The following is a 57,076-nucleotide window of genomic DNA, read 5'->3' on the forward strand; positions in this document are numbered from 1 at the left end:
CAAGCTCGACACGCGAATCAGTCAGCGCATGGGGCGGCGGCGCGACGAGATCGCCGACCTCGGACGCGACTTCGATCGCATGGCCGGGCAGTTGCAGACCCTGGTCAACGCCCAGCGGCGCCTGCTGCATGACGTTTCCCACGAATTGCGCTCGCCGCTGGCGCGGTTGGAAGCCGCTATCGGCCTGGCGCGGCAACGACCCGAGCGGTTCGCCGACACGCTCGCTCGCATCGAGCGCGAAGCGGTGCGGCTCGACCAGTTGGTCGGCGAGCTCTTGACCCTGTCACGGATGGAAGCGGGGATGGCGCGGGCCGCGGACGAAGAGATCGACCTGGGCGAGCTGGTGCGGGAGGTTGCCGAGGATGCGCGCTTCGAGGCGCAGGCGACTGGCCGGCGGGTCGAATTCTTCGGCGCCGGCGAGGCACGGGTCATTGCCAACGTCGAGCTCTTGCACCGCGCCCTGGAGAACCTGGTCCGCAATGCGGTGAAGTTCACCGACCTCGGGAGCACGGTCGCGGTAGAGATCGCACGCCACGCCGATCCCGCCGGCAATCCCGACCGGCTGGTGGTGACCGTTTCAGACCGGGGGCCCGGCGTTCCAGAAGGCGAGTTGCAGGCCATCTTCGAACCCTTCTTCCGCAGCGAGGCGGGGGCCAAGACCGCCGGCTTCGGGCTTGGGCTGGCCATCGCTCGCCGGGCCATCGAGGCGCATGGTGGTAGTATTCGCGCCCGCAACCGCCCAGGGGGCGGGTTGCAGGTCGAGGTCGACCTGCCGGCAATCGCTTGAAGCTGACGATCCGCACCGAGCCTGACCAGGTGAACGGAATGGCGAGACACCGGGTTACCGGGTCTCGCATCCTGGAATCTCTCCGCAGCCGGGGCGGCCAAGCGACGCATCCCTTTCCTGAGCTGGAGCCAGCCGCAGGCCGTGGGGATGGATTGCTGACCCGCAAGGTACTCAGCGGTTGCCTGCCTCGATCGCCTTGTCGGCACCGTAGCCGCCTAACGCTAAGGCTCGCCCGCCGCCCAGATAGGGTCACATGCCATTCGGCGTGAGCTCAACATGGCTATCGACCGGCGTGATTGAGGTATTTCGGAAACGGTCAACGTAATTGCGTTCCACGGGCCAGACCTAGCGAGTCATACGTCTTAGACGTACCATCGGGCCATGTACACCATCATCGAAACGCCGCTGTTCACCGAGGACGCCCGCGCGATCTCGTCCGAAGACGAACGAGCGGCGTTTTGCGCTTGGCTGGCCGCTCATCCGCTGGCCGGCGAGGCCATTCCCGGCTCGGGCGGATGCCGCAAGGTCCGCTGGACGCGCGCAGGCATGGGTAAGCGCGGCGGAGCGCGGGTGATCTACTACAACCGGCTCGAAGATGGACGAATTTACCTGCTGGTGATCTATGCCAAGGCCGAGTGCGGCAACATCCCGACGCATCTGCTCAAAGCCATCCGCGAGGAACTGATCCATGACCACTGAAGACACCATCACCGGCGAAGAACTGGGTGAAAAACTGCTCGCGTCCATCCGCCAGATGAAGGCCGGACAGGGGACGGCCGTGCACTCGCCATCGATGACCGCACGCCGGAAGACCGGCCTGTCCCAGGCGCAATTCGCCAAGCTGCTCGGCGTCTCCGTGCGTACCGTGCAGGAATGGGAACAGGGTCGCCGTCGCCCCAGTGGTGCGGCTCGCACCCTGTTCAAGGTCGCCGAGCGCCATCCCGAGGTGTTGCGCGAGCTGGTCTGAGGGCGGCTCATGTCAGCCGCCTAAACGACTCAAATCGACGTCCACCTGAGCAGCATTCGGCACAAGCTCGGACCCGATGACGACGGCCACTCGTCGATTCAGACGGTGCGCGGCCTCAGGGTCAAGGGGTCGGGTCAAGGGGTCGGGTCAAGGGGTCGGGTCAAGGGGTCGGGTCAAGGGGTCGGGTCAAGGGGTCGGGTCAAGGGGTCGGGTCAGAGGGTCAAGGGGTCAGGTCTTGCATTCAAGCACCTTGCTTGCTTGAGGTTGCCGGCGCGCTGCAGTTTGGTGTGGCCTTGAGGCGTCGTACGGCGCGGCTCACCGTCGAGTAATGCACGCCGAAGAACGCGGCGATCTCCTGCATCGTGTAGACGCCGGTGGCGAAGGCTCGAGCCATGGCCTCGTCACGGTGGGGATACCGGCGCGCGAAGCCGGCGAGCGGCTCCGCCAACGGCCGGCGCTGCGCGCGTGGGACCTCGCGCAGCCGTTCCAAGGGCTTGGTCGTCGCGCGATGGCGCTCGGCGAACCCCTCACTGCCGAGAAAGACCTGATGACGCAGACCTTCCCAGATGCTCGCACCGCCGACCCCTTGGCGAACGAAATCCGCATACCCGGCCTGCGCGACGCCGCGTTCCTCGCCGAACTGCCCGAGCAGCCAATCCGTCTCCAACCACGCCGGCGCCGACGCCCGCCCGATCATCGCCCGGTAGCTGCTCCATGCCCACCCTTCCGCCGCCGGTACCATTCCCGCGCGCACGGGATTGAGTACGACGTAGCGCACGAGATCCAACAGGTACGCATCGCGTTCCACCAAGATGGCTTTGAAGCGTCCCTGGAACAGGTGTCCGACCAGCCCGTGGCGTCGGTTGCTCCTTTGGGTGTAGACACCGTTCAGCTGGCGCATACCCTTGGACAGGTTGGCCTCCGGTGTCTCGACGACGACGTGGTAATGGTTCGTCATCTGACAGTAGGCGTGGCACCGCCAGTTGAACCGCTCACAGACATCGCCTAAGAGCTCCAGCCAAGCGCTGCGGTCCGCATCGTCACGATAGATGGCCTCACGCCGATCGCCGCGCGAGGTAACGTGGTAGAGCCCGCCGGCTAGCTCGATACGAAGGGGTCTGGCCATGGGCTCAGTGTAGTCGGGCGGTGCTGGATTGCAAGACCTGACCCCGCATTCTGACCCCGCATTCCAACGGTTCAGATCGTCGCTCGCTTCACTCGGACGATCTAACCTTATTCGTTAGGGCTCTATCTTCTCGTACACGTTTAAGATATGCGCCTCAACATCCGCATATGTTCTCTTTATGAAATAAAATAGATCTACGCCGCTTAGGCTCGGAAGATCGTCTGGCTCGTCATATGGGTTGGCGGGCAACTGTATGCTTGCGACTGACCGCACTTGGACAGGGCGAATAGCATCTAAGCTTTTCGTTTCGAATTCTCCGCTTGTTACGGTTAGCGGAAGCCTGCGGTGTTGCAGCACGTTTCTTAGCTTGTTCAGATAGTTGAATCGGTCGGTCGCCTTAAAAGCATCGACGGCCGGCGCAATGGAATTTGGATTCAGCGATAATTTCTCGGCAAACGTCCTGAGCTCTATTTCGCTTTCTCTGTAATTAGACAGGTAAATAGATGTAATTTCTTGTGCGAGCATATCGAGGGCTGATCGCAAGTTATTAATAAACCCGAGTGTCCTGTCATGGAAGTCATGATCGAATGGCGTGCGAATCTTATCTTCCGGGCGGTGGTTCGGAGAATTAGAAAATGAAACAGGAGAGTACCAAGTCTCTTTTAACAGGAACTCCATTGATTGCTTCGCAGATTTCATGCGAACCCCGACCGCATGATGCCGCGCAGCAATTCTCTTTTGATCCTCGGGTGCGCACTTACGCTTCACACGTAGCAAATATTGCTGCTCAATATCTGATACCGTCCAGGGGGAAAGAGAAGGCCGATAACTAACGATGCTCATTAAAGTTGGGCGCCAGGTTTCTTTCCTTCTGTATAGCAGCGCCTTGCAGTTGGGGCATTCGGCTCCGTCGGGGCTAGAAAGGGTTTCCCATTCTTTATCGTCAAAGCCGGCTACCTGCCCACAGGACGGACAACGAAACAACGCAAAGTAGGTTTCGCATTTATTGCATCTATGTCCAGCACCGCCACACGACAAGTCCCTTTGGACTTTTGATGTTGCCCTTACCGTTTCATTGCAGTGAGGACACGGGAACTCAGCCCAGAAGTTGCCCGCTTGCTCGGAAAAGGGCTGGAGAATTACTTCGTGTCTTTTATCCATCGGTGGAAACCGCAATTTGGGGGGTGATAACATTTTATTGCGGCGTTACCGGCACATTTCAAAGATGGCAATACGGAACCGGCCCATTACATCCATGCATTCTCCCATTAACGCTTCTAGTTCACCGAATAGCATTTCGAAGTGCATCTGTCCAATGCTGTGCAGAACGTGATTCATTCGTTCAACTGCTAGCTGTAGCCTGCGTGCAATGTCTGCTGAAAGCGCGATATCCGTTGTCGCAAAGCGAAAAGCGGGGTCAAGACTTGCCCCCGTTTGCTCTGAACGTTTGCTCTGAATGCGCTAGCGGGAGTCATTCGGTGCTTCCGTGCGTGGTGAGTTCCGCGGTCCGTTTTGCAAACTCCAGCATTGATCTGAGCGCGGCGTTGACCGCCTCAGAGTTCTGAAAAGCAGCGGCAACATCGGGGTCGAGAACCACGACGTTGGTGCTGCGCATGTACGCCTCGTAATGCTTGCCGCGAACGGCTTTGGAGAAATCAAAGTCGTACTCGGGGCGCAGATCGTCTTCGATGTCGTCAGAGTTCATAACGCTTCCGCTCATGTGCAGTTGCCTGTCGTGCGCTGATGATCCGAAACTCGTTGCCTTGCTCAGTATGTGCCACCACCAAGAGCCGACCCGAAGACGAGCGTCCTACGGTGATGAATCGCTGCTCCCCGACAGAATGATCCTGATCGGCGAACGTGCCAGCCAAGGGATCACCGAACACGGTGGCGGCCTCGTCGAAGTCTACCCCATGCTTGCGAAGATTGGCCTCGGCTTTCTTTGCGTTCCAGGCGAACTTCACAGTATTTCCGTGCTCTCCTGCGGGTGCCGTGGGTTTCTACGCGCCCAACGCTGCGGTAAGCCGACCCGTGCGCCGCCATGCTTAAGATTAGCCCAAGACGCTGCCGCGCGGGGTCGGCTTGACCGGTTCGCTAGGTGACTATGCGTGATTGCAAGACCTGACCCCCTCCTCTTGACCCTGGCTGCGCCGCACCCCCGTCTTCGTCGTGGCCATCGTGGTCTCCTGTCGTGATCAAGAACAGGGACCATTGTCCGCATCTCCCGCGCGCAGAACAGAACGCCAGCCAGTTGCCGGTTACACTTGCTAACGCGCGACGCACCGCGCCATTGGCACTGGCGAGGGCGCCGCGTGCTGTTGACCGACGGAACCACGACGACCCTGCCCGACAACGAGGTGAACCAGGCGGCGTATCCCCAGCCGGACAGCCAGAAGCCGGGCCTGGGCTTCCCGCTGATGCGCGTTCAGGCGCTGATCTGCCTGGGTAGCGGGGCGTTGTGCGACGCCGCCACCGGCCCTTGTGTCGGCAAGGGCGGGGACGAGCAGACGCTGTTGCGTGAGATGCTCGACAACCTCGAAGGCGGCGATATCCTGCTCGGTGATGCCTTCTACCCGACCTATTTCCTGCTTGCCGAGCTCATCGGCAACGGCATCGATGGACTGTTCGAGCAATACGGGGCGCGCAAGCGCAGCACCGACTTCGCCCTCGCTGAGGTCCTGGACAAACACGATCACATCGTCGTCCTGAGCAAGCCGAAGAAGCGTCCTGACTGGATGAGCCCCGAGGAATATGCCCGTCTGCCCGAGACGCTCAATGTGCGCGAGATCCAGTGTGGCGGAAAGCTCCTCGTGACCACCTTCCTCGATGCGAAGGACACGCCCAAAGGCGTCCTCAAGGCGCTGTATCGACGCCGTTGGCATGTCGAGCTGGACATTCGAAACATCAAGACCACGCTGGGCATGGAGACGCTGCGATGCAAGAGTCCCAAGATGGCTTGCAAGGAGCTGTGGGTGTACCTCCTGGCGTACAACCTGATTCGTCTGCTCATGGCGCAGTCCGCCTGGCTGAGCGACCAGATTCCGCGCCAACTCAGCTTCAAGCACACCGTGCAGGTTTGGACCGCTTGGACACAGATCGCGCGCGGCAGCGAGGACGGCGAGAGCATGTACCAGCTCATGATCTTGATCGCCCGGACCCTTGTTGGTCTCAGGTCCGGGCGCATCGAACCCCGGTTGATTAAACGAAGGCGCAACCGCTTCGGATTGCTCATGGAGCCAAGAGCGGATGCCCGAGAACGCGTTCGGGCCTTTGGCCACCCGAAAAAGCAACGGTAAAGTTTGCTCCACAACAATGGCTTACGACCATCCCGGCAGGCGCAGACCGCTTAAGACCGTGCCATTCCGCACTGACCCCGTTTTCGCCGTCTTCGCGTTCTCCATGATGACGCCTAAACTTACCACTGAGTTGCGCGCGCAGTTTTGGGTCGGCGCTTACGCAATGGTTAGCCCTGGCGCGTGTAGATGCTCGGGCTTTATGTCATTGGGTATTCCGGCTCTGAATAAGCCAGGATTTGTGCTCGGATCCCACTGTCCGTTTGCGTTGGCAAAGACGACCCACGGGAAAAAGAAAGCGTTCGATATTGAACGTTCTTGTACTACTAGAACACGCAAATCGAAAGATATGTCGCTGTTGCTGTGACGGGAGGATATGGCCTGCCGAATTACTGCAATGTCGATTTGAAGAGGGTCGGGATTGGAAGTGTATACGCGCACGCCCACGTGAAATGGCTGGCGCTGCCCCAACGTTGGTAATCGATGCAGATCCTGGAGCTCGTCGAGATCTCGACGAAGGCGTTTCTCCCGAAACTCGTCGAGTTGCCAATCGCCTTCGAGATATTTCAAAACGCTCACTACAACTCGAGCAAGTATTCGTAGCTTTTCGCCGGTAATTTCTACAGGGTCTCCGACCACGCCTCCTTTGGAGCTGGAAACACGAATGGAACCATCCGTTGTGGCGAAATGCCTATCGTGGATGATCGTCCCGCGGAGTGGTTCCAAGGTGCTGTACAGACCAACAATGCGCTTTTTGAGCCACGGCCGAGTTTCGATTAGCGGAGGAAATTCGGGTGTGTTTTCGAGATGTTGCAGCTTTTGCTGAAATTTGAACGTAGAAGCAACCCCATTCTCCCGAAGAACCCATTCGACCAGCATATCAATAAGCTTGAAGGTTGACACTAGGACAAGCGGAGCTCCCGCCTTGAGAAAGCCCGGGCGCCAGTCGCCTATAGGGGCGCTTATCGCTAAATAGCCTATGAACTGAGGTGAAGGATTCCCTAAAGTGTAGATGACGCCATCGGGCCAAGAACGAAATAGCTCATGCTCGACTATTGCGTAAACAGCTTCCAAGAGCCAGCATTCGTAATCGGTTCTTTCAGAAAGCTTCGTTAACGATAAATCATCAAAGGTTGGTGGCATAGCGGCGTGGTGCTCTTTTTCAGGCTAACGTATGGCTAGCCCGACCAATACCGCGCTCGCAGGGCGTTAAAGGCGCGCGCCGAGCTCGGTGCGCGGTATTGGGTCGGAGCCGAGCCACTTGTTGGGCATATCTCAACTGGCTGTGCACATGAAGCGGGAGCGATCATGCCACCTTTTCTAAGGTCTCAGGCATGCTCCTCTTGCTTACCGAAAGCACCTCTATACCTACAAGATGTCCTTCAGTATCATAATCGGCGTTGATGCCCGGCTCTATTCCTTCCGTTCTTTCTACAGGTGCAGAAGAAATCTCAAAATAAGCGGCATCCGCCGTTGGATCAAATTCCAGCTTCATGGTGTTTTAGCCTTTGCCTCAAAAAACGCGGTAACAACCGCAACAGGATGGACGGTTTCATTGTAGATCGCACGGAGAATGCGAAATCCCTTTTCTGGAACAGGCCAGAGCGCGTGAGCAAGGTCTGAATCGTGAATATCCTGTTCAATTGTTGCGGGGTTTTCCAATGCTTCGCGTATCCGCCTTTCCTGTATGCCTCGGCGTGCGCATCTCTTACGTGCGTGATCTGTCAGAATGAAATCCATGCTGATCTAGGTATATTGTCCGCTTGAAGCTAGCGTTCCCGATCTTCGTTCCGCTTTTTAGGCCCGACAGTTGACTAGGCTGTCGCCTAGGCCTTGCCGCTACGCTGTAGCCAGCCTAGCACATTATTCGAGCTCTACAATGTCGACCAGGAAGTCAGCAAGCTCGTCGGGTTTCGCGTCATCTACCGGACCTTTGGCCAGGAGCGGCGGCCCGCGTCGGGAGCAGGGGCAGCCGTCGGGATGGGATCGATATCTGTCCGCGCTGGACCGGACGCGGGTGCCCTCGGCGCAGCGGCGGTGGTATGTGATGCGGGCCGAGGCGTTCGCGGCGGCAGTGCGCCCGAAGCGGCTGGTGGAGGTATCGGCAGCAGAGATCACGGCGTTTTCCCTCGTTACGCCCGCGAGCAGCGACGGAGTGATTGGCAGTTTCGCCAAATGATCGACGCACTGCAACTGTCGTTGGTCGATGTCGCCGCTTGTCCGGCGGTGCACGAGGTCGAGCGGGATCATTGGCGAGAGACCCGCCCCCTCGTTGAATCAGTAGTGGTACCGAAGCTGAGCGATGAGCAAGGCGTCATCCGTGACCTTGTAAACCATTCGATGCTCTTCGTTGATTCGCCGGGACCAGTAACCAGCGAGGCCATGTTTGAGGGGCTCTGGTTTACCGACACCTTCACAGGGGGCTCGCTTGACTTCCTGGATCAGCCTGTTGATTCGGTTCAAGGACTTTTTGTCGGTCTTCTGCCAATACAGATAGTCTTCCCAAGCGTTCGCGGAGAACACGAGTTTCATTCACGAAGTTCCTTTTCCTGACCACCACCTTGCTCCAGTTCGACAATGGATTCCAGCAAGCGACGGGCGTTCTTTGGTGCACGCAGGAGGTACGCCGTCTCCTGCAGGGCTTCGTAGTCCTCGAGTGAGATCATGACCACGGACGGCGCTTTGCTCCGAGTGATGATCACAGGAGAATGGTCTTCACAGACCCGCTCCATGGTTTTTGCAAGATTGCCTCGAGCGGCTGTGTAACTGATGGCATCCATCGCTGACTCCTGTACAGAATGTTGTTCATGTGCAGGATATCGTACCTGAAAGGGTCTAACAACCGTCTGCGTGGCGGGCGGTTTTCCGCTCACCCGAGGACGAGGATCGCCCGGAACCCCGACCTGCTGGGTGTGCGGTAGTCGCCCCGGCAACGGTCTCAGGCGTCAGCGTCCGGTCGCGCTACGGATTCGCCGATAGCCCCAGATCGCGAGAACGAGCGATAGGGTCAGGATGAGGCCGTACTCGGCGATCGCTCGCGTCGGCGGGGCCGGTTGGGTGTGCGCGAGATGATCGACGAGCCGCGGTATCGCCTCGCGGGGGATGGGCGCGCGGTTGAGGTGGCGCATCCGGGCGATGGTGAGCCGCCAGCCGAGCCGTGTTTGATGCACGGTGGCCAACCGGTCGAGGGCATGGCAGGTGCCGCAATGGGTCGTGAGCAGGGGGTCGCCAATCCGGTCGCGCGGTTCGGGGGCGCCCAGTGCGGGGGGGCTCTCCATCTCGGTGGCCGTGTTCGGCGGCTCCGGGCGGTTCCGGTCCGTCGCCGCCTGCCGTTCCGCATCGATCGCGGCCTGGATGTGCGCCCGCTCGGCCGCGGAGCGGATCGCCGTACCCGTGTGGTAGTCCTCGCTCGGGGGTTCCGCCCGAGGTCCATTGGCGAGGGTCAAGTAGCCGGCCGCGACCAGGAGGCTCGCCGCGACGGCCAGCACGGGTGTTGGCCGCACGTCACGGCTGGCGGGATGCGAGCCGACGGTTCGGCGGTGCCGGGGGCGTCATCGTGGCCAGGCCCATGGTGCGATCCCGCTCATCGATCGGGATGGCCACATGATCCGTCGGGAGCCCATCGGCTGCGAGTCGCTGCCGAATGATCGCCAGGTCGGCCTCATTGAGCGTGCGGCCGGCGTACTGGCTGCGCAGACGGGCGATTTCGGGATCGGGACCCGGGTCCGGGTGGACCGCGGTGTCGTCGAGGCCGACCTCGGCGACGATGGCCTGCCGAAGGATCTCGGTCAAGGCCAGATAGGGGTGCTCCGATAACCGGAATCGGCGGCTGGCCTCCTCGATCTCGGCATGCAGCGGTCCGATCCAGCGCGCGACGAAGCGGGCCAGGAACTCGTCGACGGCGATCGGCGGCCGCGCGGTGCCCGCCTCCAACGCCTGGGCCTCCGCCGCGAAGAGCCGTGCGACGAATTCCAGTTGTACGCTGATATGGTCGGGCAGGTCGTGAAAGTCCCGGTCGCGTTCGAGACCGCAGCGCCGATAACAGGTCTCGAGTGCCGTCACGCTGCCGCCGTTCAGCGTGCCATCGAGGTAGGCGCCGGTATTGAGGTTGGGATGCGGCTCGCCGGGGACCAGAAAGAGACGCGAATAGGCGACCCGCAACTGTTCGTGGTCGATGACCTTGGCCATCGTCTGGCGATAGGCGTGCAAGGCCCCATCGATCGGATAGCCGCAGGTCGGGGCCAATTCCGCGAGATCCGCCGGCAGGGCCTCGCGCAGCAGTGGCAGGGCGTCGGCGGAATCCGGAATCGCGAAGGCGCGGGCCAGACAGAGGTAGAAGTCGAGTTTGCTCGATAGGATGTCGTGTTGGCTCATCGGATGGCTTCGAAGATGGTGGAAAGTGTCACGGAGGGCGACCGCTGCCTGGGCACCCCGTAACATCCTGCGTCCCCGCGCGACGACGCCACGCGGGGACCGATACGAAAGCCCAGGCGGCCTGTTTGGACGTCTCTGTCCTCGATAGGCGGCCGGTCCTGGATCGGCCCAGGTCAGGGGTGGGCTGACCCTTCGCGACCGAGCTTCAAGGTCACCTCGCCGAAGGCATTGACGAAGTTCGACAGAAAGACCGCGATCAGCAGCAACAGCCACTCGGTCGGCGATGGCATGTAGCTCAGCAGATCCGGTGCCCAGGCGCCCTTGAACAGCGGTACCAGCTGGCCGCCGATGATGTACTCGTAGCGTGCGATCAGCAGCGCATTCATCACGAGCAACGCGGCAATGATCTGGGCCCAGGGGCGGATCCGGGTGCCCGGGTACGTCAAGAGCACGAGCGGCAGCAGGAGACCCAGGAAGACCTCGGCGAGGAACAGCGGGGAGGTCGCGACATGGCGCCAGACCTGGAGACCCTCGACGTTGCCATAGAGGCCGCTGCTCATCCGGGCCACAACGAACAGCAGATGGATGAAGATCGCCAAGGCCAGCAGGCCGGTCAGGCGATCGTCGAACAGGCGCTTGACGCTGGCCGGGACCGCGGCCGGGTTGAAGGCGTAGGCGAGATAGCTGAAGAAGATGATGAAGGCGAGCCCGCCGAGCAACGATTCGAAGATGAAGGCGACCGGGATGTCGCCCGAGGCCCAGAAGGGCCGGAAGCTCTGGGAGCCGTAGACGACGCCGGCGATCGCGGTGACGCTCAGCGCCAGCACCAGGGTGACCACGGCATTGGCCCGCAAGTCCGCCATGCTCCAATCGGGCTTCAGCATCCGAGCCAACAGGATCAGTAGCGAGAGCACATAGAAGCTCACGGCCATGACCTTCCAGTAGAGCGGCGAGCTGAACGCGAAGCTGAACGGGATCGCCCACAGGGCCCGCAATGGGTGGCCGAGTTCGAGCATCAGTACGGCCACGCCGCCGAGCAGGCCGGCCAGGGCGAGCCAGACCGCCCGCCGGATGATCGGCCGAAAGTCGTCACCGCCGAACAGGATCGCCATCGTGGCGACCATCGCGAGCCCGGTCGAGGTCAGCAGGAAGTAGTCGTAGATGACGATCGGGAAGCCCCAGAAGATCCCCAAATTATCCGTGTTGAAGGCGGCATGCCCGTGGGTCGACAGGCTGTCGAAGACCAGCCAGCCGGTCACCAGCAGGCCCGTCAAGGCCAGCAGCATGATCCCGACTTGTTTCGTGGTAACGCTCATGATGTTCCCCCTCGATTAGGCCTGGCCCGATGCGCGCGAGCTGCGCAGCGAGGGCACCGAGGCCGTCGCGCCGCCGGACAGGTAGTAGACCTGCGGCTTGTTGCCGGTGTGATCCTTCAGACGCACGCCGCGGTTGTCGGCGATCAGCCGATTGACACGGCTGTTCGGCTGATCGAGATCGCCGAAGAAACGGGCCTTCGGTGGGCAGACGCGCACGCAGGCCGGGACATATTCCTTCAGCGCCGGGATGTCCTCGTCGAGGTCGGGCACGCCCTTGGGGGCCTTGCTGACCTTGTGATAGCAGAAGGTGCACTTGGAGACGACGCCATGCGGCTGGATGCCGATCCCGCGCGCGGGATCGTCGTGCGGTCCCTTGTACGGCGGATCCCATACTCGATCGGTGTCGCTCGGGAAGACGCCGCGGATGTCCGGTTGCACGATGGCCCGTTCGTCGACGTAGAAGCGCACGCCGTAGGGGCAGGCCACCTGGCAGTATTTGCAGCCGATGCACTTGTTGTAATCCATCAGCACGAAGCCGCCGTCCGGGTCCTTATAGGTCGCCTTGGTCGGACAGACCGAGACGCAGGAGGCGTTCTCGCAGTGCATGCAGGGCCGCGGGAACCACATCAGTTTGACGTTCGGATAGGTCCCTTCGTGGTAGAAGAGGACATCCTGCCAGTTCTCGCCGGGCAGACGGTTGTTCTCCATCGTGCAGGCGGTCGTGCAGGCCTGGCAGCCCGTGCACTTGTCGAGGTCGATGACCATTCCCCATTTCGCCATGGTTCAAGATCTCCAGATGACGCGCGTCAGACCGCTTCGATGCTGACCTTGGTGGTGTAGTAGCTGCATTGGCCCGTGATCCGGTCGGACTGGTTGACCGTGATCTCGCCGCAGTGCTCCGGTAGGCGACCCTTCGCCCAGCGCCCCATGGCCCAGTGACCGTGCTCCATCGGGAAGACGATGGTGTCGGGCCGGCAGCCCTCGAAATACTTGCAGTAGCCCTCGATGCTGCCGAGCTCCGACCTCAGCCGGACCCGTGCACCATTGGCGATGCCGCGCTCGCGGGCGGTCCGCGGATTGATCTCGATGTAGGCGGTGCTCCGCCCACCGAGCACCGGCTGAAGGGTTGCGATCGCGACCGGGATGTTGGCGCCGCGGCCCTCCGCGTGCATCGCCACCTTCGGCGTCACCATGTACAGATCGCCACCGCCTGGGTGTTTCGGCTCCTCCCAGTGCGGAATCATCAGCGTGTCCCGGGTCCGCCCGGTCTTCTCGGCGATCCAGTCGGCGTTTTCCTCGAGCCAACCCGAACGCAGCTCGAACTTGCCGGAGCTGGTCTTGAAGATCTCGGCCTTCACCTCGTCGTCGGTCATGAGGATCCCGTAGTCCTCGCCGTCCCATTTGCGGAACTCGCCGTCCTCGTAGCGATAGACGTAGGGCTTCTTGTACCAGACCCCCTTTTCCTTCCAGCTTTCGAAATCCTTGACGCCGTTGTCTCCAGGATCGGCCTCGAAGCCCTTGGCCAGATGCCGGATCACGTTCTCGGTATCGCCCAGTGCCTTGTAGTAGTCGCTCATCGGTCCCTTGATGCGCTTGCCGATCTCGATCAGGGTGTCGCCGAAATACTTGGTGTCGTAGAGCGGCGGGATGGCCGGCACCCGCAACTGCGTCAGAGGCCAGCCCTGGAACGGATAGGTCGGCGCATCCTGTAGGCGCTCCAGATAGGTGTGATCCGGCAGGATCAGGTCGGCGAACATCGCCGTCTCGCCGGGAAAGGGCGAGGTGTCGATGACGAAGAGCTCCTTCAGCGCCTCCTCCCAGACCTGGCCGTTGGGCGCGGTCCAGATCGGATTGGTCTGATAGAACATGATGGTGTCGAGCTTGTAGGGATGGCCCGCGAGCGAGTTCGGCCCGAGTTCCTGGAGCATGTTGTTGGCGAGCAGATAGCCGTCCTTGTGCCCCTTCAGGTCGATGCGGGGCTGCGTCTTCCAAGGGCCGTTCTGCGCATAGTCGTCCATGAAATCCTTGGCATCGACCGGCATCGGCCCATACGACGGGCCCATCTGCGACATGAGCCCACCCTTGGCATAGAGGGAGCCGACCAGCGCGTTCAGCGCATGGATCGCCATGCCATTCAACACGCCGTTCGAGTGGGCATGGGCGCCGCGTTCGAAGAGTGCGATGCTCGGCCGTGTCGAGCCGAATTCGCGCGCCGTGGCGAGGATATCGCGGACGTACAGGCTCGTGACCTCGGCCGCCCAGGCCGGGGTACGGTCCTTCAGTTCCAGGTTCCACCAGTCGATGAGGCCCTTGACCCATTTCTCCTCGAACAATTCCGGGTCGACGCGCTCACCGCTCTTGAAGCGGTTGACCCCGTCGTGGAAGTCACCGACGAAGGGGCGCTCCCACAGGCCTTCGGTCAGGATCACGTGTGCGATGGCCAGCGCCAGCGCCCCGTCCGTGCCGGGTTTGATCAAGAGCGCGCGATCGGAACCGGCCAGCGTCGTATTCAGATGGATATCGACGGCGGTGATCCGCGTCTTGGGCACCTTGACGCCGCGGATGTAGCCCCAGACCTGCATGTTGTTGTTGTAAGGGCGGAAGGCCTCGAGAAAGCCGACGCCGAACATCAAGAGCATGTTGGCATTCGCATAGTCGTAGGCGTTGTAGCCGCCGACTCCGTCGAGGGCCTTCTTCGAGATGATGCTGCCGTCCGAGCACATCGAGGAATGGCCGATCGCGACGTTCGGCGATCCGTAGAGGGCGCCGAAGGTCCCTTGGAGGCCGGCACAGGAGGCGCCCCAGCCACGCCCGTAGGCCAGCGTGAAGCGGTGCGATTCGCCTTGGTCGCGCAGGTGATTGAGGCGTTCGGCGACCGTGTCCAGGGCCTCGTCCCATGAGATCGGGACGAAGCCCGGGTCCTCGTTGCGGCCTTTGTTCGGATTGGTGCGCTTCATCGGACCCTTGAACCGGTCCGGGTCGTACAGGATGTAGGTCCCGAGCGGCCCCTTCGGGCAGAGTTTGCCATTCGAGATCGGGTGCTCGGTCGTGCCATAGATCGCGTGAACACGGCCGTTCGTGGTGTAGACGTCGATACCGCACCGGGCCGGGCATTGGTGGCAGATGTTCTTCGTGATCCTGGTCTCGAAGGTCGTGGTGTGCACCTGCGCCTCGGCCTCGCGGAGCCGGGTCAGGGCCCCGCTGCCGAAGCCAACGGCGCCCAAGGCACCGGCGGCGCTGCTGGCCTTCAGAAAACGCCGCCGCGACAGCGCGGTCTTCAATAACTCCATCGGGTGTCCTCCTCTGCTTCGTTGTTGGTTGAATGCGGCGCGACGGCGCCGAACAGGGTTCGAAAGGCCTCTTGCGCAAATGCTTGATCGCTCGCGCAGGCCGGACAGACCGGGCCGTCGCCGGTGTAGTCGGCGTCGCAATCCGGGCAGGACCGAACGCGGAATCGGGTCAGGATGGAAGGGCCTGGATGGGTCGCGGCGGGACCTTCGCGCGCCATCGTCAGCGCCCGACTGGGACACAGTTGCATGCACAGCCCACATCCGGTGCAGCGCTCGGCATCGAAGGCCAGCCCGCGAGCTGAGTCCTCGCGGTAGCGGCGAAGTGCCCCGGTGGGACAGGCCGCCACACAGACCTGATGATCCGCGCACTGGTCGTTCGCGCTCAGCGCCGGGAACAACGCGGCCGGGAACGGACGCGCGACCTCGAGGCGCGCGAGGGCCGCCAGTCGCCGCGACGGGCGGTCCTGGGCCCCGCGGTCCTGCGGGGGCGCCGGCTCCACGATCTCGGCGAGGCCGACGAACAGGCCGCGACGACTGACCCGGGCTTCGAGCAGGGGCTCGCTGCTCTCCTGGACCATCCGCTCGGGCGGTAGCGGCCACTGGGTCAACCGTGGCCAGTGGAGCGGCGGGATCCGCAGGGTCTGAAGCCAACCTTGGACGGTCGCCAGCGACTTCTCGACCGGATGCCGTGCAGCACCGGCCGGACATCGGGCGCAAAAGCCGCGATCGAGGAGCGCAACCGGACGGCCGTCGGCCTCGGCCGACAGTTCCAGCAGGTCGGTCGCGGTCAGGCCGCCGAGACAGGGTACGCGGATCGCGCCCACCGGCGATTCGGATCGCGGGACGCGCCAGCAATCGACGGCGACCGCGCCCGACTGTCGCTTGGCACGGAGCGCAAAGCCCGGCAGCGCCAAGGCCTCATTAGGGCAGGCGGCAGCGCACTGACCGCACTCGACGCACCCGGTGGCCAACCGTGGTCCGTGGTGGGTGACGGTCAGTACCCCGGTCGGGCAGGCCTGCACGCAGTGCTGGCAGTCGGTCCCTGGGTAGCGGCTCGGCAGGCAGCGGTCGCCGTCGAGAGCCAGCCTGGACGACGTATGCAACGGCTGGCGGCAAGATGGTGCGGCTCGCTGGGCGTGAGGTAGGCAGGTGCCGTTTTGCACTTTTGGTGGAAACTGATCAGTTGGTGCCTGGGTCGGGACAAAGGCTTTTCAAGCATTTTGCGTTCCAGGAATAGGGGGTGCCTTCCTGGGCCTCTTGCCGGGCCGCACAGGGGGGCTTGAAGGTGGGCGAGGGCTGCCCTGACCGGATCAAAGAGTTACGAAAAGGTAACGTTCTGTCGCGTTGAGATGTCTAAAAACCATTTTAGAACAGTCGTTTGAGCGCTTTGTAACGGTTGTCGCCTTATGGTTTCCCAAGGGTAACGCCGGCCGAGATCGGCATCCTGGGTCTGGCGAATCGATAGACGGTCAGGCGCCTCGCACTTTCGATAGGCGCGGCTTGTCTTGCTAGAATCGACTGGCGAAAGAGACGAGGGTCGCCCGTGATCGCGATCCGATCCATTTCGACTTGGCGCGTACCGGGTTCAACCGAGGGCTCTATCGACGATGATGCCGTCACGCCGCCATTTTCTGACCATGCTGCTCGCGGGTGCCGGGGCAGCCTCGGTCCGCGCCGAGGTCGGGCCTTTGCGTTTCGGGCTGACGCCGGTGGTACTCGACGATCAGATCGGTTTTCTAACCGACTGGGCCGCCTGGCTCGGTCGGCAACTGGGGCGGCCGGTCGCCTTCGTGCAACGCTCGCGCTATCGCGAGATCATGGATCTGCTGCTGACCGGGCGTCTGGATCTGGCCTGGATCTGCGGGTATCCCTATATCCAGCATCGGGATCGCTTGCCCTTGCTGGCGGTACCCTATTTTCAAGGGCGGCCCAAGTACCGTTCCTATCTGATCGTGGCGGCCGATACCGAGTGGCAGAGGCTCGCGGATCTGGAAGGGCGCCTGTTCGCGTGGGCCGACCCGGATTCGAACTCGGGTTATCTCTTTCCGCGCTATCGTCTGGCCACCGATGGGTGGCATCCCGATCGCTTCTTTCGGCGAACCATCTTCACCTGGGGCCACCCGCGTAGTGTCGAGGCGGTTGCCGAGGGCCTGGTCGATGGCGCCGCCGTCGACAGCTATGTCTGGGAGACCTTGGCGCGTCGGGATCCGTCGGTGACGGCGCGAACCCGGGTGATCCTCGAGTCGCCGGAGTTCGGCTTTCCGCCGCTGGTCGCAGGCCCTCACTTACCGGCGTCGGAACGCGAACGCATCCGGCGGGTCCTGATCGGACAGGTTCAGGACCCGGTCGGCCGGGTACTCCTGACGGAGCTCAATCTGGACACCTTCAGCATCGAGACGCCGGATCTGTACCGTGGGATCGCCGAGATGGCCGATCGGCTGAGCCAAGTCGTGCCATGATGACCAGGGCGCTGGCCAGTCTGCGTCTGAGACTACCGCTGAGCCTCAGCGTCTCGGCGATCCTGACCGCGATCGGCATGGCCGCGGCCCTCGGCCTTCAGACGCTGGCCAATCTGCGCGAGGACCAGGGCCGCAATGCCCTGACGCTGGCCCATGCAATGGCCGACGTGCAGGTTCAAGCGCTGCGCAATGACGATGTCTGGTTGGCCTACTCGCTGTTGCGCGGTCCGGAAGGCGGGGCCGGCGATGCCGTGTGGATCCTCGTCGATGACGCCGGTCGTATCTTCGCCAGCAACGACCCGCGTCGTTTCCGGCTGGATCAGCCGCTCGCTGAGGCCGCCCCCTGGCTCGCCGACCGTCCCGCGGTCCCGCTCGACGACCCGATCGGGGGGGTCTTCCCGGTGAACCAGGGCGAGGCGCGCCGGATCCTGCGGCTGCCCCTTTACAGTGACGGAACCCAGACCGGAGAGTTGATCGCGCTCTTGTCCGATGCGCCCTATCTGCCGCGCTTTCGCGAGATCCTGATCGGCGGAGTCATCGTCACGCTCGGCGTTCTGGTCGTGCTGGTCCCGATCGGCTGGCTGTGGGGGCGACGCATGGTCGCCCCGTTGGCGCGTTTGACCGACTGCATGGCCCGGGTCGGCAAGGAGGACCCGCGCCAGATGAACTGTCGGCTGGAGTTCGGCGATGGCGAGATCGGGCGGCTCGGGCGGCAATTCTTGGCGATGATCGCCGCGTTGGCGGAGAAAGAGGCCCTCGAGCGGCAGATGATTCAGGCCGAGCGCCTGGCCGCGGTCGGGCGAGTCGCCGCCGGAGTGGCCCACGAGGTCAACAACCCGCTCGGTGGCATGCTGCTCGCGATCGACACGTACCGACGATCGCAACCGGTCGATGTCCCCACCAGGCGCCTGCTGGATCTGCTGGAGCGGGCGCTGAATCAGATTCAGGAATCGATCTCGGCGCTGCTGATCGAGGCACGGGCCGATACGCGCCGGTTGACGCCGCAGGATTTGGACGACGTGCGGACCCTGGCCCAGCCGAAGCTTGCGAGCGTTGGCGCGCGGCTCGCGTGGCACAACGATTGGCAGGCCGCGACGACACTGCCCGCCGCGCCGGTCCGCCAACTGCTGCTGAACCTGGTGTTGAATGCCCTTCAAGCGGCCGGCCAAGCAGGACGGGTCGTCGTGCACGTGGCCGCGCACGCGGACCGCCTCTCGATGCGGGTCGAGAACACCGGTCGTCCGATCCCGCCGGAGCGTCTGACGCATCTGTTCGAGCCCTATTCGGCGGCGCGGTCGGATCACCCGGGCATCGGCCTGTGGGTCTGTTATCAGCTCGCTTCGCAACTCGGCGGGTCGATCGGTGTCGAGTCGCACGAGGGCGTGACCGGCTTCACGGTCAGCTTGCCGCTCGATGCGCCGAGGGTCCTATGACGCGGGTTTGCCTGATCGAGGACGATCCGATCATGGGCGAGGCGCTGACACAGCGCCTGCAGCTCGAGGGCTTCGACGTGGTCTGGCAGCGCACTGGCGGCGAGGGTCTCCAGTATCTCGTCAAAGTCGGCTCCGACCTGGCCGTGATCGATGTGAATCTGCCGGACCTCTCCGGGATCGAGCTGTTCGAGTGCTTGTTGCGCGAGCCGGGTGGTCCGCCTCCGACGCTGTTCATCACCGGCTACGGCACCATCGAGGACGCTGTAAGGGTCCTGAAGCTGGGCGCGGCGGACTACCTGACCAAGCCCTTCAGTCCGACGGCCCTGATCGATAAGTTGCGCCAGCTGGCCGACGCCGTGCCCGCTACCGGCGAGACCGAACCGCCCGATGCATTGGGCCTGTCGTCGGCGATGCGGCGGACCGCGGCCGAGCTGGCGCGCATCGCCCGGCACGTCGACACCCCGCTGTTGATCGCCGGCGAGTCCGGCGTCGGCAAGGAGGTGGTCGCACGCCGGCTGCATCGATTGCAATGCCCGCAAGCGCCGTTCGTCGCGGTCAACTGCGCGGCGCTCCCTGAGACCCTGATCGAGGCCGAATTGTTCGGTCATGAACGGGGCGCCTTTACCGGTGCCGAGCGGCGCCGTGCCGGGGTCTTCGAACAGGCCGCCGACGGGATCCTGTTTCTCGATGAGATCGGCGATATGCCGCTGCCGTTGCAATCGCGCCTACTGCGTGTCGTGCAATCCCGGCAAGTGACACGGGTCGGCGGGACCGAACCGCTCGAGGTCGCGGCACGACTGGTCTGTGCAACCCACCGGGACCTCGCGGCGCTGGTGCGGGAGGGGACATTCCGCGAGGACCTCTATTACCGGATTCGTGTACTCGAGATCCAGATCCCGCCGTTGCGCGAACGTCCCGAAGACATCCTTTGGTTGGCCGAGCGCTTCATCGCCGAACACGGCCGCCGCTTTCCCGACGAACGCCGGGTGCTCGGCGCGGCGGATCGCGAATATCTGTTGCGCCACCCTTGGCCGGGGAATACCCGCGAGCTGCAACATGCGCTGGAACGGGCCTGCATCCTCGGCCACGGCCAGCATCTGGCCTTGGGTCCGCCAACGGACGCCTCGGCCGAGGCCGGACTCAAGGCCCAGGCCCAGGCCGGCGAACGGGCGGCGATCCTGGCCGCGCTGACGGCACAGGACTACAAGGTGACCGCCACCGCGGCGCAACTGGGCATCAGCCGCAAGACCCTGTGGCAGAAAATGAAGCGCTACCGGCTGTCGCGGCCAGACCGCGGAAGCCGCTGACGGTCCCGACCACAGCCGTTCGCGTATTGTCCGCTGCGTTCGGGGTGGGGCGCCGGCCGGCGCTATGTCTCCAAACCACGCCCCGTCGGGCAGAGGCTACCCGGGCCACTGCTCAGCGCCGAGCCCATGGGCCTTGATCGGCCGTGCCCAGAGGCCGTGTCTCACTCACCTCGAGCCCGGGGCCTGGTTTCGCATGACCACAGGGTCCCCCTGGCAGAAAAGGAGGTCGTGGTATCATCGATACAGGCTAGATCCCGCATGAAGGCGACGGGCGATCGGGTGCCGTTTCACTCTGCCGAAGCGGTTCACCATCCGCGGCCTTCATGCTCCATGCTCCATGCTCCATGCTCCATGCTCCATGCTTCATGCTTCATGCTTCATGGGTCGATGGCCGAGACAGGGATCGCTTGGGGTCCGGTATGGGTCCTGCTCGCGACGGCGACCGGTGACCAGGTCCGGCCCTCCTGGCGCGGTCCGGCGCACCTGATCGTCGGGCTGTCCCTCCGGATAGAGGTCGCGAAACGGGATGATTCCAATATCGGCTGCCACGGTGCCGCGTCGTCGGATCGCGGAAATCCTGCTTCTGGTGTTCGCCTTCTCGGCCTGGAACCTGACGGGTCCGGCGCATATCGCGCTGTTCGCGTTGGTGATTCTGTTCCTGGTCGATTGGCCCGTGGCGGGTCCGCGGTTGCGGCGCGATCCCGCGTTCTGGCTCGGACTCGCGGCGGTGATACTCGTGACGCTGCTCGCGGTGCGGGCCGCGCTGCTGTTTCCGGAGACGGCCGAGCGCCAATGGCCGGCGATTTGGGAATGGGCATCACCCTTTCTGTTCGTCGTCTTCGCCTGGTGGCTCCGGGGTGACGTGCGACTGATCCGGCTGGTGCTGCTGGCGGCCTTGATTGGGCTTGTCGTCGGTGTCCTGCGCAAATCGGACTGGGCGCTGCTCGGCGAAGCACTGGGCGGCATGCGTTATCACTTCGGGCAACCGGCGCTGGGCATCGCCTTCATCGCGTCGGTGGCCCTGTTGGGGCTGGCATTGTATCGGCCGCCGCTGGTCTCGGCGGGTTCCGGCCAGGCCGTCCGTACCCTGGTCATCGCCGCGGCCTGGGGTTTGGCCGTTGCCTTCGTCGTCGCGATGCTGTTGATCTTGCAGGCCCGCGGCGCGGCTGTCGGGCTGCTCGCGGCCGGCGGAACCCTCGTCGCCTACCGCCTCTGGCAGGCACGCGGCGCGAAGCGGGAGCGGCGCAGCGGTCTAGTTCCGGCGGCCATGATCCTGGTGTTGCTGGTGGCGGTGGCGACGGCCGCGATCTGGTCGGGCCGGGACCGGCTTGTACAGGACCTGGCCGCGCTCGGACCCGGCGGGGATCCCGAGGCGCTCGCCTGGACCTCGTCGACCGCCATCCGCATCAATCTCTGGCGCACCGGTCTCGAGGTGTTCGCCGCCCGCCCCGGGCTTGGTTGGGGGCCTGGTACCGACACCACGAAGTATCTGATCCCCAACGAGGCCGTGGCGCTACCCGCCGCGACACTCGAGCACGCGCCGGGCGCGGCCCATCTGCACAGCGTGATCGTCGAGGCCCTGGTCCGTTTCGGTTCGACCGCGTTGCTGATTGCCGTGCCGCTCGCGATCCTGTTGGTTCGTTCCGGGTGGGTGATGTGGCGCCGGCTCGCGACCGAGGATCCGCGACTGCGCGAGTGGCTCGTGCTGGTGGCCCTGATGACCGGTCTCTTCCTGATCTACGAATACCGCCTGGTTCATGTCGACATGCGTTTCTTCCTGTTGCTCTTCCTCGGGATCTGGTACAGCTTTTCGTTGCGTCCCGACTCGGATCCGGCATGACGACCCCCGAACGCCTGGCCATCTATTGCGGACCGATGGATGGCAACAGTACGGCGCGTATCGCTGTGCGGTTGGCGAATGGTTTCGTCGCGGCCGGTACGCCGACCGATCTGTTGACGACCGGGATCGCGCACCTGGCCGCCGAGAGCCTGGACCCAGCCGTGACCCGGGTCGAACTCGGCCGGCAGCGCGTCGGGTTGCCGCTGGTGCGGCTGGTCCTCTATCTTCGCCGCCATCGGCCGACGGCGATCCTGACGCACCGAATCCGCGAGAACGGGCTAACGCAGCGGGCCGTGCGCCTGAGTGGTCTGCCGATCCCGGTGTTCGCTACGGTGCATGGACCCTTGTCGTTCAAGCTCGCCCATCTCGAAGCGGCCCGGCGTCGCAAACGAACCGCGCAGGTCGAGCGCTGGTATCGGCGCAACCGCGCGCTGATCGCGATCTCGGAGGAGACCGCGGCCGACCTGCGCACCCTGCTTGGCACCAGCGTCCCGATCGAGACCATCCCGAATCCGATCGTCACCTCGGACCTCGAGGAGCGGGCCGCCGGGCCGGTCGGGCATCCTTGGTTCGCCGATCCAAGTGGACCTGTGTTGGTCTTTGCGGGCCGCTTCGTGCGCGAGAAGGACCTGACGACACTGCTGCGCGCGGTGGCGCTCGTCCGCGCCAAGCAGGATTGCCGTCTCCTGATGATTGGCGAGGGGCCGCTACGCGCGGACCTCGAGGCCGAGCGCGCGCGCTTGGGGCTGGCCGATCAGGTTGCGATGCCGGGATTCATGACGAACCCTTACCCCTACCTGCGTGCGGCCGACCTGGTCGTCCTGTCGTCGGTCTGGGATGCGTTGCCGACCGTGCTGATCGAGGCGATGGCCCTCGGGACGCCGGTGGTCAGCACCGATTGCGGGGCCGGTCCGCGTGAGATCCTCGACCATGGGCGTCTCGGTCCCCTGGTCGCCCCTGGCGATGCCCATGCCCTGGCCGCCGCGATCGCGGCCACGCTGGCCGCGCCGCCCGATCCGCGCCGGTTGCGCGAGGGCGCGGCCCGGTATGACGCCGCGCGCAATGCCGAACGCTATCGCCGCTTGCTGTTGTCGCTCGATCCGGCTTGAGACATTCGGCGACGCGGTGACTCCGATTCTCCAACGGGAGTCTGGCCGGGACGCGTATCCGGCGCCTGTCAGAAGCCCGGCGGGACCTTTTCCCATCGGTAGCCTTGCGCCGCGAGGTCATAACCGGTCTTGAACAGGGCCCGCATGAACTCGGTATCGAACTCCTCCCGATGTGGGGTATCGAAGCTTTCGGGCACATAGGCGAGGTTGAAATCCACGCCGTCACGCCGGCTCGTCAGATAGATCCGGTACAGATCGCCGATGCCCTGGGTGTGGATGAGCGATGAGATGGCCCGTGCGGCGATGCTCATGGTCCGGCGTTCGACTTGCGCCCATTCGGGATCCAGGCGTGCATTGCGGATGACGTAGACGCGGCGCTCGCGCTGAGCCCCGAGTTCCTGGGCGAGTTCATCGACGTGAAGGGAAGGCGGATAAACAAAGACCTGCGACATGGTGCCGCCGTCGACATGCATCTCCTGGTAGGCGCGCCCATTGGCCTCGACATCGATCATGATAGGCGGGAAGGCGCCGGGAATAGAGGCGGAGGCGATCAGCAGCGATCGGAACAAGGGGAGCGCATCGGGATGATCACTCGCGGCGATCCTGGTCAGGTTCCATAGGACGGACTGGCGCGCATCGAGGTCCACTGTGGCGACCAGCAGCAAGCGCCCTTTGTCGTACTCGCGGGCAATGGCGTCGAGCAACGACTGGTCGACCTCCCTGCTTACCAATTGCCACAGCGGCGCGTTGTCCGACAGGGCGTCGTTCGTCACCGCGGCCAACAGCGAGCGAGGTTTCGCGATGTCCTTGGGACCGGTGGTCGTATAGAAACGCTTGAGCTGTTCGTCGTAGGCCGGACCCAGAAAGGCAAAAGGTGCAATGAGGGCGCCGGTGCTGACGCCGGTGACCAGCTTGAACTCCGGCCGATCACCCGCCGCGGTCCAGCCGTTGAGCAGCCCGGCACCGAAGGCGCCGTTGTCGCCGCCACCCGAGACGGCCAGGAAGACCGCGGGGGGCAAGCCGCCGCGGTGGCCGGTGGAGGCAAGATACGCCTGCTCGCGCCGCACCGAGGCGATGCCCTCGCTTTGGAGCGCCTCGGTGTCGATGCCGACACGGTAGCGCACCTCGGCCATACCGGGAACGATGGCCTGGTCGGTGAACGCGGCTGGAACAGCTTCCTTGCGCACTGGCCCCGCACAGCCCTGGCCGAGCAGGACGCTTGTAATGGCGATCAGGCAGACGACGTGCTTCAAGGTCATCTTGGTTCGCCTCCGGGGCGGTTCGAGTAGGGGCCTCGGATCAGCGAGGCCCCGTTACATGGCATCTTAATCGCGCTCGAAGCCCAAGGCGCCCTCTCGCGGCTGACGACTTCGGCTTCCCGACGGCGATGATCGCAGCGCTGCGGGCGTGTGTCGCGGGCGATTCTCCGACGGCCCGCGGCCTATTTCACCTCGACGGTCACCTTGGGAATACGTCCGGTGAATGTCGAGGCACGCCCGGCGCCGATAGCCTCGACCACGGGGGTCGCGAGGTCAATCCCGACGTCGGCTGTTTCGTCGGCCGAGAAGATCGCCGGCTGGGTTCGATCGATGCGGCCCTCGCCGACCTTTCGGTCATTGATGAAAAGCGTCCCCGTGCCGCCTTTGCCCGGGCCGCCGCCATCGTAGTCGAACTCGAAACGGATGGTCGACTGGCCCGGTGCGAGCGGTTCGCTCGCCGCGACCGTGAAACGTTCCAGGCCGAGGAAGTTGTAGTCGTAGGCGGGTACGCCGTCCTTGACATAGAGTGCCCAGCCGCCGAAGCGACCGCCCTGGGCTAGGATGATGCCGTTGGCGGTCACATCATCCGGGATCTCGACCTCGGCGGTGAGGGTCTTGGATTGGTTCTTTATGTTGATGAAGACATTCTCGGTCATGCCGGTCATGCCCTCGGCCAGCGTCAGCGAGGTGCGACCCGCCATGAGGTCGGGGCGCCCGACATTGGCCGGGACGAGGCGCTCGAATACCCGATCATCGATGGGCAGAACATTGTTCTTTTCGGCCTCCCGCATGAACAGGGCTTGGAGCGCGACCAGCCTCTCGGGGTGTTGCGGCGAAAGGTCGTTGACCAGGCTGAAGTCATCGCGCGTGTCATAGAGTTCCCAAATGTCCTCGGCGAGCGCACGGCGCGGCTCGGACTCCCAAGGGGCGCGGTGGATGGTGCGCGCGAGCCAACCTTCGTGGTAGATCGCGCGGTTGCCGAACATCTCGAAGTACTGGGTGGTGTGGCGCTCTGGCGCGCTCGCCTCGTCGAAGCTGTAGACCAGGCTTACCCCGTCCATCGGCCGCTGGGCCACGCCGTTGACGACCTTGGGTTCGGGCAGTCCGGCGGCCTCCAGGATCGTCGGGGCGATATCGATCACATGGCTGAACTGGTCGCGCAGCTCGCCCTTGGCCTGGATGCCCTTGGGCCAGCGCACGGCCATGCCGACCTTGGTGCCACCGAAGTCGGAACCGACCTGCTTGGTCCACTTGTAGGGCGTATCGAAGGCCACGGCCCAGCCGGCGGCCATGTGCGGATAGGTCTCGGGTCCGCCCCAGCGATCGAGGAAGCGCAGCATGTCCGGTACCGTCTCCTGGACCCCGTTGAAGTAGGTCATCTCGCTGAACATGCCATAGCGCCCACCTTCGGCACTGGTGCCGTTGTCGCCGTAGATCAGCACTACCAGGGTGTTGTCGGCCTGGCCGGTCGCGGCGATGGCCTCCAGCAACCGGCCGATCTCGTGGTCGGTGTACTCGACGAATGCAGCGAAGACCTCGGCCTGACGGGTGAACAGCCGCTTCTCATCCGCGCTCAGGCTATCCCAGTCTTGGATCGCCTCGGGCTTGGGCGCCAGCACCGTGCCTTCGGGCACGATGCCGCGTTCGATTTGGCGCGCCAAGATCTCCTCGCGCAGCCTGTCCCAGCCCTGGTCGAATTTCCCCTCCCAGCGCGCGATCCAATGCTGCGGGACATGGTGTGGGGCGTGGACAGCGCCCGGCGCGAAATAAACAAAGAAGGGTTTGTCGGGTGTCAGCGCCTTTTGATACTTCATCCAGGCCACGGCCTGATCGGTCATGTCCGTCATGAAGTGATAGTCGGGATCCTCCGGCGGCTCGACCACATGGGTGCCATCGTAGATGAAGGGTGCCCACTGGTTGGTCTCGCCGCCGAGGAAGCCATAGAACTTGTCGAAGCCTTGGCGGGTCGGCCAGCGGTCGAAGGGGCCCGAAATGCTCGCCTCCCAAGCCGCCAGTTCGTGCCATTTACCGAAGGCGCCGGTGCTGTAGCCGTTGAGGCGCAGCATCTCGGCCAGCGGCGCGACCTGATTCGGGATCTGGCCGGTGTTGCCGGGAAAGGCGGTGCCGGTCTCGATGATCGCGCCCATGTTGTTGACATGGTGATTCCGACCGCTTTTGAGTGCGGCACGGGTCGGCGAGCAGACCGCGGTCGTGTGGAAGTTGTTGTAGTGCAGCCCTTGGTTGGCAATCTGGTCGAAGGTCGGGGTGCCGACCGGTCCGCCGAAGGTACTGGTGCCGGCGAAGCCGAGATCGTCGAGCAGGACCAGCAAGACGTTCGGCGCCCCCTCCGGCGCCGTGACTTGGATGCGCGGCGGCGGTGTCGCGTCGCGCACGTCGAGCACCGTGCTGGGTGGATAGACGGGATCGGGGATCGGGAGGATGGTGCGGTCAAAAGCATCGGCGACTGCTACGGTCTGTGCGACGGTCAGCGCCGACAACAGCACAGCGGCCCCAAGACCGTGACCAAGGATCGGCGGGTACGGGATCGTTCGCATAGTCGTTACTCTGTTGGTGTTGCGCTTTTTTGACGAGTGCCGGATGGTGGCCGAATCGGGGCTGGCGGATCGAGCATTCCGATCGCATCGCCCCCCGCAGGACTTCAACGTCAATGCGTTTCTTGGAGCTCCGGCCAACAGCCGTTGAGGGTTCAGAAGCGGAAGGTCATTCCGAGCCCCGCTCCGCTGAAGCCGAGGTCCAGATCGGCCTTGGCGCTGTCATCGAAGACATAAGCGAGATGGCGGTAGGCGAGGGTGACATCCCCCCAGTCGAACCGATAGCCAACGCCGACTAATGCCTGCCAGGTGAGGCTCGAATCGCCGGCGCCGACATCGACGTAGTAGGGCAGGATCCAATCGCCGCCTGGCCGAAACTCGCCACGCATGCCGATGATGCCATCCCAATGCTGGGGGTTGCGCGACAGATGGGCGGTCGGCAGCTCGGGCGGCAGGGGCCCCTCGAGCGTCAGGTCCAGCGCCATGTCCAGGCCCAGGTAGCGAAAGCCCAGCACAGCGTCCGCTGAGACCTGGGGCGCATCCAGAACGCGATACTGACCGGCCAGCGTCCAGACGGTGCTCTCGAGCTCGAACGCGGCATCGACTTGGAGACCCGGTCCACCCGGCACCAAGGCATTCAGCAACTGGCGGTCGCTGCCGCTGAGATCCAGATAGATCAGATCCGTGAAGGCACCCCAGTTGCCCTTGCGCATCGCGAAACCGCCCAGGAAAACGAAATCGAGAGCGCCGAGGAGGTCATCGGCGCTGACGTCGAGATCCCGGCCGCCGCCGGCGCCGTTTTGGAAGGTGACATCCCCCGCAACGCTGGGAAACCAACCGTAGAGATTGACGGCGAACAGCCATTCGTCCGCACGGGCCGCTGTCGACCCCGCTGCCAGGAAAACCGCGGCGAGGAGCCAGGTGCGAAGGCATTGGGCAAACCTAGTGACGGGGTCCATCGCGGTGCCTCTGGTTTTGCAGGTTCTGGCTTAGAGGGTGCCCCGACCCTCGCCGGGTGCGGAACAGCGCAACTGGACGTATGCCACCAGTCTATCCGAAACCCTTCGGCGTCGACTTGACGATTCGTGCCATAATGCGTGAACCATCCGGGAACTCTCGAGTTGCGACCCGATGAGCGTGCGTCCCCCGCCGAACAGACCCCCCATCCGCATGGAGAGCCGGTTGGCCCGCGCCGAGGATTTGCGGGTACAGCCGCTGCTCGTCATTCCACCGCTGCTGTGTGAATTCGGAATCGACCCCGGGATCGTGCTCGAACGCGCCGGGATCGATCCGCGCGCCTTCGTCGATCCCGAACAACGCTTACCCTTCGAGCAGGTCGGGCGTCTGCTTGACGAATGTGCCGCCCTGACCGGTTGCCCGTGGTTTGGACTGCGGCTCGGCGAGCGCGCGGGCGCGGCCGTTTTCGGCCTGATCGGCGAGTTGGCGGGGCAGTCGGCAACCGTCGGGGCGGGGCTGCGCAGCATGATCCTGCACTTTCATCTGCACGATCGCGGCGCGGCACCCGTGCTCCATACTGGCCCTGGGCAGGACGTCCAGCTGGCCTATGTCATCCACGCGCGCGGGATGCGGGGCGCCGCACAGGTCGCCGACGGCGCGATAGCGATCGGCTACCATCTGCTGCGGGGCCTCTGCGGTCCCGGCTGGGCGCCTATCAGGGTGACCTTCAGCCATCGAGCACCGTCGGATGCCGCGCCTTACCGTGAGTTCTTTGGCTCACCGGTGCACTTCGACCGCGGCCGCTCGGCGCTGGTGTTCGCGGCGAAGTGGCTCCAGCGGCCCATTGCGGGGGCCGATGCCCGGAGGCGCGAAGATCTCCTGCGGCGGATCGCCGAGATCGAGCGCGCCAAGCCTGCGCTCTTCACGGACAAGGTCCGACAGGTGCTGATCGAGCTGATGGTGATCGGCAAACCCTCGATCGAAGCCACGTGTAAGCTCCTCGGGGTGAGCCGCCGCACCCTCTATCGTCGGCTGGAAGCGGAAGGTGCCCGTCCCGGAGACCTGCTGGACGAGATGAACGAGTCGGTGGCGAAACAATTGCTGATGGAGTCGCGGATGCCCTTGAGCGACATCGCTGCTATCCTGCATTATTCCGAAGCGACCGCCTTCTCGCGGGTCTTCAAGGGTTGGACGGGCATGACGCCGAGCGCCTATCGGCGCCAGTTCGCGAACTCGCCAACCCCTTGACGGCAGGCGAGCCGGCCCTCACCGCGTCGCCCTTGGCGCCAGAGGCTAGGGCCCTTCGAAAGCGCGCGCCATCGCTTTTCCGGCGCCCGACCGACCCCGAGGATCGCTTCATGCCTCCGTTCCTCCACCGTTTCCTGGGCGCGACGATCGCCGGCCTCACCGCCATCGGGTTGTCAGCCGCCGCGGAACCGACCGCCCTGGGAACCGAAGCCTGTCTCCCCTGTCACGCCGAGCAGGCCAGCCGCTGGCGCGGCTCGCATCACGATCTGGCCATGGGCGAGGCTAGCGAGGCGATGGTCCGTGGCGACTTCGACGAGGCGAGCTTCATCGCGCACGGCATCACCTCGACCTTCTTCCGCCGCGACGGCCGCTACTTCGTCCGAACGGATGGACCCGATGGGGCACTGACCGACTATCGGATCCGCTACACCTTCGGCTGGTGGCCGCTCCAGCAGTACCTGATCGCCTTTCCCGGGGGGCGCCTGCAAGCACTGGGAATCGCCTGGGACAGCCGATCCGCCGAACTGGGCGGCCAGCGCTGGTTCCATCTCTATGCCGAGGAAGAGGGGATGGACCATCGCCATCCGTTGCACTGGACCGGACGCGAGCAGACCTGGAATCACCAATGCGCCGACTGTCATTCGACGGGCCTGCGCAAGGGTTACGATCTGGCGACCGATCGTTATGACACCACCTGGTCGGACATCAATGTCGCCTGCGAGGCCTGTCACGGCCCCGGCTCCGACCATGTCGAGCAGGCCCGGGCCGCTGAGATCCACGGACCACAAGCCTGGCGCCCTGGCAAGGGGCTGGCGGTCAGGCTCACCGCTCACGATGAGGGTCACTGGTCCCTCGATCCGCAAGCAGGAGTCCCAGTGCGCTCGGTGCCTCTCACCGACCGGACCGAGATCGAAATCTGCGCGCGTTGCCATGCGCGCCGTGGGCCTATCCACGCGAGCGAGCGCCCTGGGGCACCGATGACCGATCACTATCGCCCGGCGCTTCTCGAAGCGGGTCTCTACCACGCCGATGGCCAGATCCAGGACGAGGTCTTCGAGTATGGCTCTTTCATCCAGAGCCGCATGTATCGCGCCGGTGTCACCTGCGCCGACTGTCACGACCCGCATAGCCTGGAGCTCGTGGCTCCTGGCAACGCACTCTGTACGCGCTGTCATCAGATACAGCGCTACGACACCCCGACACACCACCATCACCCGCCCGCGAGCACCGGCGCTGCCTGTGTCGCCTGCCACATGCCCCAGCGCCGCTATATGCAGGTGGATGATCGGGCCGACCACAGTCTGCGCATCCCCAGACCGGACCTGACCGTCCGGCTCGGCACGCCTAATGCCTGCAACCAGTGCCATGCCGAGCGTTCCGCACAGTGGGCTGCCGATGCCCTCGCCGAATGGAGGGGTCCGGTGCGGTGGCTGCCAGCCCATTTCGGCGAGATTTTGCACGCCGGCCGTCATGGCCAGGTGGATGCCGGGCAGGAATTGTGGGAGCTGGCGCTGGACAATACTCAGCCAGGCATCGCGCGCGCCACTGCCTTGACGCTGCTATCGGACCTGCCCGATGGCACACGGCTCAATGATCGGCTCGATGACTTGGCCGCCTTGCTCGCCGATCCCGATCCGCTGGTGCGCGCGGCGGCAGTCCGGCGACTGGAAGTGGTCGATCCGGCCTCCCGGTTGCGATTCGGGCTACCCCTGCTGGAGGATCCCGTGCGGCTGGTTCGACTCGACGCCGCACTGACACTGGCGTCGCTGTTGCGTCTCGATCCGCCGGAGGCGGTGCGCGTTCGGCTCGCCGCCGGGGTGTCGGCCTATCGGGCGGCGCAACGGGTCGTGGGCGATCGACCCGAATCCCATCACAATCTCGGACTCATCGAGACCGCCATCGGTGACATCAGGGCGGCCGAAGCCGCCTACCGCGACGCACTGCGCCTCGCGCCCGACTTTGCGCCCGCTTACGTCAATCTCGCGGATCTCTATCGGCTCGGTGGACAGGATGACCAGGGCGAGCAGGTTTTGCGCCAAGGCATCGCGGCCGTGCCGGATGATCCCGACCTGCACTATGCCCTCGGGCTGCTCTACGCGCGTACGAATCGCCTCGCCGCGGCCGTCGAGGCCCTGACACAGGCCGCTCGACTGGCCCCGGAGCGGCCGCGCTTGGCCGATGTGCATGCCCTGGCGCTCGAGGAGCTAGAGCGACAGCTTCGGCAAAGCGGGTCCCGGCGGGAATGAGGCGGTGGAATTCTCGGCGTCGGCACCCAAAATCGCCCGATGATAGGTCGGCGGCCTGATTTGGACCAGGCACGAACAGACGAGCCGTTCGGGAGTCCCTGTTCGAGTACATGGACGGCAAGATTTGGTCCGACGAGGTCAACCCGGTGCTCCGAACCCTTGAACGGTTCCGTCGCTGCATCCGCGGTCGAGCAGGCTGGCAAGACCCTGCGGCGCGGCATCGCCCGTAGCCGCAGCTTGTCACTGCACCTCTTCGCCTGCGACGCCCCGACGAGCCGTGACCGGTACATCGCCGATCTGGCCGGATCGATTCTGGCGTTCATCTTTTTATCGCGTCGCACTCACCGACAATGCGGTTGGTTGACGCCAGGCGCCGGCGGAAGGCCCATCGCTGCGAGATAGGCATCGGTGCTGCGTTCGATCTCGTAGGGGCGGGCGGCCTCGCGCAAGCGCTCCGGTGCCAGGGGCCGATCGAGCGTCGCGAGCATCGCCTCGGCCAGCGCATGGTCATCGCCGACGCCGACCAACGGGCCGTAACGGCCTTGTTGGAGGATCTCGGCCGGGCCGTTCGGGCAGTCGGTCGCGACGACCGGCGTACCGACGGCAAGCGCCTCGATCAGGACGAAACCGAGCCCTTCCCAACGCGATGTCAGCACGAACAGGTCGGCGTGCGCCATATAGGCATAGGGGTTCGGTACGAAGCCGGGTAGCGCGAGATCCTCGAGGATCCCGAGCGCGGTGGCCTGATCGATCAGCGCCTGGCGAGTGCTCCCGTCGCCCAGGATCATCAGCCGGCAAGGCTGCTGTCGTCGGACCCGGGCGAAGGCGCGCAGCAAGGTCGCGAAGTCCTTGCGCTCGCACAGCTCGCCAACGCTCAAGATCAGGGGTCGGGTGGGATCCGCGAGCCAGGGGTGCGGGCACGGCGGTCGTGCGGTTGTCCACAGCGAGGCCGGTACCACGGGCCGCGGCACCACGCGGATCGCATCCCGCGGCAGCCCCGTGTAGCGCGCGAGATCCTCGGCGACGCCTTGGCTGTTGGCGATCACCTGGTCGGCGAGGCGGTACAGCCAGCCCATCGACAGGCGTTGCACTCCCCGTTCGATGACACCGCGACCGGCGAGGTCGACGGACACCGTCGTTCCGACACTCAGCACCAGCCGTGTCGGCACGCGTGCCAGCGCGCGGGCGAGCAGGGCCGTGCGATTGACGCGATCCTTGTCCGCCAACAGCGCTGCGGGGCGGGCCTGGCGCAGATAGCGTCGAAGCGCCGGCAGGCAGGCGTAGGTGTGGCGCGAGCCGAGGTCGATGACCTGGACCCCGGGAGGAATCTCGGTCAGCTCCGGGCCGTGCCGGCGCACCTTCAGCAGATCCACGCGGTAGCTGCGACGGGCCAGGGCCGGGATCAGATGCTGCGCGGCGCGATCGACGCCGCTGTGACCGGAGGTCGAGAAGAAACAGGCGATGCGTGCATGATCGACCGCGGGCGCGGTGGCCCGCCGGTCGGTTCGGCGATTGGTCATGGGCCGGCGGCGATCCACGCGAGCGGGTCCTCGTCGGGCGCCGGGGTCAGACCTGGCTCGTCGACGAAGAGACGGTGCCAGATCGCGAATTGAATCAGGCCGAACAGCTCCCGGTCCCCACCTCGGCCGGCCCGTCGGGCGGCAACCAAGGAGGCGATCCGCTCGCTGCGAAACCACTCGCGGACACCGGGATTGCGTCGGAGCAACTGCCCGGCACGGGTCGCGACCTCCGCCGTCAGCCAGGCGCCGACCGGCACGTGGAAGCCGCGCTTCGGGCGATCCAGGTAGCCGGGCGGCAATAGCGGACGCGCCCATTCGCGAAGCAGCCATTTGCCCTGTCCGTGACGGACCTTCAAGCCGTCGGGCAGCGACAAGCCGAACTCGACGACGCGGTGATCGAGGAAGGGCACGCGGCCCTCGACGCCGAACGCCATCAGCAGACGGTCCGTCTTGACCAGCAGGTTGTCCGGGAGTGCCGTGACCAGATCGGTGTATTGGCGCCGTTGCAGATCCGACCAGCAACTCGGCGTCGCCTGCCAAGCGGCGACGAAGGGTGCCCGGTCCGGCGTCGGCGATGCGGTCAGCGCCGCTCCGAAAAGCTGACGCCGCCAGTGTCGGTGCCATTGGCCGCGCACGCGGAAGCCGCCGCTGCCCGGATACCTCAGCCGTTTGTACAGGCGTTCGGGAAGGGCAGGCCGATAGCGCCCGTACCCGGCGAAGACCTCATCGCCGCCCTCGCCCGAGAAGACCACCTTGAGCTCGCTGCCAGCCGCCTCGGCCAGCAGCGATGTCGGCAGACAGGCGTAGTCGCGCATCAGTTCGTCGGCGGCCCAGATCGAGTGTGGCAGCCGTTGCATGAAACGGGGAACGCTCAGGCGCAGCGGCCGGTGGTCGAAGCCCAGGTGCGTCGCGAGCCCCGTCGCCTGTTCGAGTTCGTCGGCCATCGTCGTCCCCTCGAAGCCGACCGAGAAGCTCTTGATGCGTCCGGCGCCATGGGCTTTGAGCAGGGCCGCAAGGACGGCCGAATCCACCCCACCGGATAGGAACAGGCCGAACGGCACGTCGGCGCGCATGTGTTCGGTCAGGGAGGCGCGGATCCGTCGATCGAGCTCGCGGCGCGCCTCGTCTGCCGAGATATCGCGCGGGGTCGCGGCCAGCGGCGACCAATGCCGATGGTGCGTGACCTGGAGTCGATGATCGATCAGCAGCGCCTCGCCGGGCAGCACCCGCTGAATACCCTCGAACACCGTGTCCCGGCCGGTCGTGAACTGATTCTCGAGGAACTGCCGCAGCGCACCGGGTGCGATCGGCGGTGTCCGCGGCAGGATCGCCAACAGCGCCTTGATCTCGGAGGCGAAGGCGATCCGGTCGGGGAGGCGAACCCAAAACAGCGGCTTGATGCCGAGTCGGTCACGCCAGAGGATCAATCGCTGCGCCGAGGCATCGTGCAGCGCGAAGGCATACATGCCGCGCAGCCGTTCCAGACCCGGCAAGCCGTAAGCGGTGTAGGCGAGCAGGATGGTCTCCGAGTCCGAGCCCGTCCTGGGAACGACACCCTCGACGGCGAGCTCCCGGTTCAGCTCCAGGTAGTTGTAGATCTCGCCGTTCGCGACAAGCGCGAGCCGGCCATCGTCGGAGACCATCGGCTGGTGGCCGTCGGCCAGACCGATGATCGCGAGCCGGGTCTGGGCCAACCCGACCGGCCCCGAGCAATGGATGCCGCGATCGTCCGGTCCACGATGGGCCAGCGCCGCGGCCATGCGGTGCAGATCGCCGGTGTCTGGTCGAGCACCGTCCGCGAGGATCAGGCCGGCTAATCCGCACATGGTCGCGGAGTGTGACGGGAAACGGACATGCGGCCTGGGCTCGACTGTTCGGTTGGGTCCGGGTATTGTCGCCGTAACCGTTCGAGCCGAACAAGGCCGTGGCAGCGACTGTCTCCTCTGGCGGTGTCGCGTCCATGTCACGATGCCACCGGGGCATCGCTGGAGACGCTCGTTACCTTTGACCTGACCCATCCGATGATCGAGTTGAGACCCGGAGACGACGCCGACAAGCCGCAGATCCTCGCTCGCACGGCAGAGGTCTTCGGTGCGGGGCCGGCGCAACGCATGGAGACGCTTTGGGACTGGCAGTGGCACCACGATCCCCGTCTGCCCTCTCCTGGATATCGTGGCGTGGTCGCCGAATGGCGCGGTCGGGTCATCGGCCACCTCGCGACGATTCCGGCCGGGTTGCACATCGGGGGTGAACCGGTTCGCGCCTGGTGGTTCGTCGACGTGCTGGTCCATTGGGGCCTGGTCCGCGAGGCGATGCGCGAACAGCGACGCGCCGGCGCTCCGTCGCGGCCGGACCTCTCCCGAGGCTTGGCGGCGGCCCTGTTCGATCACCCCATCGCTGGGCCGATCCAACTCGGGAAGCATGTGTCCGACCAGATGAGCACGATCGGACGGCGGATCGGTTTCGTGCCCTGCGCCGATACCGGCGGCGCCCAGCGGCGCATCTCGGTCCGTCACCCTGTTGGCCGGGTGCTGGGGGCGCGGCTTGGGGATCTGGCCGGTGCCGTGATCGATCCCCTGCTGGGTCCGAACCCCCGGTCTGGCCTTTCGGTGCGGATTCACGACGGCCCTTTCGACGGGCGGTTCGATGCACTGTGGGCGTCGGTGCGTGGCGCCTTTCCGGCGATCTGCCGGCGCGACGCGGCCCTGTTGGACTGGCGCTACCGCGATTGCCCGGACCTCGATGCCCGCGTCCTTATCCTGGAGCAGGGTGGGGCATTGCGTGGCTATTGCGTGATCCGCGCCTTCGATCGTCCCGGTCGACCACCGCGGCGTCTTGGCAAGATTCTGGATCTCCTGACCGCACCCGGGGATCGCATCGCCCAACGTGCGCTCCTCGGCGGCGCGATCGACGCGCTTCGCCGCTTGCGCACCGAGCGCGTCGAGTGCTTCTACAGTGGTGCCGACCTGTGGCATCTGCTCGCCGAGTTCGGCTTTGCGCCGAAGACGACGAATTCCGGGAGGGTCAGGCCCTTGTTGACGCGTCATCTGCCCGAGGCGGCGAAGGGAATCTATATCACGCAAGGCGATGGCGATGGCGGCTGACGAGCGGCCGGGCGGCTGCCCGTCGAGGAGCCCGAGTCTCATGGCCCTCGATCGGCCGGTCCAGCATCTCTTGCGCTGGTGGCAGAAGCGGCGCGATCGGCGGGTTGAACGACAGGCTTGGCCGCAATGGTTCCTGCTGGTCGGTCGGGTCACGCACGCGCAACGCTGTGCCCCGAACCCTTTGCGCCTGACACCTGTCCAGCCGCCAGCGGATCGTTTCTGGGCCGATCCATTCCTGTGGTTTGCCGGTCCCCGTCCCTATGTGTTCGTCGAGGAATATGTGCGGGAAATCGGCCGCGGACGGATCAGCGTGCTGGAGCTCGATGGGGATCTCCAGCCATGCGGCCCAGCCGTCCCCGTGCTCGATGAGGCGCGTCATCTCTCCTATCCCTTCTTGTTCGAGTACCAGGGCCAGCTGTACATGGTCCCCGAAAGCGCCCGGACGCGCCGGGTCGACCTATACAGGTGCGAGGATTTCCCGTATCGCTGGGTTCGGTTGCATAGCCTGCTGGCTGGGATCGAAGCGGCGGATGCTACCCTCTTCGAACACGAGGGGCGCTGGTGGCTCTTCTGCGCGGCTCGGCTCGGTTCGGCCCGTCTCAACGAGTCGCTGTTCGCGTTTCACGCCGATTCGCCGTTGAGCCGGCACTGGATCCCGCACAGCGGCAACCCCTTGGTGCGGAGTTTTCGATGCGGGCGGCCCGCGGGGCGGATCTTCGAGGATCCAGCCGGTGGTTTGATCCGGCCGGGTCAGGATTCCGTCCCCCGTTACGGTTTTGGCATCGGCCTCTATCGGATCGAGACCTTGACGCCGGACCGCTATCGCGAGCGATGTATTTGGCGGTCCGACGGACAGGCCGCCGGTGGCTGGCGCGCGATGCACCACATGGACGGGCAACGAGATCTGCTCGTGATGGACGCGCAGCGGCTGCTATCGGAGTGACAGGTCACCCGCGTACCGCTGGCCGCGGGCAGACTCGTCGAGGGGCGGACGACGGCGACTCGGGCGGGGCGTGGCACGCGGCGCCGACCGCGCGCGCACCAGACCCCGCCGGTATCGAGGTGCTCAATCCGGGTGGACGGCCTCGGCCTTGGGCTGGGATGCCTTGGTTGGCGGAGCCGGAACCGCAACCTCCAGGCCGGCCATCTGTTCGACGGTCATCTGGTCGTCGCCGCCGCCGCAGGCCTTCATTGACGCTTGTGGACGCTTGGCCGGAGGGGCCTTCTTCCAGGCGTTGTGATCCGGTTCGACGATCTTCGCCTTGCTCTTGTCGAAGTCGAAGCGAACCAGCTTCTTCGCCTGTGGCCCCCAGTAGTTGTGCTTGCCGAGGTCGTAGAAGCGGCGGTGCACCGCGCTCAGCAGGAAGGCCTTGATGCAGCCGAGCAGGTAGCGGCGACGCACCGGATCCTTCGCCCACGGATACTGGAAGAACATCCGTTTCATATAGAAGCGGCGATAGTTCTTCATGACGCCATCGAGCAGTTCGGCGCGGTCGATGTTGTCCGGCTTCATGATCGGCGTGACGAAGTTGTATTTCGAGTAGTCGTAGACCTCGACCTTGTCGCCGAGCTCGGTGAACATGTCCGAGAAGGGCCAGGGCGTGAACATCGACCAGTTGGCCATATCGGCGCCCCAGTCCATGACCATCTGGTAGGTCTCTTCGAGCGTCTCGAGGGTCTCGTTCTCGAGGCCGACGATGAACTGGGCCTCGGTGACGATGCCATTCTGCTGGAGGAGCTGGATCGCGCGCTTGTTCTGGGCGACGGTCGTTTCCTTGACGAAGCGGTCGAGGTTCAACTGAGCCGCCGCCTCGGTGCCGAGCGAGATGTGCACGAGACCGGCCTTGCGGTAGAAAGGCAGCAGTTCCTCGTCGCGCATCACGTCGGTGACGCGGGTGTTGATGCCCCAGAGGACGCCGAGGTCGCGGTCGATCAGCTCCTGACAGAACTCGATGAACTTGGCGCGGTTGATCGTTGGTTCCTCGTCGGCGAGGATGAAGAAGCCGACGCCATGGTCCTTGACCAGCATCTCGATCTCGTCGACGACCCGCTTGGGATCGCGCACGCGGTAATCGCGCCAGAATTTCCACTGGGAGCAGAAACTACAGGTGAACGGACAGCCGCGCGCCATGTTCGGCGTCGCGACCGGCACACCCATCGGGATGTAGATGTACTTCTTCCACTCCAGCACGCTCCAGTCCGGCCAGATCGAGTCGACATCCTTGATCGAGGGCTCCGCCGGGGTAGCCACCACCTTGCCATCGTCACCAATGAAGGCGATGCCTTTGATGTTCTCGCGATCGCTCGGCCAGCGCCCCTCGTCGACGGCGCGCGCCAGGTTCAGCGTGATGGCCTCGCCCTCGCCGCGCACGATCGCGTCGATCCAGGGCGCCTCGCTCAAGACCTGCTGGAACATGAAGGTCGCGTGGATGCCGCCGAGGAAGGTCAGCGCGTTGGGACACTCTTCTTTCGCGATCTGCAGCAGGCGCTGCGATGTGTAGATCGCCGGCGTCATCGCCGTGGTGCCGATCATGTCCGGCTGCTCTTCGCGGAAGATCGCGCGCAACTGCTCCTCGTCGAGACTGTCGACCATCGCGTCGACGAAACGATAGTTGTCGTAGCCTCCCGATTTCAGGTAGCCGGCGACATAGGCGACCCACGCAGGTGACCAGTTGCCAGCGATCTCGGCACCGCCGGACTTGTAATTGGGATGGACGAAGAGGATTCGCATCAGGGACTCCCGCGCAACGGCCGACCCGCCACGCCTTGGGGAACGGAAGAAAGGGGCGGGCCGTTGCCGGCTCTCCCACTGCTCCGGTCAAGCTTACCGATCGCCTTCGATCGCTGTCAATTTCGCTTGAGTGCCTTTGTCAAGTTTACTTGACGCGGGACAGGTGGCCGGCCGTCCCAGAGTTCCGGTCGCTCGAGCCACCTCTGAATGAAGTTCCAGGAGGCCCGATAGCCATCGTGCGGCAGGGTGCAAGCGGAGCAGTCCTTGCGCCGCACGCCATGCTTGTCCAGGTAGACCCTGTAAGGCCCTGGGCACTGGTACGCGATCAGTGGACAGTAGCAGAAGAGGCAGTTGAACTCGCGTTGCACGCCCGAATGGCAGGGCAGGAAGGGGCAGGCGGTATTCGTGAAGCCCTTATAGCCTTCGTTCTGCGTCGATGACCTAGGTTCCATCAGCGGGTTCCATCAGAACCTATCGCTGCGGGGTAGTCGTCGCGAGCCAGGGGCGGTCGATCATCGATGGACATAGCATGTTAGTATGAACGGCTACCCCCAATGACAAGCCCCGTCGGCCCATCGCGCGGTCCGGCTCCCCCGTTTCGGTTTCCCTGAACGTCCGCTCCCATCGGGTGCGGTGAGGAACGAACCGTACCGATTTCGGTTGGGCTGCGGTGGGACTGGTGCCGACGGACATCGGCCCTGTGCCCGGCAAGGATCCCCTCGAGCCGGCCGGCGGGCCTGGGCGCGTGCTGGCGTGCCGCTAACGAACCAAGCGAGGTGTGTATGGATCCGAAACGACTGAATCAGCTACGAGAGGCGATCGCACAGCGGATCCTGATCCTCGACGGCGGCATGGGGACCATGATCCAGGGTTACGGTCTCGGTGAGGCCGACTACCGTGGCGAGCGCTTCGCGGACTGGCCTTCGGACCTGAAAGGCAACAACGATCTGCTGGTCTTGACCCGGCCGCGGATCATCGCCGAGATCCACGATCACTATCTCGCCGCCGGCGCCGATATCCTCGAGACCAACACCTTCAACGCGACGCGCATCGCGATGGCCGATTACGCGATGGAGGCACTGGTGCCGGAGCTCAATCGCGAGGCGGCGCGTCTGGCCCGCGCGGCGGCCGACGACTGGAGCGCGCGTACCCCTGATCGACCGCGTTTCGTCGCCGGGATCCTCGGGCCGACGAACCGCACCGCGAGCCTTTCGCCGGACGTCAATGATCCCGGCCATCGTAATATCTATTTCGACGATCTGGTCGTGGCCTATCGCGAGGCGGCTTCGGCCCTGATCGAGGGCGGCGTCGATCTGCTGATGATCGAGACCGTCTTCGACACACTGAACGCGAAGGCCGCGGTCTTCGCGGTCGAGGAGCTGTTCGATGAGCTTGGGCAGCGCTGGCCCGTGATGATCTCCGGGACCATCACCGACGCCTCCGGCCGCACGCTGACCGGGCAGACGGGCGAGGCCTTCTGGAACAGCCTGCGCCATGCACGGCCCTTTTCCATCGGGCTCAACTGTGCCCTCGGCGCGAAGGAGTTACGCCCCTATATCGAGGAACTCTCGCGCATCGCCGACACGCATGTGTCGGCTCATCCGAACGCCGGGCTGCCGAACGCCTTCGGGGGCTACGACGAAACCCCCGAGCAAATGGCCGAGGAGATCGGCGCTTGGGCCGCGGCCGGCTATCTGAACATCATCGGCGGCTGCTGCGGGACGACGCCGGACCATATCCGCGCGATCGCCGCCGCCGTCCGGCATCACGCACCGCGCCCGCTTCCCGAGATCTTGCCGGCCTGCCGCCTGTCGGGCCTCGAGCCCTTCAACATCGGCGCGGACAGCCTGTTCGTCAACGTCGGCGAGCGCACCAACGTGACCGGCAGCGCGCGCTTCAAGCGCCTGATCAAGGACGGCGACTACGAGACGGCGCTCGAGGTCGCCGCTGGCCAAGTCGAGAACGGTGCCCAGGTCATCGACATCAACATGGACGAGGGCATGCTCGATGCGGTCGTCGCGATGCGCCGGTTCTTGTTCCTCGCCGCCGCCGAGCCGGACATCGCCCGGGTGCCTGTGATGATCGACTCGTCGAAGTGGGAGGTGATCGAGGCTGGGCTCAAGTGCATTCAGGGCAAGGGGATCGTCAACTCGATCTCGCTGAAGGAGGGCGAGGAGACCTTCATCCGCCAGGCCCGCCTGGTGCGCCGCTATGGCGCGGCGGTCATCGTCATGGCCTTCGACGAGCAGGGACAGGCCGATACCCAGGCGCGCAAGGTCGAGATCTGCGCACGGGCCTACCGGATCCTGACCGAACGGGTCGGCTTCCCGGCCGAGGACATCATCTTCGACCCGAACATCTTCGCGATCGCGACCGGCATCGAGGAGCACGACAACTACGGCGTCGACTTCATCGAGGCGACCCGGGCGATCAAAGAACGACTGCCGCACGCGCTGGTCTCGGGCGGGGTGTCGAACGTGTCCTTTTCGTTTCGCGGCAACGAGCCGGTGCGCGAGGCGATCCACGCGGTTTTCCTCTACCACGCGATCCAGGCCGGCATGGACATGGGCATCGTCAATGCCGGGCAGCTCGCGGTCTACGACGAGATCGAGCCCGAACTCAAGGAACGGGTCGAGGATGTCGTGCTCAATCGCCGTCCGGATGGGACCGAGCGGCTGCTCGAGATCGCCGAGCAATACCGCGGCGGCGCCGGCATCGAGGCTAGGAAGGAGGATCTCGAGTGGCGCGGTTGGCCGGTCGCGCAGCGCCTCGAGCATGCGCTCGTCAAGGGGATCGATGCCTATGTCATCGAGGACACCGAGGAGGCGCGCCAGCAGTTCGAACGCCCGATCCAGGTGATCGAGGGGCCCCTGATGGACGGCATGAACCGCGTCGGCGATCTGTTCGGGGCCGGCAAGATGTTCCTGCCGCAGGTCGTGAAGTCCGCGCGCGTGATGAAGAAGGCGGTCGCCCACCTGATCCCTTTCATCGAGGCCGAGAAGACCGGCGAGGCCCGCACGCAGGGCCGAATCCTGATGGCGACGGTCAAGGGCGATGTCCACGACATCGGCAAGAACATCGTCGGCGTCGTGCTTCAATGCAACAACTTCGAGGTCATCGACCTCGGGGTCATGGTCCCAGCCCAGCGGATCCTCGAGACCGCGCGCGAGCGGCAGGTCGACATCATTGGCCTGTCGGGGTTGATCACGCCGTCGCTCGAGGAGATGACCCATGTCGCCAGCGAGATGCAACGGCTCGGCTACGATGTCCCGTTGCTGATCGGCGGCGCAACGACCTCGAAGGCCCATACCGCGGTCAAGATCGCCCCGAGCTATTCAGGCCCGACCGTCTGGGTCAAGGACGCCTCGCGCGCGGTCGGCGTGGCCCAAAGCCTGGTCAGCCCCGAGCTGCGCGGACCTTACGCGGAACAGGTCCGCGCGGACTATGTCGAGGTGCGTCAAAGGCATGGCGAGCGCACCCGACAACAGGATTGGCTGACGCTGGCCGAGGCGCGCGCCAACCGGATCCAGATCGATTGGGCCGACTATGATCCACCGCGCCCGCGTGCGTTCGACCTGAGGTCGGGGCCAAGCGGTGCTGATCGCCGGTCACCGGAGGTCTTGCGCCACCTGGATTCGTGCGGTGTCGTGCTGCGTTTCGCCGATTATCCGCTCGCGGAACTGGTCCGCTACATCGACTGGACCCCGTTCTTCCATGCCTGGGACCTGCACGCCGCCTATCCGCGGATCTTCGATGACGAGGTGGTCGGCGATGAAGCGCGCAAGCTCTTCGCCGACGCACAAGCGATGCTCGAGCGCCTCGTCGCCGAGGAATGGCTCGGGGCGCGCGCCGTCTTCGGGTTCTTCCCGGCCAACCGCTGCGAAGACGACGACATCCGACTCTTCGCCGACGACGCCCGCGAGCGGCCTCTGATGCGACTCCACCACCTGCGCCAGCAGACGCGACGCGCCAACGACGCCCCGAATCTGTGCCTTGCGGATTTCGTTGCCCCGCCCGAAACGGGGCTTAAGGACTATCTCGGGGCCTTCGCCGTGACCGCTGGCGCAGGCCTCGACGAGCATGTGCGGCGCTTCGAACAGGCCCATGACGACTACAACGCGATCATGATCAAGGCGCTGGCCGATCGGCTCGCGGAGGCCTTCGCCGAGCACCTGCACGAACGGGTGCGCCGCGAGTTCTGGGGTTACGCCGCGGACGAGGCCCTGACCAACGAGGACTTGATCAAGGAACGTTACCGCGGTGTCCGACCCGCGCCCGGCTATCCGGCCTGTCCCGAACACACCGAGAAGGGGCTCTTGTGGTCTTTGCTCGAGCCCGAGGGCAACGCCGGGATCACGCTGACCGACAGCTTCGCGATGTACCCGGCCTCGTCGGTGTCGGGCTTCTATTTCGCCCATCCAGCCTCGCGTTATTTCGCGGTCGGCAAGATCAACCGCGACCAGGTCGCCGACTACGCCCGCCGCAAGGGGCTGACGCTCGCCGAGGCCGAACGCTGGCTGGCCCCGAATCTCGGCTATGACCCGGACTGAGCGATGTTGGAACCTCGGGGCGGCGCATTGTCGCCCCGCTGCCTGCTCGCTATGCTTAGCGGATCCATACCGCGATCTCGTGTGATGACAGACGATGCAGCCGAAGCGAGTCGAGCCCTTCCTGTCGGTGGACGAGTACCTCGAAGGCGAGCTTTCGAGCCGGGTGCGCCACGAATATGTCGACGGCGAGGTCTATGCGATGGTCGGCGCGAGCGACCGGCATGGGCTGATTACGCTCAACCTGGCCGGGGCGCTGTCGCAGCGTCTCCCCGATCGCTGCCAGGTGTTCATGGCGGACATGAAGGTCCGCATCCAGACCGCCGAGCGCGACATCTTCTACTACCCGGATGTCCTCGTCTCCTGCGATCCGGCCGACCGCGAGCGCTATTACCGCGAGCGGCCCTGCCTGGTCGTCGAGGTCCTGTCGCCGCACACCGAGCGGCTGGACCGTTTCGAGAAGTTCCTCTTCTATCGCCAGCTCGATGCGCTCGCCGAGTACGTCCTGGTCGCGCAGGATTTTCGCCAGCTGGAGGTTTACCGCCGCGTCGACCAGTGGCAGGCGACCAAATACACCGAAGGCACCGTGCCGCTGCACTCGGTCGACCTCGAGGTCACGCTCGACGAGATCTATCGCCGCACCGGGCGCTAGTCGTCGTATTGCGGCGAGGCATGGGCTGACTCCATCATGAAGGCGATCTGTCATCGTTTTGTGGAGAGGTGTCGTCGTTTCTCGTGCTCCCCGTGATGTCGCGACGTGCGTTGGTGGACGTGACATGACCGTTCGCCGCTGTGCCACCCTGCTGATTTCGGCCATTGGCTCGGGTCAAGGCAAGACGACGGCCACCGCCGCGCTGGCCCGCTATCACCGCAACCGAGGGCGGCGGGTGCGGGTCTTCAAGACGGGGCCGGACTTCCTCGACCCGATGATCCTGCGGCAGGCCTCGGGGCATCCGGTCGAGACTTTGGACCTGTGGGTCACCGGCGAGGAGGATGCGCGTCGCCGGTTGTATCGGGCGGCCGGTGACGCCGATCTGATCCTGGTCGAGGGCGTGATGGGGCTGTTCGACGGCCGACCGTCGAGCGCCGATCTCGCCGAACGGCTCGGACTCCCGGTACTCGCGGTCATCAGCGGTCAGGCGATGGCCCAGACCTTCGGTGCCGTGGCTCACGGACTTGTGAGCTTCAGACCGACGGTGCCGATCGCCGGTGTGCTGGCGAACCGGGTCAGCGGACCGCGCCACTACGAACTCTTGACCGAATCCCTACCGGCTGGCGTGACGCCGTTTGGCTATCTGCCGGCCGCCGCGGAACTGACCCTGCCGAGCCGCCATCTGGGTCTGGTCCAGGCCGCGGAGATCGCCGACCTCGACGAGCGGCTCGAGGCCGCGGCCCAGCGCCTGGTGTGGACCGCATCGGACTTGCCGACACCGGTCGATTTCACCCCGGTCGGCGAGCCCGAGCTGCCTCGATGCTTGCAAGGTTGGCGAATCGCCGTGGCCCGCGATGCGGCCTTCGCGTTCATTTACCAGGCGAACCTGGATCTGCTCGCGGCGATGGGGGCGGAGCTTCGTTTCTTCTCGCCGCTGGCCGACGACCGCCTGCCAGCGGCCGATGCCGTCTACCTGCCGGGCGGGTACCCGGAGTTGCATCTGGCGACCCTCGCGGCGCAGCGCGCGCTGATCGCCGATCTCGCCGCTCACCAGGCCGCCGGTCGGCCCCTGCTCGCCGAATGCGGTGGGATGCTGTTTCTGCTCGAACGCTTGACCGATGTACAGGGGCAGGGCGCGGCCATGGCCGGCCTGTTGCCGGGCGAGGCCCGGATGCGCTCGCGACTGGCCGCACTTGGCCCGCAGGAGGTCGCCTTGCCGGAGGGGGTTTTGCGCGGCCATACCTATCATCATTCGGAGGTGGCGACGCCGCTCGCGCCCCTGGTTCGTGCCCGCTGTCCGAACGGGCGCCCGACGGCCGAGGCGGTCTATCGCGTCGGGCGGCTGACCGCCTCCTACGTGCATCTGTATTTTCCGTCGAATCCGCGGGCTGTGGCGCGGCTCTTTCGGCCGGACTGAGCCGTGTTGTCACCGCTGACCCTTGCGCTCGTCGTCGGCGCGCTGCTGCTCGATCGCTGGCTCGGCGAGCCGCGCCGCTGGCATCCGCTCGAGGCGTTCGGCCGCCTGGCCGAGCGCACCGAGGCCCGCTTTCATGCCGACTCGCGTTGGCGCGGGGTCTGGCTCCTGGCTTGGCTGGTCCTGCCCTGGACGCTCGCGGGGGTGGCGATGGCCGCGTTGCCGGTGGGCTGGATCGCCGAGTGTCTGATACTGTACCTCGCGATCGGTTGGCGCAGCCTCGCCGATCATGGTCGCGGCATCGCCGGCGCGCTGCGGGCCCAAGACTTGCCAGCCGCGCGCGCGGGGGTCGCCTTCCTGGTCAGCCGGGATACCGAGACCCTGGACGAGGAAGGCGTTGCCAAGGCGACGCTCGAATCGGTTCTCGAGAATGGCAACGACGCGCTGTTCGGCGCCCTGTTCTGGTTCCTCGTGGCCGGCGCGCCGGGTGTCATCGCCTATCGGTTGGTGAACACGCTGGATGCCATGTGGGGCTATCGCACCGCTCGCTACCAGCGTTTCGGTTGGGCCGCGGCCCGGCTCGATGACCTGCTGAACTGGGTCCCGGCCCGCCTCACGGCCCTGGCCTATGCGCTGGCCGGCGATACCCGTGCCGCCGGGGGCTGCTGGCGCCGCCAGGCCCGCCATTGGAAGAGCCCGAACGCCGGTCCGGTGATGGCTGCTGGCGCCGGGGCGCTCGGGCTTCGGCTCGGCGGTGAAGCCGTCTATCATGGCCAGCGCGAGGCGCGCCCTGAGTTGGGGCAGGGTCGGGCGCCGCTCGGCGGCGACATCGACCGGGCACTGGCGCTGATCGGCCGGGCGCTGTGGGTCTGGGTCGGCGCGATCGCCGCCCTTGTGGTCTTGACGGGCATCCCCTGATGGCCTGCTCTTCGTGTGGAGAAGGTTGAGATAGTGAAGGAATTGATCCTCGGTGGCGTGCGCTCCGGAAAGAGCCGCCTGGCCGAACGGCTGGCTGCGGAATCGGGGCTGGCCGTGACCTATGTGGCGACGGCCCGCGTCGGCGATGACGAGGAGATGGCGCGACGCATCGACGAGCATCGGGCGCGCCGGCCGGCACATTGGGGCCTGATCGAGGTCGGCCCCGATCTCGGCGCGACGCTGCGGCGCGAGGCCGCCGCGGAGCGCTGTCTGCTCGTCGATTGCCTGACGCTGTGGCTGACCCATCTGCTCTGGGATCATGACGAGAAGACCAGCATCGAGGCACAGCGAGCCTTCGTCGAGGTGCTGCCCGATCTGCCCGGACGGCTGATCCTGGTCAGCAATGAGACGGGTCTCGGCATCGTCCCGCTCGGTGAGCTGACACGGCGCTTCTGCGACGACATGGGGCGGTTGCACCAGACCGTCGCGGCGCGTTGCGACCGCGTGGTCTTCACGATCGCCGGTTTACCGCACCTCCTCAAGGGCGAACCGATCCAATGACGATGAAACGACTGTTGCTGATTGGGATGGGCCCGGGTCATCCGGATTACCTGACGATCCAGGCGATCGACGCGATGAAATCCGTCGATGTCTTCTTTTTTCTCGAGAAGGACGGCGAGGGCAAGGACGAGCTGATCCGAATCCGGCGGGAGATCCTCGAACGCTTCTTGCCCGAGCGGTCCTATCGCGTCGTCACGGCGCCGAGCCCCCCGCGCGAGGCCGAACCGGGCCGCTATCGCGACGGCGTGCTGGACTGGTATCGCCGCAAGGCCGAGATCATCGCCGGCTTGATCAACGACGAACTGGCCGATGGCGAGTCGGGGGCCTTCCTGATCTGGGGTGACCCGACGCTCTATGACGGTACCTTGACGATCGTGCGCCAGATCCTCGATGAGGGTTTGGCCGACTTCGACTACCAGGTGATCCCCGGGATCACGAGCCTTCAGCTCCTGGCGGCCAAACACCGGATCCCGATGAACCGGATCGGCGAGCCGATCGAGGTGACGACGGCCCGTCGTTTGGCCCAGACCGCACCGGAGTCGATCCAAAACACCTTCGTCATGCTCGACTCCAACATGACCTTCGAGGGTCTTGCCGACTCGGAGCTGACCCTCTACTGGGGCGCCTATCTCGGCACCGATGGCGAAATGCTGGCCGCCGGACCATTGAAACAGATCGCGGGCGAGCTGGCCGAGCGGGCGCGCCGGGCCAAGGCCGACAGAGGCTGGCTGATGGACGTCTATTTGCTGCGGAAGGAACAGGGCGGGCGATAGAGGGTGGCGGTGCGAACCCGCGGATCGCGGATCCAAGGCATGCGGTGGCGGTCGCACGCCCCGGCGAGTTGGTCTCGCGTGGCGACTTGGATGAATCACGATATCGGTCGAGATCCGCGGTGCGCGCCCTGTTCCCGGTGGCGCCATCGTCACCGCTCAGGCGCCATCTTCTGGTTGACGCGGCTTTGGTCCTTTCGTTAAGCTGAGCGGTCTTTAGCTTGCCCCTCGGGCAAGACTCATGATCAACGTTTTGCGGGGGCGCGAGGCATGTACGCGGTGATCCAAACCGGCGGGAAGCAGTATCGGGTGGCCGAGGGCGACCGGCTTCGGGTCGAGAAGCTCGGCGCCGAGGCGGGCGACAGCGTCGAGTTCGACCAAATTCTGATGGTGGCCGATGGCGAGGATGTCAAGGTCGGGCGGCCCTATGTCGATGGCGCTCGGGTCATGGCGACGGTCGCGACTCACGGTCGGGGCAAGAAGGTCAAGATCATCAAGTTCCGGCGGCGCAAGCACTATATGAGGCGCCAGGGTCACCGCCAATGGTTCACGGAGCTTCGGATCACTGGCATCAATGCGGGTTGAGGTGACGATCAGATGGCACACAAGAAGGCAGGCGGCAGCTCGCGCAACGGCCGCGATTCGGAATCCAAACGACTCGGTGTAAAGATCTTCGGCGACCAGAAGGTCAAGGCCGGATCCATCATTGTCCGGCAGCGTGGTACCCGCTTCCACAATGGTGTGAACGTCGGTTGTGGCAAGGATTACACCTTGTTCGCGTTGACGGACGGCATCGTGCGGTTCGAGGTCAAGGGGCCGCGGAATCGCAAATACGTTCGCGTGGAGCCGGCGCCGGTTACCGATCCGGCGTGAATCCGGGCGCTGAGCTCGTTCAAAGGCCCCGTCTCGCGGGGCCTTTTTCGTTTCGTGCACCTTGCCCAAGCGGCCTCCCAACCTGCCTAGACGGTCAGAGACTTCCAAATGAAGTTTGTCGACGAGGCCAAGATCCGTGTTGAAGCTGGGGATGGCGGCGATGGCTGCGTCAGTTTCCGGCGCGAGAAGTACATCCCGAAAGGCGGGCCAGATGGTGGCGATGGGGGTGATGGCGGCAGCGTTTATCTGGTTGCCGACGTCAACCTGAACACTTTGGTGGACTTTCGCTATCAGCGTCGCATTCGCGCCGAACGGGGCGCGAATGGCATGGGTCGTGATCGTCGCGGGCGCAGCGGCCGGGATCGTCTGGTTCGGGTCCCGGTCGGGACGCGGGTCGTCGACGACGACACCGGCGAGCCACTCGGTGACCTGACCGGGCATGGAGAGCGGCTGTTGGTCGCGCAAGGCGGTTTTCATGGCATCGGTAACGCGCGCTTCAAGTCCAGCGTCAATCGCACCCCCCGTCAATCGACGCCCGGCAGTCGCGGCGAGCATCGCAACCTCCATCTGGAGCTGATCCTGCTGGCCGATGTCGGGCTGCTGGGCGCCCCGAACGCTGGCAAATCGAGTTTGGTGCGCCGGATCTCGAGCGCCCGTCCGAAGGTCGCCGATTATCCTTTCACGACGCTGTACCCGAATCTCGGTGTCGTGCGGCTCGGGCGCGATCGCAGCTTCGTCGTGGCCGACATCCCGGGCCTGATCGAGGGTGCGGCCGAGGGCGCCGGGTTGGGCGTGCAGTTTCTCAAGCATTTGGCCCGCACTCGCTTGCTGCTGCATCTGGTCGACATCGCCCCGCTCGATGAAGGGGTCGACCTGGCTGATCAGGTGCGGAAGATCGAACGGGAGTTGGCGGCCTTCGGCGGCGACCTCGCCGACAAGACCCGCTGGCTGGTGCTGAACAAGGTCGATCGTTTGGATCCGGACGACTATCAGCGCCGCTGCGAGCAGGTGTTGACGGCGCTTGGCTGGTCAGGACCGCACTTCGGTGTCTCGGCGGTCACCGGTGCCGGGACCGCGGAGTTGGCGCAGGCCGTCATGGTTTGGCTCGAGGATCAACGGGCCCGTTCATCGCCGGTCGGCGATGGCGAGGCAGAACAAAGCGATTGGCATCCGCTGGATTAACCCCCGATGTTTACGCGTGACAGGCTTGCCCGCTCCCGCCGCTGGGTCGTCAAGATCGGCAGCGCTTTGTTGACCCGCAATGGCCAGGGCCTGGATCGGCAGGTCCTGGAACCCTGGGTCGACCAGATGGCCGCGCGCCGGATCGGCGGCGATGATTTGGTGTTGGTCTCGTCCGGGGCCGTTGCCGAAGGCATGGTGCGGATGGGTTGGACGCGGCGACCGAAGGCGCTCCATGAGCTGCAAGCCGCCGCCGCGATCGGGCAGATGGGACTGGTCCGCGCCTACGAGGACTGCTTCGCGAAGCGCGGCCTGCATACGGCGCAGGTCCTGTTGACGCGCGATGATCTCGCCGATCGGCGACGTTACCTGAATGCGCGCTCGACGCTACGGACGCTGTTGCGGCTGGGGGTCATCCCTGTCGTGAACGAGAACGACACGGTGGCGACCGATGAGCTCCGGTTCGGCGACAACGACACCCTCGCGGCCTTGGTCGCGAATCTGATCGAGGCCGAGGTGCTGGTTCTATTGACCGACCAGCAGGGCTTGTTCGACAGTGACCCGCGCATCGATCCACAGGCCAGGCTGATCGAGGAGGTGCGGGTCGACGATCCGCGGCTCGATCAGGTCGCCGGTGAGAGCCTCGGTGGCCTCGGGCGCGGCGGCATGATCACCAAGGTGCGCGCTGCGCGGCTGGCCGCGCGTTCCGGAACCGCAACCGTGATCGCCTCCGGTCATGGTGACCACATTCTGGTCCGCATTGGCCATGGGGAGGCGGTCGGCACCTTGCTGGTGCCGGCGCAGGAACCGCAGGCGGCGCGCAAACAATGGCTCGCTGGCCATCTGGAGGTCAGAGGCCGCTTGACGCTCGACGATGGCGCCGTGCGCGCGTTGCGCGAGCAAGGCACCAGCCTGCTCGCGGTCGGTGTGCGTGCCGTCCATGGTAGCTTCAAGCGCGGCGAGGTCGTGGCCTGTGTCGATGAGCAGGGTCGCGAGATCGCGCGTGGTTTGATCAACTACGACGCGCTGGAAACGACCCGCATCAAGGGCCAGCCGAGTTCCCGGTTCGAAGCCATCCTCGGGGTCTTGGTCGAGCCCGAATTGATCCATCGCGACAACCTGGTTCTGATCTGAGTTGGTCTCATCCCGGCTGCTGAGGGCACCATCGTGCGGCAGATCGTCTTGGACACCGAAACCACCGGCCTCGATCCGGCGGCGGGTCACCGGATCATCGAGATCGGGTGTGTCGAACTGGTCGATCGCCGTCCGACGGGTCGCACCTTCCATCAGTATCTGCAACCGGATCGCGAGATCGAGGCCGGAGCGGTGTCCGTTCACGGCATCACCGATGCCTTTCTGCGCGATAAGCCGCGTTTCGGCGATATCGCCGATGAGCTGCTGGGCTATCTGGAAGGGGCCGAGCTGATCATCCACAACGCCTCGTTCGACCTGGGTTTTCTCGACCACGAGCTTAAACGGTGGCGGGGCGATGCGCGCCCGCTCGCCGAACTGTGCTCGGTGACCGACACGCTGGTCCTCGCGCGAACCCTCCATCCGAGTCAGCGCAACAGCCTGGATGCGCTGTGCAAGCGCTATGGCATCGACAATTCGCACCGGGATCGGCACGGCGCCCTGCTCGACGCGGAGATCCTCGCTGACGTCTATCTCGCGATGACCGGCGGGCAGGTCAGTTTGTTCTTTGGCGGGGCGGGGCAGGAGTCGCCGGTTCAACGGGCGGAGCGTCGCGGTGCCCCGGCGCGGTTACCGGTCGGCCGGCCGAGCTTGCCGGTGGTTCGGGCCAACGATGCGGAACTCGCCGCGCATGATCGACAACTCGCTGCGATCGACAAGGCCAGCGGCGGTCACTGCCTGTGGCGCAGATCGCCGAGGGTCTGATCCTGATTTTCGAACCGCGCAAAGACCTGTTAGGGCGGGGCGCACTGGCCGGCGAGACTCGTCGACCCTCTGCGCTCGTGCGTCGACCCTGTCGCACGGGTTGAGGCCAAAGCCGCACGGATGAACTGGCTTTCCGTGTTCGATGGCTCAAGAGGACCGTTGCTGATTCCCTTCCAGCGGCTGATGGCCGACGATCGATTCCAAGCCGCTGATATCTCGAATCATGACGTGCTTGCGGTCGACGTGCAGCAGGCCTTCGTCCTGAAAGCGGGTGAAGAGACGGCTGACCGTCTCGACGGCGAGGCCGAGGTAATTCCCGATCTCGTGGCGGGACATGCTCAGGTAGAAGTCGTACGGCGACAACCCGCGTTTCTGGAGCCGCCGGGAGAGACTGAGCAAGAAGGCCGCTAGGCGTTCCTCGGCATTGCGTTTGCCGAGCAGCAGCAGCATGTCGGTGTCATGGCCGATCTCCTTGCTCAGCAGGCGAAACATCTGGTGCTGCAGCGACGGGATGCAGCAGGTCAATTCCTCGAGCCGAGCAAAGGGGATCTCGCAGATCGCCGAGGTCTCTAGCACCCGTGCCGAGCAGATGTGGCAGTCCTTTTCGATCGCGTCGAGCCCGATGATCTCGCCGGGCAGGTGGAACCCCAAGACCTGTTCGCCGCCTTCCTCGCTCGGGGAATAGGTCTTTACGGAGCCGGTCTTGACGACGTACAGAGAGCGGAACCGCTCGCCGCTGCGAAACAGATAATCGCCGCGGTGGAGGGGGCGGCTGCGTTTGACGATGCCGTCGAGTCGTTCGACGTCCTCGGGACAGAGCCCCATCGGTAGACACAGGGTAGCGAGGTTGCAGTTCCGGCAGGCGACCCGGATCGTCTCGAATGAAATCACCTTGTGCTGAGTCAAAGCGGCCCCCTCGCGCGTTGTTGGGGGTATTTTGGATCCTTATTTGACCTGGATCAAGCAAATCAAGTCCATGAGCTCAGCATGGTTTGGTCCCACCCGGCTAGCCAACTGGGCGACGGGCAATTAGATCAAAGCGCAACGAACCCGAGGGTCTGGGGGCTCGATGCATCGGGACCTGTCCCGTGGCTGCCCGGGGGGCTTCGATATGAAGCTCGCGCCGCGAGCGGGGAGCCGGGACCGGTGGCTCCGGTTCGCCAGGGTGGGAAAGAGAGCGGGTGGGAATCGCGACCCGGTGGGCTGTGACCGAGGGCTCAGCACCCCGGTCACAGCTCGCGGGGCTCAGTGACTACTTGGCTTCATCCGTTGCCGGGGCCGCAGGCGCCGCGAACGGCGCGCCCCAACCATAGTGCGGGGCACCGCCCCAGCCATAGGGTGCGCCATACCCATAGGGCGCGCCGTAGCCGTAGGGTCCGCCCCAGCCGTAGGGGCCATAGCCATACCAATCGCGGTACCGGTTATAGCCGCGACCCAGGCCGCGGCCTCCGCCGCTGAAGTTCATGTTGAAGTCGCCATAGCCGTCGCCGAACATGTCGTTCCACCAGTCGTTGTAGCCACGGCCATAGCCGGGTCCTCCCCAACCTGGCCCCCAGCCCGGACCGCCCCACCAGGCCTGGGCCGAGGTCATCGAGAAGGTGGCGACCCCGGCGATTGCCGCGATACCCATCACTTTTGCTAACCTTTTCATGATTCTGACTCTCTCCAATTGATATCGTCGTTGAGGGTCTTGTCGTGAGACCGCGACCCGAGCGGCGCGGCGAGTTAGCTCCGCAAGTTGGCGAAACTCCCACGATTATAGGAAGGCCCCTGATGATTGTGAAGGGGGCCAATAGTCTGTATCAATGCTGCGAAAGGGCGTTCGGGAGCGACCGCCCGGGCCTGTGCGAGGTGGCGGCTCGGGCGGCCGAGAGGCGACAGTGGATTGAGGCGTCTCGTCAGATTTGGTAGCTTTACGGGTTACGGGGCTGTCCCATCCTTCGTCCTCCCCCACTTATGGCGACCAAGTTCATCTTCATCACCGGCGGCGTCGTCTCGTCGCTGGGCAAGGGTATTGCGTCGGCCTCGCTGGCCGCCTTGCTGGAGGCGCGCGGGCTGCGCGTGACCCTGATCAAGCTCGACCCCTACATCAACGTCGACCCGGGGACCATGAGCCCGTTCCAGCACGGCGAGGTCTTCGTGACCGACGACGGGGCCGAGACGGATCTGGACCTGGGGCACTATGAGCGGTTCGTGCGCACCCGCATGGGCCGCAACAACAATTTCACGACCGGTCAGATCTACGAGAGCGTGATTCGCAAGGAACGTCGCGGCGACTACCTCGGTCGCACCGTGCAGGTGATCCCGCACATCACCGACGAGATCAAGGCGAGCATCCGGCTCGGTGCCGACGAGGCCGATATCGCGATGGTCGAGATCGGGGGCACGGTCGGCGATATCGAGTCGCTGCCCTTTCTCGAGGCGATCCGCCAGATGCGGGTCGAGGAGGGGCGCGACAACGCCCTGTTCATGCACCTGACGCTGGTGCCCTATATCCGAACCTCCGGGGAGATCAAGACGAAGCCGACCCAGCACTCGGTCAAGGAGCTGCGCTCGATCGGTATCCAGCCCGATATCCTGCTGTGCCGGGCCGAACAACCGATCCCCGAAGCCGAACGCAAGAAGATCGCGCTGTTCACCAATGTCCCCGAGGCCGCGGTGATCTCGGCGATCGATGCCGACAACATCTACCGGATACCCATGCTGTTGCACGCGCAGCATCTCGATGACCTGGTGGTTCGCCAGTTCGGCCTCGAGGTGCCGCCGGCCAAGCTCGACGAGTGGCAGCGGGTGCTCGAGGGTTTCGATCACCCGACGCACGAAGTCACGGTCGCGATGGTCGGGAAGTACATGCACCTGACCGAGGCCTACAAGTCCTTGTCCGAGGCCTTGGCCCATGCCGGTGTGCATGCTGCGACCAAGGTCCGTGTCCGCTATCTGGATGCCGAGGAAATCGAGCAGCAGGGCACCGATTGTCTGCACGACGTCGATGCCGTGTTGGTCCCGGGTGGCTTCGGTGGCCGTGGCATCGAGGGGAAGATCCTCGCCGTGCGCTTTGCCCGCGAGAACCGCATCCCCTATCTCGGGATCTGCCTGGGTATGCAGGTCGCCGTGATCGAGTATGCCCGCCACGCGGTGGGGCTCGACGGTGCCCATAGCACCGAGTTCGATCCCGCGACGCCACACCCTGTGATCGCGCTGATCACCGAGTGGCGCGATGATCAGGGGCGCGTCGAAAGCCGGGACGAAGCGTCGGACCTCGGCGGTTCGATGCGTCTGGGCGGCCAGTTGTGTCGGCTCGAGCCCGGCAGCTTGGCGCGGAGCGTCTATGGCTTCGCTCAGATCCGCGAGCGCCATCGTCATCGCTACGAATTCAACAATCAGTATCTCGACCGGATGAAGGACGCCGGGATGCGCTTCTCCGGTTGGTCGTTGGACAGCACCCTGGTCGAGATCGTCGAGATCCCGGACCATCCGTGGTTCATCGCGTGCCAATTCCATCCCGAGTTCACGTCGACCCCGAGGGACGGCCATCCGCTGTTCCGCGGCTTCGTCAAGGCGGCGCTGGCGCACCGCCGGCAGCGTTTGGGCCGTGTGCAATGATGCGCTTGCTGGGATTCGAGGTCGGCCTGGATCGCCCGCTGTTCCTGATCGCCGGCCCTTGTGTGATCGAAAGCGAGACGCTGGCCCAAGAGACGGCCGGTCAGCTCGAGGAGATCACCGCGCGGCTCGGGATCCCCTTCATCTTCAAGTCATCGTTCGATAAGGCGAATCGGTCGTCCGGCGCGAGTTTCCGCGGGCCCGGGCTGGAACGCGGCTTGGCGATCCTCGAAGGGGTGCGCGACAAGATCGGCGTGCCGGTGCTGACCGACGTCCATGAGGACACGCCGCTGTCCGAGGTGGCCGCGGTCGTCGATGTGCTGCAGACGCCGGCTTTTCTCTGTCGCCAGACGAACTTCATCCGGGCCGTGGCGGCCCAAGGCCGGCCGGTCAATATCAAGAAGGGGCAGTTCCTGGCCCCGTGGGATATGGCCCAGGTCGTCGCCAAGGCGCGCAGCACCGGCAATGAAGCCATCCTGGTCTGCGAACGGGGGGTGTCCTTCGGCTACAACAATCTGGTTGCCGATATGCGCGCCCTCGCGGTGATGCGCGAGACCCGCTGCCCGGTCGTGTTCGATGCGACCCACGCGGTGCAGCTTCCGGGGGGGCAGGGTGACAGGTCCGGCGGCCAACGCGAGTTCGTGCCGGTGCTGGCGCGGGCCGCGGTGGCGGCTGGGATCGCCGGCCTGTTCGTCGAGACGCATCCGGACCCGGATGCGGCGTTGAGCGATGGACCCAATTCCTGGCCCCTGCACCGTTTGTCGCCGTTGTTGGAAACGCTCGTCGAGATCGACCGTCTGGTCAAGGCACACGGCCTCATCGAGACGGAAGGCGTAAACTGAGGCGCCTCGAGGTGCCGTGCCGGCGAAGCCGCCGGATCGCATTTTTTGGAGAACCGAATCCATGTCCGAGATCGTTGATATCCGAGCCCGTGAAATTCTCGATTCGCGCGGCAATCCGACCGTCGAGGTCGATGTCTTTACCGCCGACGGTGCGATCGGCCGCGCGGCCGTGCCCTCGGGGGCATCGACCGGGTCGCGCGAGGCCTTGGAACTGCGTGACTCGGGCGCGAGCCGCTACGGCGGCAAAGGGGTGACGCAGGCTGTTTCCCATGTCACTGGAGAACTCCGCAACGCCCTGATCGGCCAAGAGGTCGCGGATCAAGCGTCGTTGGATCGGCGTATGATCGACCTGGATGGTACCGACAACAAGGGACGGCTCGGCGCAAATGCGATCCTCGGTGTGTCGATGGCCGCCGCGCACGCGGCCGCGCAGGAACGCGCGTTGCCCCTGTACCGGTACCTGTCGAGCGGACCCTACCAGTTGCCGGTCCCGATGATGAACATCATCAACGGCGGCGCGCATGCGGCCAACAGCGTCGATTTTCAGGAATTCATGGTGCTGCCGGTCGGGGCGCCGAACCTGCGCGAAGCGGTGCGTTATGGTGCCGAGATCTTCCATGCGCTGAAGGCGGTGCTCGGTCGCCGAGGACTGGCGACCGCGGTCGGCGACGAGGGTGGGTTCGCGCCCGATCTGCCATCGAACGAGGCGGCGGTCGAGGTGATCCTCGAGGCCATCGACAAGGCTGGTTTCGAGGCCGGCCGGGACATCTTCCTCGGTCTCGATGTCGCGAGCTCCGAGTTCTACCGGGACGGTCTCTATGATTTGGCTGGCGAGGGTCGGCGCCTGGATGCGGCTGGGCTCGTCGATCTGCTGGCCGACTGGGTCGACCGCTATCCGATCCTGTC

The 57,076-nt window shown here is 64.9% G+C and carries 52 protein-coding genes (2 of these 52 cut by a window edge); 27 read left to right on the forward strand and 25 right to left on the reverse strand.

The window, feature by feature from the left end; all coding sequences use genetic code 11:
* From ABC977_RS00245 to ABC977_RS00255, 3 genes are all read left to right on the forward strand, one after another.
* A protein-coding gene (locus ABC977_RS00245; RefSeq protein WP_369665217.1) for an ATP-binding protein crosses the window boundary here: on the forward strand, positions 1-787 show its 3' portion. The gene continues 551 nt to the left of window position 1, outside the view; 787 of the gene's 1,338 nt are visible here — the last part of the coding sequence; its start codon lies off the left edge, out of view; its stop codon occupies positions 785-787.
* A gap of 381 nt (positions 788-1,168) precedes the next feature.
* Positions 1,169-1,486 (forward strand): transcriptional regulator, encoded by a 318-nt coding sequence (locus ABC977_RS00250; protein ID WP_369665218.1) that lies wholly within the window; start codon positions 1,169-1,171, stop codon positions 1,484-1,486.
* Positions 1,476-1,754 (forward strand): helix-turn-helix domain-containing protein, encoded by a 279-nt coding sequence (locus tag ABC977_RS00255; protein ID WP_369665219.1) that lies wholly within the window; start codon positions 1,476-1,478, stop codon positions 1,752-1,754. The genes ABC977_RS00250 and ABC977_RS00255 overlap by 11 nt, the downstream gene beginning before the upstream one ends.
* A gap of 241 nt (positions 1,755-1,995) precedes the next feature.
* On the opposite strand, the gene ABC977_RS00260 is transcribed toward ABC977_RS00255, so the two are convergent.
* From ABC977_RS00260 to ABC977_RS00275, 4 genes are all read right to left on the reverse strand, one after another.
* Positions 1,996-2,880: a transposase gene (locus ABC977_RS00260; protein WP_369665220.1), complete on the reverse strand. Its 885-nt coding sequence runs from the start codon at positions 2,878-2,880 to the stop codon at positions 1,996-1,998.
* A gap of 114 nt (positions 2,881-2,994) precedes the next feature.
* The gene (locus ABC977_RS00265) at positions 2,995-4,041 is read right to left on the reverse strand and encodes a hypothetical protein (RefSeq protein WP_369665221.1); all 1,047 of its coding nucleotides are present in this window, start codon (positions 4,039-4,041) and stop codon (positions 2,995-2,997) included.
* Positions 4,042-4,351: 310 nt separating this feature from the next.
* A complete protein-coding gene (locus tag ABC977_RS00270; protein WP_369665222.1) occupies positions 4,352-4,585 on the reverse strand; it encodes a hypothetical protein in 234 nt (77 codons plus the stop codon).
* Positions 4,575-4,844, reverse strand: coding sequence for a BrnT family toxin (locus ABC977_RS00275; RefSeq protein WP_369665223.1), 270 nt, complete (start codon positions 4,842-4,844; stop codon positions 4,575-4,577). Before ABC977_RS00275 ends, ABC977_RS00270 begins: the two co-directional genes overlap by 11 nt.
* A 348-nt stretch (positions 4,845-5,192) precedes the next feature.
* Here ABC977_RS00275 and ABC977_RS00280 point away from each other — a divergent pair, with 348 nt between their 5' ends.
* Positions 5,193-6,176 (forward strand): IS4 family transposase, encoded by a 984-nt coding sequence (locus tag ABC977_RS00280; protein ID WP_439849135.1) that lies wholly within the window; start codon positions 5,193-5,195, stop codon positions 6,174-6,176.
* A gap of 156 nt (positions 6,177-6,332) precedes the next feature.
* Here ABC977_RS00280 and ABC977_RS00285 read toward each other — a convergent pair whose 3' ends face one another.
* The 12 genes from ABC977_RS00285 to ABC977_RS00340 all read right to left on the reverse strand — a co-directional run bounded on the left by ABC977_RS00285 (position 6,333) and on the right by ABC977_RS00340 (position 16,256).
* Positions 6,333-7,316 carry a hypothetical protein gene (locus ABC977_RS00285; RefSeq protein WP_369665225.1) on the reverse strand — a complete coding sequence of 328 codons (984 nt, stop codon included), beginning with the start codon at positions 7,314-7,316 and terminating at the stop codon, positions 6,333-6,335.
* A gap of 163 nt (positions 7,317-7,479) precedes the next feature.
* Positions 7,480-7,668 carry a DUF2283 domain-containing protein gene (locus tag ABC977_RS00290; protein ID WP_369665226.1) on the reverse strand — a complete coding sequence of 63 codons (189 nt, stop codon included), beginning with the start codon at positions 7,666-7,668 and terminating at the stop codon, positions 7,480-7,482.
* Complete coding sequence (locus ABC977_RS00295; RefSeq protein WP_369665227.1) at positions 7,665-7,913, reverse strand: DUF4258 domain-containing protein; 249 nt, start codon at positions 7,911-7,913, stop codon at positions 7,665-7,667. The genes ABC977_RS00290 and ABC977_RS00295 overlap by 4 nt, the downstream gene beginning before the upstream one ends.
* A gap of 123 nt (positions 7,914-8,036) precedes the next feature.
* Positions 8,037-8,423, reverse strand: coding sequence for a hypothetical protein (locus ABC977_RS00300; RefSeq protein ID WP_369665228.1), 387 nt, complete (start codon positions 8,421-8,423; stop codon positions 8,037-8,039).
* A gap of 27 nt (positions 8,424-8,450) precedes the next feature.
* Positions 8,451-8,705: a Txe/YoeB family addiction module toxin gene (locus ABC977_RS00305; protein ID WP_369665229.1), complete on the reverse strand. Its 255-nt coding sequence runs from the start codon at positions 8,703-8,705 to the stop codon at positions 8,451-8,453.
* Positions 8,702-8,953, reverse strand: coding sequence for a type II toxin-antitoxin system Phd/YefM family antitoxin (locus tag ABC977_RS00310; protein WP_369665230.1), 252 nt, complete (start codon positions 8,951-8,953; stop codon positions 8,702-8,704). Before ABC977_RS00310 ends, ABC977_RS00305 begins: the two co-directional genes overlap by 4 nt.
* Before the next feature lie 165 nt (positions 8,954-9,118).
* Positions 9,119-9,676, reverse strand: a complete 558-nt coding sequence (locus tag ABC977_RS00315; RefSeq protein ID WP_369665231.1) for a hypothetical protein — start codon at positions 9,674-9,676, stop codon at positions 9,119-9,121.
* Between the two features lies 1 nt (position 9,677).
* Positions 9,678-10,547 (reverse strand): TorD/DmsD family molecular chaperone, encoded by an 870-nt coding sequence (locus tag ABC977_RS00320; RefSeq protein WP_369665232.1) that lies wholly within the window; start codon positions 10,545-10,547, stop codon positions 9,678-9,680.
* Between the two features lie 173 nt (positions 10,548-10,720).
* Positions 10,721-11,863 carry an NrfD/PsrC family molybdoenzyme membrane anchor subunit gene (gene nrfD, locus ABC977_RS00325; protein WP_369665233.1) on the reverse strand — a complete coding sequence of 381 codons (1,143 nt, stop codon included), beginning with the start codon at positions 11,861-11,863 and terminating at the stop codon, positions 10,721-10,723.
* Between the two features lie 15 nt (positions 11,864-11,878).
* Positions 11,879-12,643: a 4Fe-4S dicluster domain-containing protein gene (locus ABC977_RS00330; RefSeq protein ID WP_369665234.1), complete on the reverse strand. Its 765-nt coding sequence runs from the start codon at positions 12,641-12,643 to the stop codon at positions 11,879-11,881.
* A gap of 26 nt (positions 12,644-12,669) precedes the next feature.
* Positions 12,670-15,153: a molybdopterin-dependent oxidoreductase gene (locus tag ABC977_RS00335; RefSeq protein ID WP_369665235.1), complete on the reverse strand. Its 2,484-nt coding sequence runs from the start codon at positions 15,151-15,153 to the stop codon at positions 12,670-12,672.
* The gene (locus ABC977_RS00340; RefSeq protein ID WP_369665236.1) at positions 15,141-16,256 is read right to left on the reverse strand and encodes a 4Fe-4S binding protein; all 1,116 of its coding nucleotides are present in this window, start codon (positions 16,254-16,256) and stop codon (positions 15,141-15,143) included. The genes ABC977_RS00335 and ABC977_RS00340 overlap by 13 nt, the downstream gene beginning before the upstream one ends.
* Before the next feature lie 504 nt (positions 16,257-16,760).
* Here ABC977_RS00340 and ABC977_RS00345 point away from each other — a divergent pair.
* The 5 genes from ABC977_RS00345 (at position 16,761) to ABC977_RS00365 (ending at position 23,301) form a co-directional block, all read left to right on the forward strand.
* On the forward strand, positions 16,761-17,612 hold the full coding sequence (locus ABC977_RS00345; RefSeq protein WP_369665237.1) for a substrate-binding domain-containing protein: 852 nt from the start codon (positions 16,761-16,763) through the stop codon (positions 17,610-17,612).
* Positions 17,609-19,045, forward strand: a complete 1,437-nt coding sequence (locus ABC977_RS00350; protein ID WP_369665238.1) for a sensor histidine kinase — start codon at positions 17,609-17,611, stop codon at positions 19,043-19,045. Before ABC977_RS00345 ends, ABC977_RS00350 begins: the two co-directional genes overlap by 4 nt.
* Entirely contained in the window at positions 19,042-20,352 is a 1,311-nt protein-coding gene (locus ABC977_RS00355) for a sigma-54-dependent transcriptional regulator (protein WP_369665239.1), read from the forward strand. Before ABC977_RS00350 ends, ABC977_RS00355 begins: the two co-directional genes overlap by 4 nt.
* A 526-nt stretch (positions 20,353-20,878) precedes the next feature.
* Entirely contained in the window at positions 20,879-22,192 is a 1,314-nt protein-coding gene (locus ABC977_RS00360; protein ID WP_369665240.1) for an O-antigen ligase family protein, read from the forward strand.
* Positions 22,189-23,301: a glycosyltransferase gene (locus tag ABC977_RS00365; protein ID WP_369665241.1), complete on the forward strand. Its 1,113-nt coding sequence runs from the start codon at positions 22,189-22,191 to the stop codon at positions 23,299-23,301. Before ABC977_RS00360 ends, ABC977_RS00365 begins: the two co-directional genes overlap by 4 nt.
* A 68-nt stretch (positions 23,302-23,369) precedes the next feature.
* Here the strand turns inward: ABC977_RS00365 and ABC977_RS00370 are convergent, their stop codons facing one another.
* The 3 genes from ABC977_RS00370 to ABC977_RS00380 form a co-directional block, all read right to left on the reverse strand.
* Entirely contained in the window at positions 23,370-24,560 is a 1,191-nt protein-coding gene (locus ABC977_RS00370; protein ID WP_369665242.1) for a patatin-like phospholipase family protein, read from the reverse strand.
* A gap of 182 nt (positions 24,561-24,742) precedes the next feature.
* Entirely contained in the window at positions 24,743-27,115 is a 2,373-nt protein-coding gene (locus ABC977_RS00375; RefSeq protein ID WP_369665243.1) for an arylsulfatase, read from the reverse strand.
* Between the two features lie 152 nt (positions 27,116-27,267).
* On the reverse strand, positions 27,268-28,071 hold the full coding sequence (locus ABC977_RS00380) for a hypothetical protein (RefSeq protein ID WP_369665244.1): 804 nt from the start codon (positions 28,069-28,071) through the stop codon (positions 27,268-27,270).
* A 172-nt stretch (positions 28,072-28,243) separates the two neighbouring features.
* Here ABC977_RS00380 and ABC977_RS00385 point away from each other — a divergent pair, with 172 nt between their 5' ends.
* Together ABC977_RS00385 and ABC977_RS00390 are read left to right on the forward strand one after the other, a co-directional pair.
* On the forward strand, positions 28,244-29,317 hold the full coding sequence (locus tag ABC977_RS00385; RefSeq protein WP_369665245.1) for an AraC family transcriptional regulator: 1,074 nt from the start codon (positions 28,244-28,246) through the stop codon (positions 29,315-29,317).
* Between the two features lie 110 nt (positions 29,318-29,427).
* Positions 29,428-31,563, forward strand: a complete 2,136-nt coding sequence (locus ABC977_RS00390) for a cytochrome c3 family protein (RefSeq protein ID WP_369665246.1) — start codon at positions 29,428-29,430, stop codon at positions 31,561-31,563.
* A gap of 341 nt (positions 31,564-31,904) precedes the next feature.
* Here ABC977_RS00390 and ABC977_RS00395 read toward each other — a convergent pair whose 3' ends face one another.
* Positions 31,905-33,083, reverse strand: coding sequence for a glycosyltransferase (locus ABC977_RS00395; RefSeq protein ID WP_369665247.1), 1,179 nt, complete (start codon positions 33,081-33,083; stop codon positions 31,905-31,907).
* Positions 33,080-34,909 carry an asparagine synthase (glutamine-hydrolyzing) gene (asnB, locus tag ABC977_RS00400; protein ID WP_369665248.1) on the reverse strand — a complete coding sequence of 610 codons (1,830 nt, stop codon included), beginning with the start codon at positions 34,907-34,909 and terminating at the stop codon, positions 33,080-33,082. Before asnB ends, ABC977_RS00395 begins: the two co-directional genes overlap by 4 nt.
* Positions 34,910-35,104: 195 nt before the next feature.
* Between asnB and ABC977_RS00405 the strand changes: the two genes are divergently transcribed.
* Together ABC977_RS00405 and ABC977_RS00410 are read left to right on the forward strand one after the other, a co-directional pair.
* Positions 35,105-36,187: a GNAT family protein gene (locus ABC977_RS00405; RefSeq protein WP_369665249.1), complete on the forward strand. Its 1,083-nt coding sequence runs from the start codon at positions 35,105-35,107 to the stop codon at positions 36,185-36,187.
* A 40-nt stretch (positions 36,188-36,227) separates the two neighbouring features.
* Positions 36,228-37,130, forward strand: a complete 903-nt coding sequence (locus ABC977_RS00410; protein ID WP_369665250.1) for a glucosamine inositolphosphorylceramide transferase family protein — start codon at positions 36,228-36,230, stop codon at positions 37,128-37,130.
* Positions 37,131-37,253: 123 nt separating this feature from the next.
* On the opposite strand, the gene bchE is transcribed toward ABC977_RS00410, so the two are convergent.
* Together bchE and ABC977_RS00420 are read right to left on the reverse strand one after the other, a co-directional pair.
* Positions 37,254-38,918 carry a magnesium-protoporphyrin IX monomethyl ester anaerobic oxidative cyclase gene (gene bchE, locus ABC977_RS00415; RefSeq protein ID WP_369665251.1) on the reverse strand — a complete coding sequence of 555 codons (1,665 nt, stop codon included), beginning with the start codon at positions 38,916-38,918 and terminating at the stop codon, positions 37,254-37,256.
* 116 nt (positions 38,919-39,034) lie between these two features.
* Positions 39,035-39,370 (reverse strand): cysteine-rich small domain-containing protein, encoded by a 336-nt coding sequence (locus ABC977_RS00420; protein WP_369665252.1) that lies wholly within the window; start codon positions 39,368-39,370, stop codon positions 39,035-39,037.
* Positions 39,371-39,769: 399 nt separating this feature from the next.
* Between ABC977_RS00420 and metH the strand changes: the two genes are divergently transcribed.
* The 11 genes from metH (at position 39,770) to dnaQ (ending at position 51,728) form a co-directional block, all read left to right on the forward strand.
* On the forward strand, positions 39,770-43,468 hold the full coding sequence (gene metH / locus ABC977_RS00425; protein WP_439849138.1) for a methionine synthase: 3,699 nt from the start codon (positions 39,770-39,772) through the stop codon (positions 43,466-43,468).
* 94 nt (positions 43,469-43,562) lie between these two features.
* A complete protein-coding gene (locus tag ABC977_RS00430; RefSeq protein ID WP_369665254.1) occupies positions 43,563-44,117 on the forward strand; it encodes a Uma2 family endonuclease in 555 nt (184 codons plus the stop codon).
* A 124-nt stretch (positions 44,118-44,241) separates the two neighbouring features.
* Entirely contained in the window at positions 44,242-45,534 is a 1,293-nt protein-coding gene (locus ABC977_RS00435) for a cobyrinic acid a,c-diamide synthase CobB (protein WP_369665255.1), read from the forward strand.
* Between the two features lie 6 nt (positions 45,535-45,540).
* Positions 45,541-46,449 carry an adenosylcobinamide-phosphate synthase CbiB gene (cbiB, locus tag ABC977_RS00440; protein WP_439849139.1) on the forward strand — a complete coding sequence of 303 codons (909 nt, stop codon included), beginning with the start codon at positions 45,541-45,543 and terminating at the stop codon, positions 46,447-46,449.
* A gap of 33 nt (positions 46,450-46,482) precedes the next feature.
* Positions 46,483-47,010 carry a bifunctional adenosylcobinamide kinase/adenosylcobinamide-phosphate guanylyltransferase gene (gene cobU / locus ABC977_RS00445; protein WP_369665257.1) on the forward strand — a complete coding sequence of 176 codons (528 nt, stop codon included), beginning with the start codon at positions 46,483-46,485 and terminating at the stop codon, positions 47,008-47,010.
* 2 nt (positions 47,011-47,012) lie between these two features.
* Positions 47,013-47,783 carry a precorrin-6A synthase (deacetylating) gene (gene cobF / locus ABC977_RS00450; protein WP_369665258.1) on the forward strand — a complete coding sequence of 257 codons (771 nt, stop codon included), beginning with the start codon at positions 47,013-47,015 and terminating at the stop codon, positions 47,781-47,783.
* A 267-nt stretch (positions 47,784-48,050) separates the two neighbouring features.
* Entirely contained in the window at positions 48,051-48,365 is a 315-nt protein-coding gene (gene rplU / locus ABC977_RS00455) for a 50S ribosomal protein L21 (protein WP_369665259.1), read from the forward strand.
* Positions 48,366-48,377: 12 nt separating this feature from the next.
* Positions 48,378-48,653 (forward strand): 50S ribosomal protein L27, encoded by a 276-nt coding sequence (rpmA, locus tag ABC977_RS00460; RefSeq protein WP_369665260.1) that lies wholly within the window; start codon positions 48,378-48,380, stop codon positions 48,651-48,653.
* 108 nt (positions 48,654-48,761) lie between these two features.
* Positions 48,762-49,835 (forward strand): Obg family GTPase CgtA, encoded by a 1,074-nt coding sequence (cgtA, locus tag ABC977_RS00465; protein ID WP_369665261.1) that lies wholly within the window; start codon positions 48,762-48,764, stop codon positions 49,833-49,835.
* Positions 49,836-49,841: 6 nt separating this feature from the next.
* On the forward strand, positions 49,842-50,966 hold the full coding sequence (gene proB / locus ABC977_RS00470; RefSeq protein WP_369665262.1) for a glutamate 5-kinase: 1,125 nt from the start codon (positions 49,842-49,844) through the stop codon (positions 50,964-50,966).
* 33 nt (positions 50,967-50,999) lie between these two features.
* A complete protein-coding gene (gene dnaQ, locus ABC977_RS00475; RefSeq protein ID WP_369665263.1) occupies positions 51,000-51,728 on the forward strand; it encodes a DNA polymerase III subunit epsilon in 729 nt (242 codons plus the stop codon).
* A 147-nt stretch (positions 51,729-51,875) separates the two neighbouring features.
* Here the strand turns inward: dnaQ and fnr are convergent, their stop codons facing one another.
* Positions 51,876-52,634, reverse strand: coding sequence for a fumarate/nitrate reduction transcriptional regulator Fnr (fnr, locus tag ABC977_RS00480; RefSeq protein WP_369665264.1), 759 nt, complete (start codon positions 52,632-52,634; stop codon positions 51,876-51,878).
* Positions 52,635-52,980: 346 nt separating this feature from the next.
* Entirely contained in the window at positions 52,981-53,379 is a 399-nt protein-coding gene (locus ABC977_RS00485; protein ID WP_369665265.1) for a sulfur globule family protein, read from the reverse strand.
* A 305-nt stretch (positions 53,380-53,684) separates the two neighbouring features.
* Here ABC977_RS00485 and pyrG point away from each other — a divergent pair, with 305 nt between their 5' ends.
* The 3 genes from pyrG to eno form a co-directional block, all read left to right on the forward strand.
* Positions 53,685-55,331 (forward strand): CTP synthase, encoded by a 1,647-nt coding sequence (pyrG, locus tag ABC977_RS00490; protein WP_369665266.1) that lies wholly within the window; start codon positions 53,685-53,687, stop codon positions 55,329-55,331.
* On the forward strand, positions 55,328-56,170 hold the full coding sequence (gene kdsA / locus ABC977_RS00495; RefSeq protein WP_369665267.1) for a 3-deoxy-8-phosphooctulonate synthase: 843 nt from the start codon (positions 55,328-55,330) through the stop codon (positions 56,168-56,170). The genes pyrG and kdsA overlap by 4 nt, the downstream gene beginning before the upstream one ends.
* A gap of 61 nt (positions 56,171-56,231) precedes the next feature.
* Positions 56,232-57,076 carry the 5' portion of a phosphopyruvate hydratase gene (eno, locus tag ABC977_RS00500; RefSeq protein WP_369665268.1) on the forward strand. 433 nt of this gene lie beyond the right edge of the window, so only the first 845 of its 1,278 coding nucleotides appear in the window; the start codon lies at positions 56,232-56,234; its stop codon lies beyond the right edge, outside the window.

The organism is Thioalkalicoccus limnaeus, from assembly GCF_041197575.1.
Taxonomy (GTDB): domain Bacteria; phylum Pseudomonadota; class Gammaproteobacteria; order Chromatiales; family Chromatiaceae; genus Thioalkalicoccus; species Thioalkalicoccus limnaeus.

Excerpts from the sequence above, each read along its gene's own strand:
- ABC977_RS00310 (WP_369665230.1), bottom strand. The coding sequence starts at position 8,953 with ATGGATGCCATCAGTTACACAGCCGCTCGAGGCAATCTTGCAAAAACC.
- ABC977_RS00370 (WP_369665242.1), bottom strand. The coding sequence starts at position 24,560 with ATGACCTTGAAGCACGTCGTCTGCCTGATCGCCATTACAAGCGTCCTG.
- ABC977_RS00420 (WP_369665252.1), bottom strand. The coding sequence starts at position 39,370 with ATGGAACCTAGGTCATCGACGCAGAACGAAGGCTATAAGGGCTTCACG.
- ABC977_RS00250 (WP_369665218.1), top strand. The coding sequence starts at position 1,169 with ATGTACACCATCATCGAAACGCCGCTGTTCACCGAGGACGCCCGCGCG.
- nrfD (WP_369665233.1), bottom strand. The coding sequence starts at position 11,863 with ATGAGCGTTACCACGAAACAAGTCGGGATCATGCTGCTGGCCTTGACG.
- ABC977_RS00390 (WP_369665246.1), top strand. The coding sequence starts at position 29,428 with ATGCCTCCGTTCCTCCACCGTTTCCTGGGCGCGACGATCGCCGGCCTC.
- ABC977_RS00355 (WP_369665239.1), top strand. The coding sequence starts at position 19,042 with ATGACGCGGGTTTGCCTGATCGAGGACGATCCGATCATGGGCGAGGCG.
- ABC977_RS00335 (WP_369665235.1), bottom strand. The coding sequence starts at position 15,153 with ATGGAGTTATTGAAGACCGCGCTGTCGCGGCGGCGTTTTCTGAAGGCC.
- ABC977_RS00285 (WP_369665225.1), bottom strand. The coding sequence starts at position 7,316 with ATGCCACCAACCTTTGATGATTTATCGTTAACGAAGCTTTCTGAAAGA.
- ABC977_RS00300 (WP_369665228.1), bottom strand. The coding sequence starts at position 8,423 with ATGATCCCGCTCGACCTCGTGCACCGCCGGACAAGCGGCGACATCGAC.
- ABC977_RS00320 (WP_369665232.1), bottom strand. The coding sequence starts at position 10,547 with ATGAGCCAACACGACATCCTATCGAGCAAACTCGACTTCTACCTCTGT.
- ABC977_RS00330 (WP_369665234.1), bottom strand. The coding sequence starts at position 12,643 with ATGGCGAAATGGGGAATGGTCATCGACCTCGACAAGTGCACGGGCTGC.
- ABC977_RS00375 (WP_369665243.1), bottom strand. The coding sequence starts at position 27,115 with ATGCGAACGATCCCGTACCCGCCGATCCTTGGTCACGGTCTTGGGGCC.
- ABC977_RS00260 (WP_369665220.1), bottom strand. The coding sequence starts at position 2,880 with ATGGCCAGACCCCTTCGTATCGAGCTAGCCGGCGGGCTCTACCACGTT.
- ABC977_RS00435 (WP_369665255.1), top strand. The coding sequence starts at position 44,242 with ATGACCGTTCGCCGCTGTGCCACCCTGCTGATTTCGGCCATTGGCTCG.
- ABC977_RS00255 (WP_369665219.1), top strand. The coding sequence starts at position 1,476 with ATGACCACTGAAGACACCATCACCGGCGAAGAACTGGGTGAAAAACTG.
- ABC977_RS00485 (WP_369665265.1), bottom strand. The coding sequence starts at position 53,379 with ATGAAAAGGTTAGCAAAAGTGATGGGTATCGCGGCAATCGCCGGGGTC.
- ABC977_RS00385 (WP_369665245.1), top strand. The coding sequence starts at position 28,244 with ATGAGCGTGCGTCCCCCGCCGAACAGACCCCCCATCCGCATGGAGAGC.
- ABC977_RS00380 (WP_369665244.1), bottom strand. The coding sequence starts at position 28,071 with ATGGACCCCGTCACTAGGTTTGCCCAATGCCTTCGCACCTGGCTCCTC.
- rplU (WP_369665259.1), top strand. The coding sequence starts at position 48,051 with ATGTACGCGGTGATCCAAACCGGCGGGAAGCAGTATCGGGTGGCCGAG.
- ABC977_RS00365 (WP_369665241.1), top strand. The coding sequence starts at position 22,189 with ATGACGACCCCCGAACGCCTGGCCATCTATTGCGGACCGATGGATGGC.
- cobF (WP_369665258.1), top strand. The coding sequence starts at position 47,013 with ATGAAACGACTGTTGCTGATTGGGATGGGCCCGGGTCATCCGGATTAC.
- ABC977_RS00405 (WP_369665249.1), top strand. The coding sequence starts at position 35,105 with ATGATCGAGTTGAGACCCGGAGACGACGCCGACAAGCCGCAGATCCTC.
- metH (WP_439849138.1), top strand. The coding sequence starts at position 39,770 with ATGGGGACCATGATCCAGGGTTACGGTCTCGGTGAGGCCGACTACCGT.
- proB (WP_369665262.1), top strand. The coding sequence starts at position 49,842 with ATGTTTACGCGTGACAGGCTTGCCCGCTCCCGCCGCTGGGTCGTCAAG.
- ABC977_RS00265 (WP_369665221.1), bottom strand. The coding sequence starts at position 4,041 with ATGGATAAAAGACACGAAGTAATTCTCCAGCCCTTTTCCGAGCAAGCG.
- ABC977_RS00305 (WP_369665229.1), bottom strand. The coding sequence starts at position 8,705 with ATGAAACTCGTGTTCTCCGCGAACGCTTGGGAAGACTATCTGTATTGG.
- ABC977_RS00410 (WP_369665250.1), top strand. The coding sequence starts at position 36,228 with ATGGCCCTCGATCGGCCGGTCCAGCATCTCTTGCGCTGGTGGCAGAAG.
- pyrG (WP_369665266.1), top strand. The coding sequence starts at position 53,685 with ATGGCGACCAAGTTCATCTTCATCACCGGCGGCGTCGTCTCGTCGCTG.
- rpmA (WP_369665260.1), top strand. The coding sequence starts at position 48,378 with ATGGCACACAAGAAGGCAGGCGGCAGCTCGCGCAACGGCCGCGATTCG.
- ABC977_RS00270 (WP_369665222.1), bottom strand. The coding sequence starts at position 4,585 with ATGAACTCTGACGACATCGAAGACGATCTGCGCCCCGAGTACGACTTT.
- asnB (WP_369665248.1), bottom strand. The coding sequence starts at position 34,909 with ATGTGCGGATTAGCCGGCCTGATCCTCGCGGACGGTGCTCGACCAGAC.
- ABC977_RS00295 (WP_369665227.1), bottom strand. The coding sequence starts at position 7,913 with ATGGATTTCATTCTGACAGATCACGCACGTAAGAGATGCGCACGCCGA.
- ABC977_RS00360 (WP_369665240.1), top strand. The coding sequence starts at position 20,879 with ATGATTCCAATATCGGCTGCCACGGTGCCGCGTCGTCGGATCGCGGAA.
- ABC977_RS00350 (WP_369665238.1), top strand. The coding sequence starts at position 17,609 with ATGATGACCAGGGCGCTGGCCAGTCTGCGTCTGAGACTACCGCTGAGC.
- cgtA (WP_369665261.1), top strand. The coding sequence starts at position 48,762 with ATGAAGTTTGTCGACGAGGCCAAGATCCGTGTTGAAGCTGGGGATGGC.
- ABC977_RS00430 (WP_369665254.1), top strand. The coding sequence starts at position 43,563 with ATGCAGCCGAAGCGAGTCGAGCCCTTCCTGTCGGTGGACGAGTACCTC.
- kdsA (WP_369665267.1), top strand. The coding sequence starts at position 55,328 with ATGATGCGCTTGCTGGGATTCGAGGTCGGCCTGGATCGCCCGCTGTTC.
- ABC977_RS00290 (WP_369665226.1), bottom strand. The coding sequence starts at position 7,668 with ATGAAGCTGGAATTTGATCCAACGGCGGATGCCGCTTATTTTGAGATT.
- ABC977_RS00395 (WP_369665247.1), bottom strand. The coding sequence starts at position 33,083 with ATGACCAATCGCCGAACCGACCGGCGGGCCACCGCGCCCGCGGTCGAT.
- bchE (WP_369665251.1), bottom strand. The coding sequence starts at position 38,918 with ATGCGAATCCTCTTCGTCCATCCCAATTACAAGTCCGGCGGTGCCGAG.
- ABC977_RS00345 (WP_369665237.1), top strand. The coding sequence starts at position 16,761 with ATGATGCCGTCACGCCGCCATTTTCTGACCATGCTGCTCGCGGGTGCC.